The 57,222-nt window shown below is 72.1% G+C and carries 49 protein-coding genes and 2 tRNA genes (2 of these 51 cut by a window edge); 36 read left to right on the top strand and 15 right to left on the bottom strand.

What is annotated here, in order from left to right:
- Positions 1–16 carry the 5' portion of a GNAT family N-acetyltransferase gene (locus ACH4E7_RS20580; RefSeq protein WP_396250440.1) on the bottom strand. It extends 839 nt beyond the left edge of the window, so 16 of the gene's 855 nt are visible here — the first part of the coding sequence; it begins with the start codon at positions 14–16; its stop codon lies beyond the left edge, outside the window.
- 193 nt (positions 17–209) lie between these two features.
- Here ACH4E7_RS20580 and ACH4E7_RS20575 point away from each other — a divergent pair, with 193 nt between their 5' ends.
- From ACH4E7_RS20575 to ACH4E7_RS20540, 8 genes are all read left to right on the top strand, one after another.
- Entirely contained in the window at positions 210–1,103 is an 894-nt protein-coding gene (locus ACH4E7_RS20575) for a RimK family alpha-L-glutamate ligase (protein ID WP_396250439.1), read from the top strand.
- Positions 1,100–1,954: a RimK family alpha-L-glutamate ligase gene (locus ACH4E7_RS20570; RefSeq protein WP_396250438.1), complete on the top strand. Its 855-nt coding sequence runs from the start codon at positions 1,100–1,102 to the stop codon at positions 1,952–1,954. The genes ACH4E7_RS20575 and ACH4E7_RS20570 overlap by 4 nt, the downstream gene beginning before the upstream one ends.
- A 50-nt stretch (positions 1,955–2,004) precedes the next feature.
- Entirely contained in the window at positions 2,005–2,838 is an 834-nt protein-coding gene (locus ACH4E7_RS20565) for a putative RNA methyltransferase (RefSeq protein WP_396250437.1), read from the top strand.
- A 248-nt stretch (positions 2,839–3,086) separates the two neighbouring features.
- On the top strand, positions 3,087–4,382 hold the full coding sequence (locus ACH4E7_RS20560; protein ID WP_396250436.1) for an AAA family ATPase: 1,296 nt from the start codon (positions 3,087–3,089) through the stop codon (positions 4,380–4,382).
- Positions 4,383–4,486: 104 nt separating this feature from the next.
- Positions 4,487–4,834 carry a nucleotide pyrophosphohydrolase gene (locus ACH4E7_RS20555; RefSeq protein WP_396250455.1) on the top strand — a complete coding sequence of 116 codons (348 nt, stop codon included), beginning with the start codon at positions 4,487–4,489 and terminating at the stop codon, positions 4,832–4,834.
- A 167-nt stretch (positions 4,835–5,001) separates the two neighbouring features.
- Entirely contained in the window at positions 5,002–5,889 is an 888-nt protein-coding gene (locus tag ACH4E7_RS20550; RefSeq protein ID WP_396250435.1) for a DUF6099 family protein, read from the top strand.
- A 271-nt stretch (positions 5,890–6,160) separates the two neighbouring features.
- Entirely contained in the window at positions 6,161–8,320 is a 2,160-nt protein-coding gene (helR, locus tag ACH4E7_RS20545; protein ID WP_396250434.1) for an RNA polymerase recycling motor ATPase HelR, read from the top strand.
- Positions 8,321–8,432: 112 nt separating this feature from the next.
- Complete coding sequence (locus ACH4E7_RS20540; protein WP_396250433.1) at positions 8,433–8,732, top strand: DUF6087 family protein; 300 nt, start codon at positions 8,433–8,435, stop codon at positions 8,730–8,732.
- 132 nt (positions 8,733–8,864) lie between these two features.
- Here ACH4E7_RS20540 and dapD read toward each other — a convergent pair whose 3' ends face one another.
- Positions 8,865–9,854 (bottom strand): 2,3,4,5-tetrahydropyridine-2,6-dicarboxylate N-succinyltransferase, encoded by a 990-nt coding sequence (dapD, locus tag ACH4E7_RS20535; RefSeq protein WP_396250432.1) that lies wholly within the window; start codon positions 9,852–9,854, stop codon positions 8,865–8,867.
- A gap of 141 nt (positions 9,855–9,995) precedes the next feature.
- Here dapD and ACH4E7_RS20530 point away from each other — a divergent pair, with 141 nt between their 5' ends.
- The 3 genes from ACH4E7_RS20530 to argF all read left to right on the top strand — a co-directional run bounded on the left by ACH4E7_RS20530 (position 9,996) and on the right by argF (position 15,473).
- A complete protein-coding gene (locus tag ACH4E7_RS20530; protein WP_396250431.1) occupies positions 9,996–11,672 on the top strand; it encodes a 3' terminal RNA ribose 2'-O-methyltransferase Hen1 in 1,677 nt (558 codons plus the stop codon).
- Positions 11,669–14,332 (top strand): polynucleotide kinase-phosphatase, encoded by a 2,664-nt coding sequence (locus tag ACH4E7_RS20525; RefSeq protein WP_396250430.1) that lies wholly within the window; start codon positions 11,669–11,671, stop codon positions 14,330–14,332. Before ACH4E7_RS20530 ends, ACH4E7_RS20525 begins: the two co-directional genes overlap by 4 nt.
- 139 nt (positions 14,333–14,471) lie before the next feature.
- Positions 14,472–15,473 (top strand): ornithine carbamoyltransferase, encoded by a 1,002-nt coding sequence (gene argF, locus ACH4E7_RS20520; RefSeq protein WP_396250429.1) that lies wholly within the window; start codon positions 14,472–14,474, stop codon positions 15,471–15,473.
- A gap of 69 nt (positions 15,474–15,542) precedes the next feature.
- Here the strand turns inward: argF and ACH4E7_RS20515 are convergent, their stop codons facing one another.
- From ACH4E7_RS20515 to ACH4E7_RS20495, 5 genes are all read right to left on the bottom strand, one after another.
- Positions 15,543–16,076 carry a superoxide dismutase family protein gene (locus tag ACH4E7_RS20515; RefSeq protein WP_396250428.1) on the bottom strand — a complete coding sequence of 178 codons (534 nt, stop codon included), beginning with the start codon at positions 16,074–16,076 and terminating at the stop codon, positions 15,543–15,545.
- A gap of 82 nt (positions 16,077–16,158) precedes the next feature.
- Positions 16,159–16,566, bottom strand: coding sequence for a type II toxin-antitoxin system VapC family toxin (locus ACH4E7_RS20510; RefSeq protein ID WP_396250427.1), 408 nt, complete (start codon positions 16,564–16,566; stop codon positions 16,159–16,161).
- Positions 16,567–16,625: 59 nt separating this feature from the next.
- Positions 16,626–17,645 carry a hypothetical protein gene (locus tag ACH4E7_RS20505; RefSeq protein ID WP_396250426.1) on the bottom strand — a complete coding sequence of 340 codons (1,020 nt, stop codon included), beginning with the start codon at positions 17,643–17,645 and terminating at the stop codon, positions 16,626–16,628.
- 36 nt (positions 17,646–17,681) lie between these two features.
- On the bottom strand, positions 17,682–18,206 hold the full coding sequence (locus ACH4E7_RS20500; protein ID WP_396250425.1) for a SigE family RNA polymerase sigma factor: 525 nt from the start codon (positions 18,204–18,206) through the stop codon (positions 17,682–17,684).
- Positions 18,207–18,312: 106 nt separating this feature from the next.
- Positions 18,313–18,660 (bottom strand): hypothetical protein, encoded by a 348-nt coding sequence (locus ACH4E7_RS20495; RefSeq protein WP_396250424.1) that lies wholly within the window; start codon positions 18,658–18,660, stop codon positions 18,313–18,315.
- Between the two features lie 30 nt (positions 18,661–18,690).
- Here ACH4E7_RS20495 and ACH4E7_RS20490 point away from each other — a divergent pair, with 30 nt between their 5' ends.
- From ACH4E7_RS20490 to acnA, 3 genes are all read left to right on the top strand, one after another.
- Positions 18,691–19,779: a hypothetical protein gene (locus ACH4E7_RS20490; RefSeq protein WP_396250423.1), complete on the top strand. Its 1,089-nt coding sequence runs from the start codon at positions 18,691–18,693 to the stop codon at positions 19,777–19,779.
- Complete coding sequence (locus tag ACH4E7_RS20485) at positions 19,776–19,934, top strand: hypothetical protein (RefSeq protein WP_355669558.1); 159 nt, start codon at positions 19,776–19,778, stop codon at positions 19,932–19,934. Before ACH4E7_RS20490 ends, ACH4E7_RS20485 begins: the two co-directional genes overlap by 4 nt.
- Before the next feature lie 221 nt (positions 19,935–20,155).
- Positions 20,156–22,801 (top strand): aconitate hydratase AcnA, encoded by a 2,646-nt coding sequence (gene acnA / locus ACH4E7_RS20480; RefSeq protein WP_396250422.1) that lies wholly within the window; start codon positions 20,156–20,158, stop codon positions 22,799–22,801.
- Positions 22,802–22,974: 173 nt separating this feature from the next.
- Here acnA and pepN read toward each other — a convergent pair whose 3' ends face one another.
- Complete coding sequence (gene pepN, locus ACH4E7_RS20475) at positions 22,975–25,539, bottom strand: aminopeptidase N (RefSeq protein ID WP_396250421.1); 2,565 nt, start codon at positions 25,537–25,539, stop codon at positions 22,975–22,977.
- Between the two features lie 208 nt (positions 25,540–25,747).
- Here pepN and ACH4E7_RS20470 point away from each other — a divergent pair, with 208 nt between their 5' ends.
- Positions 25,748–26,398 (top strand): DsbA family protein, encoded by a 651-nt coding sequence (locus ACH4E7_RS20470; protein WP_355669555.1) that lies wholly within the window; start codon positions 25,748–25,750, stop codon positions 26,396–26,398.
- Positions 26,399–26,412: 14 nt separating this feature from the next.
- On the opposite strand, the gene ACH4E7_RS20465 is transcribed toward ACH4E7_RS20470, so the two are convergent.
- Positions 26,413–27,837: an amino acid permease gene (locus ACH4E7_RS20465; RefSeq protein ID WP_396250420.1), complete on the bottom strand. Its 1,425-nt coding sequence runs from the start codon at positions 27,835–27,837 to the stop codon at positions 26,413–26,415.
- A gap of 267 nt (positions 27,838–28,104) precedes the next feature.
- Between ACH4E7_RS20465 and ACH4E7_RS20460 the strand changes: the two genes are divergently transcribed.
- The 4 genes from ACH4E7_RS20460 to ACH4E7_RS20445 all read left to right on the top strand — a co-directional run bounded on the left by ACH4E7_RS20460 (position 28,105) and on the right by ACH4E7_RS20445 (position 31,501).
- Entirely contained in the window at positions 28,105–28,704 is a 600-nt protein-coding gene (locus ACH4E7_RS20460) for a biotin transporter BioY (RefSeq protein ID WP_396250419.1), read from the top strand.
- Positions 28,705–28,751: 47 nt separating this feature from the next.
- A complete protein-coding gene (locus ACH4E7_RS20455; protein ID WP_396250418.1) occupies positions 28,752–29,237 on the top strand; it encodes a ribose-5-phosphate isomerase in 486 nt (161 codons plus the stop codon).
- 332 nt (positions 29,238–29,569) lie between these two features.
- Positions 29,570–30,796 (top strand): PP2C family protein-serine/threonine phosphatase, encoded by a 1,227-nt coding sequence (locus ACH4E7_RS20450; RefSeq protein WP_396250417.1) that lies wholly within the window; start codon positions 29,570–29,572, stop codon positions 30,794–30,796.
- A 507-nt stretch (positions 30,797–31,303) separates the two neighbouring features.
- Positions 31,304–31,501 (top strand): hypothetical protein, encoded by a 198-nt coding sequence (locus ACH4E7_RS20445; protein ID WP_355669551.1) that lies wholly within the window; start codon positions 31,304–31,306, stop codon positions 31,499–31,501.
- 18 nt (positions 31,502–31,519) lie between these two features.
- Here ACH4E7_RS20445 and ACH4E7_RS20440 read toward each other — a convergent pair whose 3' ends face one another.
- A complete protein-coding gene (locus ACH4E7_RS20440; protein WP_396250416.1) occupies positions 31,520–32,314 on the bottom strand; it encodes a DUF6348 family protein in 795 nt (264 codons plus the stop codon).
- Between the two features lie 190 nt (positions 32,315–32,504).
- Here ACH4E7_RS20440 and ACH4E7_RS20435 point away from each other — a divergent pair, with 190 nt between their 5' ends.
- On the top strand, positions 32,505–33,065 hold the full coding sequence (locus tag ACH4E7_RS20435; protein WP_396250415.1) for a hypothetical protein: 561 nt from the start codon (positions 32,505–32,507) through the stop codon (positions 33,063–33,065).
- A gap of 74 nt (positions 33,066–33,139) precedes the next feature.
- Here ACH4E7_RS20435 and ACH4E7_RS20430 read toward each other — a convergent pair.
- Positions 33,140–33,210 (bottom strand) — tRNA-Gly (locus ACH4E7_RS20430).
- A 169-nt stretch (positions 33,211–33,379) separates the two neighbouring features.
- On the opposite strand from ACH4E7_RS20430, the gene ACH4E7_RS20425 reads away from it, so the two are divergent.
- The 5 genes from ACH4E7_RS20425 (at position 33,380) to clpX (ending at position 38,274) form a co-directional block, all read left to right on the top strand.
- Positions 33,380–33,453, top strand: a tRNA-Pro gene (locus ACH4E7_RS20425).
- A gap of 299 nt (positions 33,454–33,752) precedes the next feature.
- Positions 33,753–35,129, top strand: coding sequence for a trigger factor (gene tig, locus ACH4E7_RS20420; RefSeq protein WP_396250414.1), 1,377 nt, complete (start codon positions 33,753–33,755; stop codon positions 35,127–35,129).
- A 262-nt stretch (positions 35,130–35,391) separates the two neighbouring features.
- The gene (locus tag ACH4E7_RS20415; RefSeq protein ID WP_396250454.1) at positions 35,392–36,018 is read left to right on the top strand and encodes an ATP-dependent Clp protease proteolytic subunit; all 627 of its coding nucleotides are present in this window, start codon (positions 35,392–35,394) and stop codon (positions 36,016–36,018) included.
- A 56-nt stretch (positions 36,019–36,074) separates the two neighbouring features.
- Positions 36,075–36,737: an ATP-dependent Clp protease proteolytic subunit gene (locus tag ACH4E7_RS20410; protein ID WP_396250413.1), complete on the top strand. Its 663-nt coding sequence runs from the start codon at positions 36,075–36,077 to the stop codon at positions 36,735–36,737.
- Positions 36,738–36,984: 247 nt separating this feature from the next.
- Positions 36,985–38,274 carry an ATP-dependent Clp protease ATP-binding subunit ClpX gene (gene clpX, locus ACH4E7_RS20405; RefSeq protein ID WP_063347569.1) on the top strand — a complete coding sequence of 430 codons (1,290 nt, stop codon included), beginning with the start codon at positions 36,985–36,987 and terminating at the stop codon, positions 38,272–38,274.
- A 72-nt stretch (positions 38,275–38,346) separates the two neighbouring features.
- Here the strand turns inward: clpX and ACH4E7_RS20400 are convergent, their stop codons facing one another.
- Positions 38,347–39,174, bottom strand: coding sequence for a hypothetical protein (locus ACH4E7_RS20400; RefSeq protein ID WP_396250412.1), 828 nt, complete (start codon positions 39,172–39,174; stop codon positions 38,347–38,349).
- A 190-nt stretch (positions 39,175–39,364) separates the two neighbouring features.
- On the opposite strand from ACH4E7_RS20400, the gene ACH4E7_RS20395 reads away from it, so the two are divergent.
- Together ACH4E7_RS20395 and ACH4E7_RS20390 are read left to right on the top strand one after the other, a co-directional pair.
- On the top strand, positions 39,365–42,001 hold the full coding sequence (locus tag ACH4E7_RS20395; protein WP_396250411.1) for a valine--tRNA ligase: 2,637 nt from the start codon (positions 39,365–39,367) through the stop codon (positions 41,999–42,001).
- Positions 42,002–42,296: 295 nt separating this feature from the next.
- Complete coding sequence (locus tag ACH4E7_RS20390) at positions 42,297–42,821, top strand: hypothetical protein (RefSeq protein ID WP_396250410.1); 525 nt, start codon at positions 42,297–42,299, stop codon at positions 42,819–42,821.
- A 206-nt stretch (positions 42,822–43,027) separates the two neighbouring features.
- Here ACH4E7_RS20390 and ACH4E7_RS20385 read toward each other — a convergent pair whose 3' ends face one another.
- Positions 43,028–43,249, bottom strand: a complete 222-nt coding sequence (locus ACH4E7_RS20385; RefSeq protein WP_396250409.1) for a hypothetical protein — start codon at positions 43,247–43,249, stop codon at positions 43,028–43,030.
- Between the two features lie 221 nt (positions 43,250–43,470).
- On the opposite strand from ACH4E7_RS20385, the gene ACH4E7_RS20380 reads away from it, so the two are divergent.
- The 8 genes from ACH4E7_RS20380 to rodA all read left to right on the top strand — a co-directional run bounded on the left by ACH4E7_RS20380 (position 43,471) and on the right by rodA (position 52,472).
- A complete protein-coding gene (locus ACH4E7_RS20380) occupies positions 43,471–44,862 on the top strand; it encodes a bifunctional folylpolyglutamate synthase/dihydrofolate synthase (protein WP_396250408.1) in 1,392 nt (463 codons plus the stop codon).
- 1 nt (position 44,863) lies between these two features.
- Positions 44,864–45,208 carry a DUF4233 domain-containing protein gene (locus ACH4E7_RS20375; protein WP_396250407.1) on the top strand — a complete coding sequence of 115 codons (345 nt, stop codon included), beginning with the start codon at positions 44,864–44,866 and terminating at the stop codon, positions 45,206–45,208.
- Positions 45,209–45,379: 171 nt separating this feature from the next.
- Positions 45,380–45,793, top strand: a complete 414-nt coding sequence (ndk, locus tag ACH4E7_RS20370) for a nucleoside-diphosphate kinase (protein ID WP_396250406.1) — start codon at positions 45,380–45,382, stop codon at positions 45,791–45,793.
- 344 nt (positions 45,794–46,137) lie between these two features.
- Positions 46,138–47,163: a rod shape-determining protein gene (locus ACH4E7_RS20365; RefSeq protein ID WP_355669593.1), complete on the top strand. Its 1,026-nt coding sequence runs from the start codon at positions 46,138–46,140 to the stop codon at positions 47,161–47,163.
- 97 nt (positions 47,164–47,260) lie between these two features.
- Complete coding sequence (gene mreC, locus ACH4E7_RS20360) at positions 47,261–48,214, top strand: rod shape-determining protein MreC (protein ID WP_396250405.1); 954 nt, start codon at positions 47,261–47,263, stop codon at positions 48,212–48,214.
- 3 nt (positions 48,215–48,217) lie between these two features.
- On the top strand, positions 48,218–48,859 hold the full coding sequence (gene mreD, locus ACH4E7_RS20355; RefSeq protein WP_396250404.1) for a rod shape-determining protein MreD: 642 nt from the start codon (positions 48,218–48,220) through the stop codon (positions 48,857–48,859).
- A 57-nt stretch (positions 48,860–48,916) separates the two neighbouring features.
- Positions 48,917–51,208: a penicillin-binding protein 2 gene (gene mrdA, locus ACH4E7_RS20350; RefSeq protein ID WP_396250403.1), complete on the top strand. Its 2,292-nt coding sequence runs from the start codon at positions 48,917–48,919 to the stop codon at positions 51,206–51,208.
- Positions 51,209–51,272: 64 nt separating this feature from the next.
- Complete coding sequence (gene rodA / locus ACH4E7_RS20345; protein WP_396250402.1) at positions 51,273–52,472, top strand: rod shape-determining protein RodA; 1,200 nt, start codon at positions 51,273–51,275, stop codon at positions 52,470–52,472.
- Positions 52,473–52,572: 100 nt separating this feature from the next.
- Here the strand turns inward: rodA and ACH4E7_RS20340 are convergent, their stop codons facing one another.
- Positions 52,573–53,889 (bottom strand): M14 family zinc carboxypeptidase, encoded by a 1,317-nt coding sequence (locus ACH4E7_RS20340; RefSeq protein WP_396250401.1) that lies wholly within the window; start codon positions 53,887–53,889, stop codon positions 52,573–52,575.
- 522 nt (positions 53,890–54,411) lie between these two features.
- Between ACH4E7_RS20340 and ACH4E7_RS20335 the strand changes: the two genes are divergently transcribed.
- A complete protein-coding gene (locus ACH4E7_RS20335; protein ID WP_396250400.1) occupies positions 54,412–56,358 on the top strand; it encodes a TIGR03960 family B12-binding radical SAM protein in 1,947 nt (648 codons plus the stop codon).
- 319 nt (positions 56,359–56,677) lie between these two features.
- Here ACH4E7_RS20335 and ACH4E7_RS20330 read toward each other — a convergent pair whose 3' ends face one another.
- Positions 56,678–57,222, bottom strand: partial view of a hypothetical protein gene (locus tag ACH4E7_RS20330; RefSeq protein ID WP_396250399.1) — the 3' portion only. Its footprint extends 28 nt past the window's final position; only the last 545 of its 573 coding nucleotides appear in the window; the start codon falls outside the window, past its right edge; the stop codon is at positions 56,678–56,680.

Here is a 57,222-nt window from a genome sequence, read left to right as displayed (position 1 = left end):
AAGTCACGGCGTGCATCCAAGCAGGGGCGTTGCAGGGCCGCCACCGATTTGCCGGGACTCCCGGGGCCGCGGGTTGTGGATTGTTGCCGAACGCTTACCGGCTCGCGGTGATCTTGTGCGTATACGCCGGGCATGCTGAACCCTTCACAGCTCTGCCGAGGGGGACGGCGGACGTCCGCACTCGGCGAGGCAAGGGGGAAGACAGGCCCATGAGGCTCTGCTTTCTGGTGGAGGAGCACTACCGGCGGGACGGGATGCCGCTGGACGTGGCACGTCAACTCGGCGCGTGGGGGCACCGGGTGGACGTGCTGCGCCCCGGGGACTCGCTGATGGCGATCTCCGAGGCGGTGCGGGCCGGCAGCCACGACGCCTGGGTGCTCAAGACCGTCTCCGGCGGGCCCGGGCTCACCCTGCTGGAGGCGGCCGCAGCGGTCGGCCTGACCACCGTCAACGACGTGCGCTCGATCCGTGGCGTCCGGGACAAGGCGCTCGCCTCGGTCATCGCCCGCACCCGCGGCCTGCCCGTCCCGGTCACCTACGCCGCCGCCCGTTGGGAGCGGCTGGCCGAGATACCGGCGGCGGAGTACCCGCTGGTCGTCAAGCCGGCCGACGGCAGCTCGGGGCGGGGCGTCCGGCTGGTGGCCGGGCCCGACGACCTGCCCGGCCTCGGGCCCGAACTCGCGGGCGAGGGGCTGCTGATCGCGCAGCCGTACGTGCCCAACTCCGGGACGGACCTCAAGGTGTACTGCGTCGACGGCGAGTTCTTCGCGACGGAACGTTCCTCCCCGCTGCACCCCGGGCAGGGCGTGCGCGAGCGGCAGGTGCCGCTGCCGACGAGCGTGGCGCGGATCGCGGCGCAGGTCGGCGAGGTGTTCGGGCTTGACCTGTACGGGCTCGACGTGCTGCTCGGGCCGGACGGGCCGGTGGTGGTGGACGTCAACGACTTCCCGAGCTTCCGTCAGGTGCCGGACGCGGTGGCCCGGGTCGCCCGAGCGGTACTGCGGCTCGCGCGCAGCGGGACCGCCGTGTCGGCGCCCGTGCTGGTGCCGGCGGGTGGCGCCTCGTACGGCCGACTCGGCCTGGTGGAGGGGGACTTGCTGTGAGGATCGGGCTGATCGCGCGCGATCCGGGGCACCCGGTGCTCGCGGCCGCCGCAGAACTGCTGGTGCGGCGCGGGTGCGAGGTGGAGGTCGTCCCGCCCGGCGGGGCGGTGGGGGAGCCCGCCGAGGTCTACCTGCTCAAGGCCCGCACGCCGCAAGCGCTCTCGCTGGCCCGTGAGTTGGAGCGGCGGGGCGCGGTCGTGGTGAACTCGGCGGCGGCGACCGAACTCTGCCAGGACCGGGTGCGGATGGCGGAACTCGCCCGGGGCGCCGGGCTGCCGTTCGCGGCGACTGTCGCGGCCGGGCGGCTGGCCGAACTCGCGCCGCCGAGTCACCCCTTCGTGGTCAAGAGCCGGCACAGCCGGCGGCACGACCTGGTCGCGCGGGTCGACGGCGCGGCCCGGCTGCGGGAGCTCGTCGAACACTGGGGGGAGGAGGAGGTCGTCACCCAGCCGTACCTGCCCGGGAGCGGGTGGGACCAGAAGCTCTGGGTGGTCGACGGGCGGGTGTTCGCGGCTCGGCGGCGCTCCGAACTGTCCCCGGACGACGGGGAACCGGGGATGGCGGGGGGGTGGGAGCCGCCAGCCGGGACGGCCGCGCTCGCGCTGCGGGTGGGGGAGGTGTTCGGGCTCGACGTCTACGGGGTCGACCTGCTGGACGGGGCCGCCGAGCCGGTCATCGTGGACGTCAACGCCTTCCCGGGGGTGCGCGGGCGGCCCGGCGCGCCGGAGGCGCTCGCCGGGCTCGCGCTGCGGATGGCCGCGGAGCGGGGGCGGGTCTGGGCGGGCCGGGGTCGTTGGGCGGGCCGGGGTCGTTGGGCGGGCCGGGGTCGTTGGGCGGGTTGGGGTCGTTAGGCTGGCCGGGCCCCGAACGGCCGGGGCGAACGGCGAGAGAAGACGAAACGTTGCTGCAGGACATCGAGCCCTACCTGGCCTGCCCCCACTGCGCGCAGGCCCTCACCCGGCACGACCGCAGCCTGCGCTGCCCCGCCGGGCACAGCTTCGACCTCGCCAAGCAGGGCTACGTCAGCCTCCTCGCCGGCGACGCCCACACCGGCACCGGCGACACCGCCGAGATGGTCGCCGCCCGCGCCGACTTCCTCGCCGCCGGCCACTACCGGCCGATCGCCGACGCCCTCGCCGAGGCCGCCACGGCCGTCGCCCCCGAGGGCCTGGTCGCCGACCTCGGCGCCGGCACCGGCCACTACCTGGCCCACGTCCTCGACGCCCTGCCCGGCCGGGTCGGCGCCGCCCTGGACATCTCCAAGTTCGCGCTGCGCCGCGCCGCCAAGGCCCACCCCAGGATCGGCGCGGTGGTCTGCGACGCCTGGCGCCCGCTGCCGCTACGTGACGCCTCCGCCGACCTGATGCTCAACGTGTTCGCGCCGCGCAACGGACCGGAGATCCGACGGGTGCTGCGCCCCGGCGGCACCCTGCTGCTGGTCTCGCCCACCGCCCGCCACCTGCGCGAACTCGTGGCCGCGCTCGGGCTGCTGTCGGTGGACGAGGAGAAGCAGCGCCGGATCGACGAGAAGCTCGGGCCCTACCTGACGCCGGTGGAGCAGCGGGAGGTCGAGTTCACCCTGCGGTTGGCGCCGCAGGACGTCCGTACCGTCGTCGGCATGGGGCCGAGCGCCTGGCACACCGACCGGGAGCGGCTCGACGCGGCGCTGGCGGGGCTGCCGGACCCGGTCGGGGTGACCGCCTCGGTGACGGTGGCGAGCTACCGGCGGCCGTAGGCAGGCCCTGGGCGGACGTTGGGCACGGCCTGTGGGCGGGCCTGCTGTGGGCAGGTTCTCGACAGGCCGTGGGCGGGTCCCGGGTCACCGATGTGTGGCCCGGTCGCCACGTTGGGATGAATTTGCCGAGCAGGCACGTTTCTCCCGATCGGGCTGCGGCTAACGTCCGACGGGTGAACCGCGACGCCGCCGCGCCCGCAGGGCCGGCCCATCTGCGACCGGGCACTCCGGGGCCCGACCGGCCGCCCGTGCCACGTCCCACCGTCGAGGAGCTCCGGCTCACCGCCTTCAAGTCGTACCGGCGCGCCGTCCTGCCGCTCGCGCCGCTCACCGTGCTGCACGGGCCGGCCGGGGTGGGCAAGTCCAACGCCCTCGACGCGCTGGCCGTGCTGTCCCGGCTCGCCCTCGGCGAGGAGATCGCCGACTCCCTGGACGGGCTTCCGGACCGCGCCGGCCCGCTCGCCACGCCCGTGCGCGGGGGCCTGGACGGGTGCGTGCCGCACGGGCGGGACGCCGTCATCCTGGGTTGCACCGTCCGCTCACCGCGCGGCCGGATCCGGCTCGACCTGGTGATCCGTACCGACGGTCCGGTCCGGATCGCCCGGGAGTCGCTCAGCCTCGACGGCCGGACGCTGGTGGACACCGGCGAGCAGGACGTGCGCAACCGGCGCGTCAACGTCTGCTGGCACAACGACACCCGGCAGGGCGACATCCGGGCGCCGCTCCCCAGCGGCACCATGATCACCGCGCAGCTGCCGCTGCGGGTGGCCGGCTCCTCCACCGGCGAACGGCTGGTCCTGGCCGCCGTCGAGGACCTGCTCACCGCGCTGCGCGAGGTCTTCCCGCTGCACCCCGTCCCGGCCCTGATGCGCGGCTGGGCCAAGGCCGATCCGCAGGCCCGACTGCGCAGCAACGCGGCCAACATCTCGGCCGTGATCAACCGGCTGAACAACGAGTGCCCGCGCCGGTACGGGCGGCTGCTGCGGGCCGTCCAGGCCGCCGCGCCGCACCCGCTGCTCGGGCTCACCCTCGCGGAGCGCGAGAGCGGGGGCGTGCGGCGGGTGCTCGCCGTCTTCGACGAGGGCGTGCTCGGTCGCACCGGGGCCGACCAGGCCTCCGACGGCATGCTGCGTCTCCTCGCCTTCGCGGCGGTGCTGCTCACCGGGGCCGGGGTGCTCGACCTCGACGTGGCCGCCGAGGTTCCCTGGGCGCACCGGCAGCTCACCGTGCTCGCGGAGGACCTCGGGGCCGGGCTCGCCACCGAGCAGACCGCCTCGCTGCTGCGGCTGGCGCGGGACATGGCGGGGCGCAACCAGCTGCGGGTGGTGGCCGCGCTGCAGGATCCGGCGGCGGCGCGGGAGGCGCTCGGGGCGGGCGGGGAGCGGTCGGGGGAGGCGGCGCTGGTGGAGTGCCGGCGCGATCCGGGGTCGGGGTTCACGGTGCTGCGGCCGGAGGCGGCGCGGGTGCCGGTGCAGTGTGCGCGTGGGGACGGGGGTGCTCCGGCGGTGCTGGGGGACGCGGATGCGGTAGACCTGGAGGCGTGAACGAGCGAGTGACGAGGTCGGGGCAGCCGGGCGGGCCCGGGGGGTCGGCCGGGCGTGCGGGGTCGGCGGGGCGTGCGGCGTCGGCGGGGGCGGGGGCCGGGGAGCTGACGCTGGAGGTTCTGCGTCGGCGGCTGGTGGACTTCGCGGCCGCGCGGAGCTGGGAGCCGTACCACACGCCGAAGAACCTGGCGGCGGCGCTGAGCGTGGAGGCGGGGGAGCTGCTGGAGATCTTCCAGTGGCTCACCCCCGAGCAGGCGGCCGTGGTGATGTCCGACCCGGAGCGGGCCCACCGGGTGCGTGACGAGGTCGCGGACGTGCTCGCGTACCTGGTGCAGTTCTGCACGGCGGTCGGGGTGGATCCGCTGGAGGCGCTCGCGGCCAAGATCGAGCGCAACGAGCACCGCTTCCCGATGCCGGGAGGGGCGGCCGACGTCAATCCTGACGTGGGCTGATCACCCTTGTGAGGGATGGAAGTTATCCACACCCCCCGGGTTTTCCACAGCTTCGGAATCGGTGGATGCGGATCGGCCCGCTTCCCCGCACGCTTTCGCCGTGACCACTCGACCGCCCCGGCGGCGGTCGGGGGCGACGGCGACAGCGAGCGGAAGGAGCGGGGTCCATGGAGGCGCTGCGACTGATCAAGACGGCCCGGTACGCGCTGACCGAGGCCAGGCACGTACCGGACGTGCTGGCCGAGGCGCGGCAGGCCGCGCTGCTCACCGAGGCGGTGGGCGCCCGGTTGGCGGAGTCGGAGGACGAGGAGCTGAGCGGGCTCGGCCAGCAGCTCTCCGCGGCGGGGGCGCACGCGGCGGTCTGCCTGGACCGGTCCGTCGCCAAGGCCTCCCCGGTGAGCGGCGGCCGGGCCGGGCGGCTCACCGAACTCGGCGAGCCGGAACCGGCGTTGGAGGCGCTGGACGAGCTGCTGCGGGAGGTCGGGGAGACGCTGGTGGTGCTCGCCTGCGGGGCCGAGACCGAAAGCCTCTACTGGACGTGCATCGACGGCGTGGACGCGGTGTCGGAGTGCAAGGACGTGGCCGTGCGGCTGCGCGGGGCGGTGGGTGGGGGCGGGGGAGCGGAGCCCACGGCACTCGGCGGGGCGGAGCCCGAACGGGCCGGTCGGGGCGCGCCGTTACTGGTGGTCCGGCTCGGCCCGCCGGGCGCTGACGGGCCGACGGCGCAGGAGCGGGCGCCGGACTACCGGGTGCCCGGCGCGGCCGAGGCTTCGGAGGCCTCGGTGGCGGCCGGGTCGGTGGCGGCCGGGGCGGCGCCCCGGGTGCCGGACTGCAGCTCCGCGAGGTCCGCGGTCACCGAGGCGAGCAGTTCCTGCATCTGCTCCAGCAGGCTCTTGGGGGTCGCGGGCCCGGCCGCGGCGCCGGTGGCCGAGCCCCTCGGGCTGCTCGGGAGCTGCGGCGTGGCAGAGGGTTCGGACATGGCGGGACCTCTTCGGATCGGTGGTGCGGTGTGCCGCAGCGACCAACGAACCGTTCCGGCGGCCGGTCACCGCTGACCACCCGATGCGGTCCAACTCCGCTACGCGGTAAGCCTCCCGGGTGACCCGGGGTTGCCGCCGCGGTGCGGCCTCGGCTAGGGGCCGGGTCGGCGAGAGGAGTGCGGGGGACGGCGGAGGCACCTGCGAAAGGAGCGGAAGGAAGAAAGGAGAGGAAGGGAAAGGGGGAGAACCCACCCTTCGCCACTCTCAACGTATAGCGCACCGGGGGTCTTGCGGCAAGGCCCCGGTGATGGCGCAGAATCGCTGGCCTCAGATCGGAGCTGATGCCATGAACCCCCTGACCACCAGTGCTTTCGACCTTCCCGAGCGCCTTTCCGCCAAGGCCGACCCGGCGCTGATCGCGGGCGACGAGCGGCACTTCGCGGACATCGCGGAGAGCCTGGAGCAGGCGATCGCCGAACTGTCCGACCAGCTCGACGTGGTACGCCGGGCACCGGGCGGCGCCGGGCAGGCGGCGATGGACCGGGACATCGAGGTCCACCGGCTGAGCGGCCGGCTGCGCGCGCTGCGCCGCTACGGCCTGGACCTGTGCCTCGGGCGGATCGTCGCCGCCGGCGACGAGGAGCCGGTGTACATCGGCCGGCTCGGGCTCACCGACAGCGAGGGCCGTCGGCTGCTGGTCGACTGGCGCTCTCCCGCGGCCGAGCCGTTCTTCGCGGCCACCCACGGCGACCCGATGGGCCTGGTCAGCCGCCGCAGGTACCGCTGGACCCGCGGCCGGATCGCCGACTACTGGGACGAGGTGTTCACCGCCGAGGGCCTGGAGGGGCACGCCGCGCTGGACGACCAGTCCGCCTTCGTCGCCAGCCTGGGTGGCAACCGCTCGGCCCGGATGCGGGACGTGCTCGGTACCATCCAGGCCGACCAGGACGCCATCATCCGGGCCGGCTCGCGCGGCGCCCTCGTGGTCGACGGCGGTCCCGGTACCGGCAAGACCGTGGTCGCCCTGCACCGCTCCGCCTACCTGCTGTACTCCGACCCCCGCCTCGGCCACCGGCGCGGCGGCGTGCTGTTCGTCGGCCCGCACCAGCCCTACCTGGCCTACGTCGCCGACGTCCTGCCCAGCCTTGGCGAGGAGGGCGTGCGCACCTGCACCGTGCGGGACCTCCTCCCCGAGGGCGCGGGCGCAGTGGAGGAGGCCGACCCGGAGGTGGCCCGGCTGAAGTCCTCCGTCGACATGGTGAAGGCGATCGAGAAGGCCGTCCGGTTCTACGAGGAGCCGCCCACCGAGGGGATGGCGGTCACCACCCACTGGTCCGACCTCTGGCTGAGCGCCGAGGACTGGGTCGAGGCCTTCGACGCCCCGGACCCGGGCACCCCGCACAACGAGGCGCGCGAGCAGATCTGGGACGAGCTGGTCACGATCCTGATGGACAAGCTGGGTCAGGACGACGAGGAGGTCTCACCCGAGCTGTTCCGGCGCTCGCTGCGGCAGGACCGGGAGCTGGTCGAGACCCTCAACCGCGCCTGGCCGCTGCTCGACGCGACCGACCTGGTCGGCGACCTCTGGTCGGTGCCCGCCTACCTGCGGATGTGCGCGCCCCACCTCGCCCCCGAGGAGGTCCGCAAACTCCAGCGCAAGCACGCCCCGCAGGCCTGGACGGTCGCCGACCTGCCGCTCCTGGACGCGGCCCGGCAGCGGCTCGGGGACCGCGAGGCCACCCTGCGCCGACGCCGTCACCAGGCCTCGGTGGCCGCCGAGCGCGAGCGGATGGCCGACGTGATCGGCGACCTGCTCCAGGCGGACGACGACGGCGAGGGCGTGGTGACGATGCTGCGCGGCCGGGACCTCCAGGACACCCTGATCGACGAGGCCGCGCTGCCCGTCGCCGACGCGGAGCCGCTGGCCGGTCCGTTCGCGCACATCGTCGTGGACGAGGCCCAGGAACTCACCGACGCGGAGTGGCAGATGCTGCTGCTGCGCTGCCCGTCCCGGAGCTTCACCATCGTCGGGGACCGCGCCCAGGCCAGGCACGGCTTCACCGAGTCCTGGCAGGAGCGCCTAGAGCGGGTCGGGCTCGACCGCACCGTCATGGCCTCGCTGAGCATCAACTACCGCACCCCGGAGGAGGTCATGGCGGAGGCCGAGCCGGCCATCCGGGCGGCCCTGCCGGACGCCAACGTGCCGACCTCGGTGCGCAGCAGCGGCATCCCGGTCCGGCACGGTGCGGTGGCGGAGCTGGAGGCGGTGCTCGACACCTGGCTCGCCGAGCACGCCGAAGGGGTTGCCTGCGTCATCGGCGCCCCGGGCTTCGAGGAGCGGCCGCGGGTCCGCTCGCTCACCCCGGAGCTGGCCAAGGGGCTCGAATTCGACCTGGTTGTCCTGGTCGATCCGGAGGCGTTCGGCGAGGGCGTCGAGGGAGCGGTCGACCGCTATGTCGCGATGACCAGGGCGACCCGGCAGCTCGCCGTCCTGAGGAGCCGCTGATGGCGCGGTAGGGAGCGAGCGGGGCCGGGAGGCTCGGGCGGCGGGGCCGGTGCGTCCCCCGGTCGGGTGACGAGGGTGCCGATCAACGGGGTGAGGAGGCCAGACTGGGGCGATGGACGAGGACGAACCGCTGGCGTCGTGGGCCGCGAGGCGGGAGCAACGACTGAGGCCGGCCGGGCAGTTGAGGGCCGTACGGCTCACGCAGGAGCAGCAGCGGGGCGCTCATGTGGCGCCGGGTGAGCCGCGGCTGATCGTGCGGTGGGACGGCTACCAGTGGCTGGCGGAGACGGTGGCCGAGGACTACGCCGCCGCCCAGCGGATCCTGCACGGGATCGAGGGCGACGGGCTGCGGCGGCCGCCCTACTCGGCGCCGCAGCAGCGCCGGGCGCCGGGGCGCCACCGCCGGCCGTAGGGGCGTCGTGGGCGGCTGCCGCGTCGCAGAACGCCCGAGGAACGCCCGCAGAACCGCTCGGAGAACCGCTCGGAGAATGCCGAAGGGGCCCGGCGCATCCAGCGCCGGACCCCGGGGACCGCTGCCCGAAGGTCAGTTGTGGGCGTGCAGGTCCGCGTTCAGACCGCCCCAGGAGCCGGAGCGGGCGATGACCTCGACCGCGCCGGTCTGCGAGTTGCGGCGGAACAGCAGGTTGTCCTGGCCGGACAGCTCGACGGCCTTGGCCACCGTGCCGTCCGGGGTGGTGACCCGGGTGCCGGCGGTGACGTACAGGCCGGCCTCGACCACGCAGTCGCTGCCGAGCGAGATGCCGATGCCCGCGTTGGCGCCGAGCAGGCAGCGCTCGCCGACCGAGACGACCTGCTTGCCGCCGCCGGACAGGGTGCCCATGATCGAGGCGCCGCCGCCGATGTCGCTGTGGTCGCCGACCACGACGCCCGCGCTGATCCGGCCCTCGACCATCGAGGTGCCGAGGGTGCCGGCGTTGAAGTTGACGAAGCCCTCGTGCATCACGGTGGTGCCGGGCGCCAGGTGGGCGCCGAGCCGGACGCGGTCGGCGTGGGCGATGCGCACACCGGTCGGGGCGACGTAGTCGGTCATCCGCGGGAACTTGTCGATCCCGTAGACGGCCAGTTGGCCGCCCTGGGCGCGGACGGCGAGGCGGGCCTGCTCGACCTTGTCCACCGGGACGGGGCCGATGCTGGTCCACGCGACGTTGGCGAGCAGGCCGAAGATGCCGTCCAGGTTCTGGCCGTGCGGCTTGACCAGGCGGTGGCTGAGCAGGTGCAGGCGCAGGTACACGTCGTGGGTGTCGAGCGGCTTCTCGTCCAGCGAGGCGATGGTGGTGCGCACGGCGACCACCTCGACGCCCCGGCGGGCGTCGGCGCGCAGGGCGTCGGCGGCACCGGCGCCGAGCTCGGCCTCGGCCTGCTCGGCGGTCAGGGGGACGGTGCCGGCCGGGCCGGGCTCGGCGGCCAGCACGGGGGCGGGGAACCAGGTGTCGAGGACGGTGCCGTCGGCGGCGATGGTGGCCAGACCGGTGGCCACGGCGCCGTTCGGGAGGGAGGTGGATTCAGCAGTCACACCGTGCACGTTAACCAATGCGGGGCCGAGGTGCCGAACACGCCCACCGTCCGGACGCGCCCTGCGGACCCGCAGGTCGGTGGGGCGAGCGGCGGGAAAACCCGGTGCTCGGAGGCTCCGCGCTGGGCAATACTCAGCCGGGTGTTCATGTCGATTTCCACCATCGGCAGCGCCGAGAACCCGGCCACGGATCTCGGGTTCCTGCTGCACAAGCATCCCGGCAAGGTCCAGCGGTTCACGACGTCGCACGGCGAGGCCCACGTCTTCTACCCCGAGGCAGCGGACGAGGTCTGCACGGCGGCGCTGCTGCTGGACATCGACCCCATCGCGCTGGTCCGCAAGGGCCGGGGCAACGGCAGGGGGCGCGGCGGCTCGCCCGACTTCGCGCTCGCCCAGTACGTCAACGACCGCCCGTACGCCGCGTCCTCGCTGCTCGCGGTGGCGCTGCGGACGGTGTTCCGGTCCGCGATGAAGGGCGACTGCCCGGCCCGCCCCGAACTGCCGGGGCAGGCCCGCCCGCTGCGGATCGAGCTGCCCGCCGTGCCCGCGAGCGGCGCGGGCGAGGGCGGCGGCCCGGCGATGGTGGCCCGGCTGTTCGAACCGCTGGGCTGGCGGGTCGAGGCGACGGCGATCCCGCTGGACGAGGCCTTCCCGGAGTGGGGCGAGTCCCGCTACGTACGGATCGCGCTCGCCGCGGAGTCCGTACGACTCGCCGACGCGCTCCAGCAGCTGTACGTACTGCTGCCGGTGCTGGACGGGGCCAAGCACTACTGGGTCGCCCCGGACGAGGTGGACAAGCTGCTCGCCGCCGGCGAAGGCTGGCTGGCCGCCCACCCGGAGCGCGCCCTGATCGCCCGCCGCTACCTGTCCCGGCGCTGGTCGCTGACCCGGGCCGCGATGGAGCGCCTGGAACTGGCCCGGTTGGCCGAAGCGGACGACCGCGAGGTCGAGGAGATCGACAACGCGGTCGACGACCGGCCGGAGGAGGAGAGCGCCGACTTCACCGGGACCGACGGGACCGCCGGGACCGCCGAGATAGCCGAGACCACTGAGAACACCGGACACATCGGGCACACCGGGAAGAGCGAGCAGCAGCAGTCCGAGCAGTCCCGCAGGCCCTCGCTCGCCGAGCAGCGCCGCACAGCGATCCTCACCGCCCTCCACGAGACCGGCGCGGCCCGGGTCGCCGACCTCGGCTGCGGCCAGGGCGAGCTGATCGGCGAGCTGCTGAAGGACGCCCGGTTCACCGACATCCTCGGTGTGGACGTGTCCGCGCGGGCGCTGCAGGCGGCGAGCCGCAAGCTGCGCCTGGAGCGTCTGCCCGAGCGGCAGGCGGCCCGGGTGACGCTGGCGCAGGGCGCGCTGACGTACACCGACGCCCGGCTGAAGGGCTACGACGCGGCGGTGCTGTGCGAGGTGATCGAGCACCTGGACCTGCCGCGGCTGCCCGCCCTGGAGTACTCGGTGTTCGGTGCCGCCCGTCCGAAGGCCGTCGTGGTCACCACGCCCAACGTGGAGTACAACGTCCGCTGGGAGAGCCTCCCGGCGGGCAGTGTTCGGCACGCAGACCACCGCTTCGAGTGGTCCCGCGCCGAGTTCCGCGCCTGGGCCGAGAAGGTCGCGGCCGCGTACGGCTACACGGTCGAGCTGCGCCCGGTCGGCCCCGAGGACGAGGAGGTCGGCGCCCCGACCCAGCTCGCCCTGTTCCGCGCCGGATCCGGCCCCGACCGGAGCGCCGTGACCACCACCGCCAGCGCCGCGACCACCACTGCCAGCGTGATCACCACCGCCACGCCCGAGGGAGGCGAACTCCGATGACCGACGACGAAACCGCGAGCACTACCCCCCGCCGCCTCCCCGTCACCGACGTCTCCCTGGTCGTCCTGATCGGCACCAGCGGCGCGGGCAAGTCCAGCTTCGCCCGCCGCCACTTCCTGCCCACCCAGGTGGTCTCCTCCGACTTCTGCCGCGGCCTGGTCGCCGACGACGAGAACGACCAGTCGGCCTCCGCCGAGGCCTTCGACGTCCTGCACTACATCGTCGGCAAGCGCCTCGCGGCCGGCCGCCTCACCGTCGTGGACGCCACCAACGTCCAGCCCGAGACCCGTAGGCAGCTGATCAGGATCGCCCGCGAGCACGACGTGCTGCCGATCGCGATCGTGCTGGACGTCCCGCCCGGCGTGTGCGCCGAGCGCAACCGCTCCCGCCCGGACCGCCAGCTGCCCGCCCACGTCGTCCCGCGCCAGCACCGCGAGCTGCGCCGCTCACTGCGCGGCCTGGAGCGCGAGGGCTTCCGCAAGGTGCACATCCTGCGCGGCGAGGCCGAGGTGGCGGCCGCGGAGATCGAGTTGGAGAAGCGCTACAACGACCTGCGCCACCTCACCGGCCCGTTCGACATCGTCGGCGACGTCCACGGCTGCCGCTCCGAACTGGAGACCCTGCTCACCCGTCTCGGCTACACCCTCGCCCGGGACGCCGAGGGCCGCCCGGTGGACGCCGTCCACCCCGCGGGTCGCACCGCGGTCTTCGTCGGCGACCTGGTCGACCGCGGCCCCGACACCCCGGGCGTGCTGCGCCTGGTGATGGGCATGGTGGCGGCCGGGCACGCGATCTGCGTGCCCGGGAACCACGAGAACAAGCTCGGCCGGGCGATGGACGGCAAGAAGGTGACCCTCGCGTACGGCCTCCAGGAGTCGCTGGATCAGCTGGCCGGTGAGAGCGAGGAGTTCAAGGCCGAGGTGCGCGCCTTCATGCGCGGCCTGGTCAGCCACTACATGCTGGACGGCGGCGCCCTGGTGGTCTGCCACGCCGGTCTGCCGGAGAAGTACCACGGCCGCAACTCCGGCCGGGTCCGCTCGCACGCCCTGTACGGGGAGACCACCGGTGAGACCGACGAGTACGGTCTGCCGGTGCGCTACCCCTGGGCGGAGGAGTACCGGGGCCGGGCGCTGGTGGTCTACGGCCACACCCCGGTGCCGAGCGCGAGCTTCGTCAACAACACCATCTGCCTGGACACCGGTTGCGTCTTCGGCGGCAGCCTGACCGCGCTGCGCTACCCCGAGCGCGAGCTGGTGAGCGTAGAGGCCGAGCGGGAGTGGTACGCGCCGGTGCGTCCGCTGCTCACCGACGCGCCGGGCGCCCGTGAGGGCCGCCCGCTGGACCTCGCCGACGTGTCCGGCCGCCGGATCGTGGAGACCGGTCTGCACGGGCGGGTCGCCGTCCGGGAGGAGAACGCGGCGGCGGCGCTGGAGGTGATGAGCCGCTTCGCGCTGGACCCCAGGCTGCTCACCTATCTGCCGCCGACCATGGCGCCGAGCCCGACCTCCCGTCGGGAGGGCTATCTGGAGCACCCGGAGGAGGCCTTCTTCGCCTACCGCGCGGACGGCGTCCGGCACCTGGTGTGCGAGGAGAAGCACATGGGCTCGCGCGCGGTGCTGCTGGTCGCCCGGGACGACGAGGCGCTGGAGCAGCGCTTCGGTGTGGCCGGTCCGGGCGCGATCTGGACCAGGACCGGTCGGGCCTTCCTCAACGACGGGGAGCTGACCGCCGCCGTGCTCGGGCGGGTCCGTGATGCCGCCGAACGCGCCGGTCTGTTCGAGGAGTTGGACTCCGGCTGGCTGCTGCTGGACGCCGAGCTGATGCCCTGGTCGCTGAAGGCTGTGGAGCTGTTGCGTCGTCAGTACGCGGCGGTCGGTGCGGCGGCGGGCGCTGCGCTGCCCGAGGTGCTGTCCGCGCTGGAGCGGGCGGCCGGGCGCGGGCTGGACCTCACGGAGCTGACCGAGCGCCAGCGCCGGCGGGCCGCCGACGCGTCGGCGTTCACCGAGGCGTACCGGCGCTACTGCTGGCCGACCGAGGGCCTGTCGGGCATCCGGCTCGCGCCGTTCCAGCTGCTGGCCGCCGAGGGGGCGAACCTCGCGGTGCGCCCGCACGACGAGCACCTGGCCTGGATCGACCGCCTGGTGGACGCCGATGCCGACGACACCGATGCCGACAACACAGGCGCCGGCAACACAGGCGCCGACAACACCGACGCCGGCGACACCGCCCGGAAGGAGCCGATGCTGCACCGCACCGGCCGCGTCCTGGTGGACACCGAGGACGAGGCCTCGATGGCCGCCGCCACCGCCTGGTGGGAGGAGCTGACCGGCGCCGGCGGCGAAGGCATGGTGGTCAAGCCGCTGGCCTCGGTGGTGCGGACGGTGCGTGGTGAGGGCCGTCCGGGCGGTCTGGTGCAGCCGGGCGTGAAGGTCCGCGGTCGCGAGTACCTGCGGATCATCTACGGCCCGGACTACACCGAGCACCTGGACCGGCTGAGCCGGCGCTCGCTGGGACACAAGCGCTCGCTGGCGCTGCGTGAGTACGCGCTGGGCCTGGAGGCGCTGGACCGGCTGGCGGCCGGCGAGCCGCTGTGGCGGGTGCACGAGCCGGTGTTCGCGGTGCTCGCGCTGGAGTCCGAGCCGGTCGACCCGCGCCTGTAGGAGAGGCCGCCGGCCGGAACGATGACGGGGGAGTCCCGCCCGGGACTTCCCCGTCACTCATCGGCGTTCTGTATAGAAATTCCATCTGTCGTATACACTTGCCGCCTTCCTCGTAGTCCCGTCACCCCAGGAGCCCGGTATGGCCTTCAACCTCCGGAACAGGCACTTCCTCAAGGAGCTCGACTTCACGCCCCAGGAGTTCCGCTTCCTGGTGGACCTCGCCGCCGGGCTCAAGACGGCCAAGTATGCGGGTACCGAGCAGCCCCGGCTGCGCGGCAAGAACATCGCGCTGATCTTCGAGAAGACCTCCACCCGCACCCGCTGCGCCTTCGAGGTCGCCGCCCACGACCAGGGCGCCACCACCACCTACCTGGACCCGGCCGGCTCGCAGATCGGCCACAAGGAGTCGGTGAAGGACACCGCCCGGGTGCTGGGCCGGATGTTCGACGGCATCGAGTACCGCGGCCACGGCCAGGAGATCGTCGAGGAGCTGGCCGAGTACGCCGGCGTCCCGGTCTGGAACGGCCTGACCGACGAGTGGCACCCCACCCAGATGCTGGCCGACGTGCTCACCGTCACCGAGCACACCGCCAAGCCGCTCACCGAGGTCGCTCTCGCCTACCTGGGCGACGCCCGCTCCAACATGGGCAACTCACTGCTGGTCACCGGCGCCCTGCTCGGCATGGACATCCGGATCGTCGCCCCGCGCGCCCTCTGGCCGACCGAGGACGTGCAGAAGGCCGCGCAGCAGTTGGCCGAGGAGACCGGCGCCCGGATCACCCTGACCGAGGACGTGGCCGAGGGCGTGGCCGGCGCCGACTTCCTCTACACCGACGTCTGGGTCTCGATGGGTGAGCCCAAGGAGGTCTGGGCCGAGCGGATCGAGATGCTCAAGCCGTACCAGGTGTCCATGGACACCGTCCGGGCCACCGGCAACCCGAACGTGAAGTTCCTGCACTGCCTGCCCGCGTTCCACGACCTCGGCACCGTGGTCGGACGGCAGATGTACGAGGCGACCGGCATGACCGAGCTGGAGTGCACCGACGAGCTGTTCGAGTCGGCGCACTCCATCGTGTTCGACCAGGCCGAGAACCGCCTGCACACCATCAAGGCGGTCCTGGTCGCGACCCTGGGCTCCTGAGCGGGCCGGTCCCTTCGCCGGACACCTCTCCCGCTTCCACGCCGACCGCCTCGCCGTCCCCGTCTCCGGTTACTTCTCCAGCTTGACGCAGGCCACCCGGTCGCCCGCCGCGTGCGACCCGGCCGGGGTGCCCGCGTGGAGCACCAGTGAGCGAGCCTCGCCCGGCCGCGGCTGCCAGTCCACCGCGGCCGTGGCGGTGCCCCCGCCCCGGTCGTCGGTGCGCAGCGCCAGCCGCAGCTCGTTGCGGTCGTTGGCGTAGGCCGGGTCGGCCGACGGCTGCACCGGGTCGACCACGGCCTGGTAGTGCGGCCCGGAGGCGGCCGGGTCGGCCCCGCAGCTGCCGGTGTGCAGGTGCACCGGGAACTCGTGGTCGGGGGCGAGCCCGGCCACCGTCAGGGTGACCACCGTCCGTCCGGGCACCGAGCGGTCGGTGACCACCCGGGCGTGCGAGCCGTACGGCACCAGGTCGTCCGCGTAGCTGATCGCGGCCGGCGGGACGAAGGCGGTCGCCGGGTCGAAGTGCGCGTCCAGGACGGAGACCGGCGAGGCGGCGGGGGCGAGCAGGGCCAGCGGCAGCAGGGCGGCGGCGAGCGGAGCGGGCATCGGGACGGGCCTTCCACGGGCGGGGCGACGGTCGCCCTGCTAACGCCGCCGCACCGGGAAGGACACTGCGCCGAGGACGCCCTCAGTCCGCCTCGCGCCGGATCCCCCGGATCTCGCAGCGCGGCCCGCTGGCCCGCATCAGCCGCAGGTCGGCGGTGACCAGCGGCGCCCCGTACTGCTCGGCGACCGCGACGTACGCGGCGTCGTCGGGGGTGAGGTTGTCCTTGAGCTCCCAGATCCGGCCGAGCAGCGGCGCCACCTCGATCTTGCGGATCGTCACCGTCGCGAGCTCTCCGGTGAGTTCGGCGACCCGCTCGGCGGTCAGCTCCTTGGCCAGGTAGAGCCCGCGCAGCGACTGCATCACCTCGATGACGATGTGCTCGGGCGCCAGCCACTCGCCGCCGGAGGCGAGTTCCTCCCGGGCCCGGACCCCGCGCGGGCCCTGGTCGGCGAGCGCCAGCACCAGCGCGGATGCGTCCACCACGATCATCAGTCGGTCCCTGCCCGTTCCAGCACGTCAACTCCCGGGCCACCGTACCGGGACGGCTCTCACCCGGTGGAACCGGGCTCCGGGGTAGCGGAGGAGTGCAGCGGGGTTCGCCCCGGAGTGTCGTCGCGGAACGGACGGATCGTCTGTTCGGCCTCCTTCGCCTGTTCGGGGGTGATCCACTCCTGCAGGCCGGCGGACATCGCGGCGGCCTTCAACTGGTCGAGGCTGAGCGGCAGCCCGTCGCGGACCACCTGGACCTTGGCGTGCTCGGCGACCTCCGCGGTGTTGATCACGTTGACCGTCACCCTGGCCTGGTCGGGGCGCAGCAGGCTGGCCTCGCGCGAGAGGACGTCGCCCACTGTCCGTTCGGTGAGCAGCAGGCGGCTGCCGTCCGGGAGCACGCTGTCGGAGCAGTAGCGGAACTGGTCGCCCCTGTTGATGACCGCGCAGCTCATCAGGTCCTCGACGGAGGGGTGGGAGTGGTTCTTGAGGAGGTTCCCGAGACCCCCCTCGATCATGATCCGGACGTCGGCCGGGCCGGCGCCGTCGTCGTAGAGCATGCCGGCCATGGTCAGCACGCTCCCGGGGTCCTCGGCGTTCGCCTTCACCAGCGCGGAGTGGCCGGAGTAGCCGGAGGTCCGCCCGGCCGGGGGCAGTGCCTTGGTGAGGACGGACAGCGCGGTACGGCCGGTCAGGACGACCTTGCCGGCGTTGTGGCCGCTGCCCGGCAGCGGCGGCTCGACGGTGTCCTCCGACCGCTGGAGCGGCTGCGGGAAGCGCCGGCTCGGGGTCGGCGAGGGCGTGGGCGTGGGCGAGGTGGTGACGGTCGGGGAGGCGGTGGCCGCGCCGGTCACGGCCGGGCCGGTGCCCCGGTCCGGCCGCAGTGCGACGGTGCCGCCGATGGCCAGCGCGACCACGGCCGTCACGGCGCCGGTGACGGTCAGCCGGCGCCGGCGGCGGATCGAGCGGCCCTGCCGGGCACTGGCGGCGACGAGCGGGCCGAGCTCGGGGCCGATGCCGTCCATCGTCCGTTCGAAGGCGGCGGACAGCTTCCGGCCGTCCGTGTCCGGTTCGTTCATGGGTCGGGTTTCCCTTCCGGCGAGAGGTTTCGGGGCCTAGGAGCGGGCGAGGTGCTCGGCGGCGTCCGGGCCGAGGACGGTCCGCAGCCGGCCGAGGGCGCGTAGCGACTGGGCGCGCACCGCGCCCGGGTTGAGGCCGAGTTCGGCGGCGGTCTCGGCGACGCTGCGGTCCTCCCAGTAGCGCAGGACGAGCACCGCCCGGTCGCGGGGCGTCAGTTCGGCGAGCGCGGTGAGCAGGGTGACCCGCAGGGCCGGGTCGTCGCCGGGGGCGACGCCCTCGGGCAGTGCGCCGAGGGCGGGCCGTTCGCCGGTGCGGCGCAGCCGGCGGTGGGAGAGGTAGCTGCGCACCAGCGTGCTGCGGGTGTACGCGTCCTGGTTCTCGGCACGGCGGACCTTCGACCAGGAGGCGTAGAGCTTGGCGAGCGTCACCTGGGTGAGGTCCTCGGCCAGGTGCCAGTCGCCGCACAGCAGCAGCGCGGTGCGGAAGAGCCGCTGCCCGCGGCTGTGTGCGAACGCCTCGAACTCCGCGCTCTCCTCGGCCCGTCGTTTCTTCCCGATCACCGCTGACCCCTCGTACCCCGCGTGTCGGGCGTCTCCGCCCCCTGTGTCCGACTGGACGCCCGAGCCCGGCGAGCGCGTTACGGCTCGCGCGGTGGAATTCGGCGGGTCAGCCGCCGAGCAGCAATCCGGCCAGCAATGAGACGGCGTTGGCGGTGCCCGAGGCGATCCAGGGCAGCGGGTCGCGCGGGCGCAGTCCGGTGATCGGGCAGAGCAGCAGGGCCTCGACCACGACGACGGACGTCTCGCTGAGCGCGAAGCCGGTCCAGTACGCTGCGGCGGGCCCGTCGGTCCAGTGCCGGAGGGTCCACCAGAGCAGTGGATGCGTCATCAGGTTGACCAGCACGCCGGCCGCGGCCGCCCGCCGCGGGCGTACGCGCCCGACCCAGGTGAGGGCGGCGGTGTAGACGGGCGTCTCGGTCAGCAGGGTGAGGGCGAGGGCCACCGGGTAGCGCACGGCGGGGATCGTGCCATGGGAGGGGTGGGCATGGCGATCAGGGGGATCCAGGCCGCGGGGGTCCGGGCGGCAGGCGTCCAGGCCGCGGGGATTCAGACCGCGGGCGTCCAGGCCGCGGGGGCCCGGGCGGCAGCGGCGGTCGGCCCATGGCCCGCGCCCGGTCCGGCGGCGCGGCTGGGTGCGGCGCCGTTCGCGGGCTTCGCGCTGGCGGCCGTCCTGGCGCTGGCGCTGGCCCTGCGCGCGCCGACCGGCCTGGCGGTGCTGGGCCTGGCGGCCTTCGGTCTGCTGCACAACGTGCTGGAGCTGCGTTACGTGGCCGGCCGCTTCGCCGCGGTGCTGGCCGGCCCGCTGCTGCGGCTGCTGTTGGCGTTGGTGACCGGGATCGTGCTGTGCCGTCTGCTGCCGCCGTCCCGGCTGTCCCAGTCGGCGGAGATCCTGCTCGCCTACGGCCTGCTGACGGCGGCCTGTCGGTACGGGCTGCGCGGCCGTCCGCGGCTGCTGGCGGCGAGCGCCGTCGGCCTGGCGGGCGCGGGGGCCGCCTCGTTGGCCTTCCCGGCGTACCACTTCGTGGTGCTGGCGCATCTGCACAACGTGGTGCCGCTGCTGTTCCTGGCGGAGTGGTCGCGTCGGCTGGCGCGGGGGCGCGCGGCGTTCCTGGCGCTGCAGTTCGGCTGGGTGCTGCTGGTCCCGGCGCTGCTGCTGAGCGGGCTGGCGGACGGCCTGCTGTCCCAGCGCCCCGGCGGCTGGACGGACAGGCTGGCCGCCGCGTACACCCCGCCGGCCTGGCTGACCCCGGAGAGCGGCTTGCGGTTCCTGGCGGTGTTCGCCTTCCTGCAGACGATGCACTACGTGGTCTGGGTCTGGTTCCTGCCGAGGTACGCGCCGGAGGCGGCGGAGCGCTTCGACGCCCGGGTGCCGGCCCTGCGCGGGGCGCGGGCCTGGGCGCTGGGGGCGGGTGCGGGCGCGCTGCTGGCCCTGTTGTTCACCGCGGATTACGCCCGGGGCCGCTCAGTGTACGCGGCGCTGGCCAGTTACCACGCCTATCTGGAGTTCCCGGTGCTGTTGATGTTGGTCCTGGGCCTGGGCGTGAACCGGGCACGAACGGAGGAGAACGAATGAGCGCGACGACTCTGCTGGCGGACATCGCCCCCTCGCCGACCGGCGGCTCCGGTGGTGAGCTGGTGGTGGTGCTGTTGCTGGCCGCCGCCATCGTGGCGGGAGCGGTCTGGCTGATCCGGCTGGAGCGCAAGCGCCGCGGCCCGGACGGCCGGTGACCTGCGCCGTCGCGCGCCGGTCATGCCTGCGGTGGTGGTGGCGGCGGCATGCACTATGGTTTATCTCGACATCGAGATAACTGCCCCTTACGATATATCTCGACATCAAGATACTTGCCGAGAGACGCTCGCCGCGATGCGGCAAGGTCGACCTAAGTAAGGCTGACCTTACCACCGCGTGACGGCCGGATATAGCACGAAGCACCCAGAAGGAGTCAGTCGTGTCCGCGAACAGCTTCGACGCCCGCAGCTCGCTGCAGGTGGGCGACGAGTCGTACGAGATCTTCAAGCTCTCCGCCGTCGAGGGTTCCGAGCGGCTGCCCTACAGCCTCAAGGTGCTGCTGGAGAACCTGCTCCGCACGGAGGACGGCGCGAACATCACCGCCGACCACATCCGCGCCCTCGGCAACTGGGACGCCACGGCCCAGCCGAGCCAGGAGATCCAGTTCACCCCGGCCCGCGTGATCATGCAGGACTTCACCGGCGTGCCGTGCGTGGTCGACCTCGCCACCATGCGTGAGGCCGTCAAGGAGCTGGGCGGCGACCCGGCCAAGATCAACCCGCTGGCCCCGGCCGAGCTGGTCATCGACCACTCCGTCATCGCCGACAAGTTCGGCACCAAGGACGCCTTCACCCAGAACGTCGAGATCGAGTACGGTCGCAACAAGGAGCGCTACCAGTTCCTGCGCTGGGGCCAGACCGCCTTCGACGAGTTCAAGGTCGTCCCGCCGGGCACCGGCATCGTCCACCAGGTGAACATCGAGCACCTGGCCCGCACCGTCATGGTCCGCGGCGGCCAGGCCTACCCGGACACCTGCGTCGGCACCGACTCGCACACCACCATGGTCAACGGCCTGGGCGTGCTGGGCTGGGGCGTCGGCGGCATCGAGGCCGAGGCCGCCATGCTCGGCCAGCCGGTCTCCATGCTGATCCCGCGCGTGGTCGGCTTCAAGCTGACCGGCCAGCTGCCGGCCGGCACCACCGCCACCGACCTGGTGCTCACCATCACCGAGATGCTGCGCAAGCACGGTGTGGTCGGCAAGTTCGTCGAGTTCTACGGCGACGGCATCGGCGCCATCCCGCTGGCCAACCGCGCCACCATCGGCAACATGTCGCCGGAGTTCGGCTCGACCTGCGCGATCTTCCCGATCGACGCCGAGACCATCAGCTACCTGAAGCTCACCGGCCGTGACGAGCAGCAGCTCGCCCTGGTCGAGGCGTACGCCAAGGAGCAGGGCCTCTGGCACGACCCGTCGGTCGAGCCGGTCTACTCCGAGTACCTGGAGCTGGACGTCTCCACCGTCGTCCCGTCGATCTCCGGCCCGAAGCGCCCGCAGGACCGCGTGATCCTGGCCGAGGCCGCGCAGAAGTTCGCCGAGGCGCTGCCGACCTACTCCTCCGCGGCCTCGAAGCCGACCACCGTCACCGCCCCCGACGGCTCGACCTACGAGATCGACAACGGCGCGGTCGTGATCGCCTCGATCACCTCCTGCACCAACACCTCCAACCCCTCCGTCATGCTGGGCGCCGCCCTGCTGGCGAAGAAGGCCGTGGAGAAGGGCCTGCAGGTCAAGCCCTGGGTCAAGACCACCCTGGCGCCGGGCTCCAAGGTCGTCATGGACTACTACGAGAAGGCCGGCCTGCTCCCGTACATGGAGAAGCTGGGCTTCAACCTGGTCGGCTACGGCTGCGTCACCTGCATCGGCAACTCGGGCCCGCTGCCCGAGGAGGTCTCGGCCGCCGTCAACGCGTCCGACCTCGCGGTCGTCTCGGTGCTCTCCGGCAACCGCAACTTCGAGGGCCGGATCAACCCCGACGTCAAGATGAACTACCTGGCCTCCCCGCCGCTGGTGGTCGCCTACGCCCTCGCCGGCAACATGAACGTCGACATCACCAAGGACGCCCTGGGCAAGGACGCCGACGGCAACGACGTCTTCCTCTCCGACATCTGGCCGTCGGAGCAGGAGGTCGCCGAGGTCGTCGCGGGCTCCATCGACCAGGACATGTTCGACAAGGGCTACCAGGACGTCTTCGCCGGCGACTACCGCTGGCAGTCGCTCCCGGTCCCGACCGGCAACACCTTCGAGTGGGACACCGAGTCCACCTACGTCCGCAAGCCCCCGTACTTCGAGGGCATGGCCAAGACCCCGAGCCCGGTGACCGACATCGCCGACGCCCGCGTCCTGGCCAAGCTGGGCGACTCGGTCACCACCGACCACATCTCCCCGGCCGGCAACATCAAGCCGGGCACCCCGGCGGCGCAGTACCTGACCGCCAACGGTGTCGAGAAGCGTGACTTCAACTCCTACGGCTCGCGCCGTGGCAACCACGAGGTCATGATCCGCGGCACCTTCGCCAACATCCGCCTGCGCAACCAGATCGCGCCGGGCACCGAGGGCGGCTACACCCGCGACTTCACCCAGGCCGACGCGCCGGTGTCGTTCATCTACGACGCCTCGCAGAACTACCAGGCCGCCGGCATCCCGCTGGTCGTCCTGGCCGGCAAGGAGTACGGCTCCGGCTCGTCCCGCGACTGGGCCGCCAAGGGCACCGCGCTGCTGGGCGTCAAGGCCGTCATCGCCGAGTCGTACGAGCGCATCCACCGCTCGAACCTGATCGGCATGGGCGTCCTGCCGCTGCAGTTCCCGGAGGGCGAGAACGCCGACTCCCTCGGCCTGACCGGCGAGGAGACCTTCTCCATCACCGGTGTGACCGAGCTCAACGAGGGCCGCACCCCCGCGACCGTCAAGGTCAAGGCCGGTGACAAGGAGTTCGACGCGGTCGTCCGCATCGACACCCCCGGTGAGGCGGACTACTACCGCAACGGCGGCATCCTGCAGTACGTGCTGCGCTCGCTCATCGGCTGAGCCCCGCACTAGCGACTGAAGAGGCCGGACCGCACTTCGCGGTCCGGCCTCTGTGGTGCACGCCGAGGACCTCCGCCGCCCGCTCGGCATCGCCCGCGAGTACCCGACGGCCGCCGCGATCGACGCGAAGGGGCCCGCCGACACGGAGTCGGCGGGCCCCTTCGCTCAGCCGGTCAGGCCCGGTCGCAGGCCTGCGCCCGCAGCGCGCGGGCCAGGTCGTCCCGGCGCTCCAGCACCAGGCGGCGCAGCGCCGGCGCGGCCTGCGGACGGCCGGACAGCCAGGCGTCGACCTCGGTCAGGGTCTGTTCGTCACACTGGGCGATCGGGAAGAAGCCGCCGACGATCCGCATCGCGATCTCGATGGTCCGCTCGGCCCAGACCTTCTCCAGCAGCTTGAAGTACGGTGCCGCGTAGAGGACGGTCAGGTCGCGCTGGGCGGGGATCGAGAAGCCCGCGGTGTTGGCCTCGACCAGGGCGCTCGGCAGTTCGTCCGAGTCGATCACGGCCGACCAGGCGGCGGCCTTGGCCTCCGGCGTGGGCCGGGCGGCCAGGCACTGGGTGTACTGGCGCTTGCCGCCCGCGGTGTTGTCGGCGGCCAGTTCCCCGGCCAGTTCCTCGTCGGCGGCCTGCCCGGCGGCGGCCAGGGCCAGCCACAGCGACCAGCGGAGCTCCTGGTCGACCTCCAGGCCGTCGATCCGGGCGCTGCCGGCCAGCAGGCCGCGGACCAGGCCGAGGTGCTCGGCGCCGCCCGCGGTCTGGGCCAGGAAGCGGGCCCAGGCCAGCTGGTGGTCGCTGCCGGGGACGGCCTCGCGCAGCTCGCGCAGGGAGCCGTCGGCGAGCTGCCGGGCGCCCTCGGCGCGCCACTCGGGGGCGGCGTACAGGTCGACGGCGGTCCTGGCCTGGGCGTGCAGCGACTGCAGCACGCCGATGTTGCCCTCCTGGCCGGCGAAGCGCAGCACCAGGGCGACGTAGTCGCGGGCCGGCATCAGGCCGTCCCGGGTGAGGTTCCAGACGGCGGACCAGGCGAGCGCGCGGGCCAGCTCGTCGCGGATGTCGCCGAGGCCGGTGCGCAGGGTCTCCAGCGAGTCGGCGTCGAAGCGGATCTTGCAGTAGGTCAGGTCCTCGTCGTTGAGCAGGACCAGGGCCGGGCGCGGGCGGCCGACCGCCTCGGCGACGACCGTACGGGCGCCGGTGACGTCCAGCTCGATCCGCTCGGTGCGCACCAGGGCGCCGTCGGCGTCCCGGTCGTACAGGCCGACCGCGATCCGGTGCGGGCGAAGCACATCGCCGTCCTGGAGGACGGCGAGTTCGGTGATCCGGCCCTCGGCGTCGGTGGTGACCTGGGGGGTGAGCGCGTTGACCCCGGCGGTCTGCAGCCAGGCGGCGGCCCAGCTCTTGAGGTCGCGCCCGCTGGTCTCCTCCAGCACGTCCAGCAGGTCGGCCAGTTCGGTGTTGCCGAAGGCGTGCCGCTTGAAGTAGCGGCGGGCGCCCTCGAAGAAGGCCTCCGAACCGACGTACGCGACCAGCTGCTTGAGGACGGCGGCGCCCTTGGCGTAGGTGATGCCGTCGAAGTTGAGCTTGGCGTCCTCGAGGTCGCGGATGTCGGCGGTGATCGGGTGGGTGGTGGGGAACTGGTCCTGCCGGTAGGCCCAGGCCTTGCGCTGGTTGGCGAAGGTGACCCAGGCGGAGGAGTACCGGGTGCGGGCGCCGATCAGGCCGTAGGAGCCCATGAAGTCGGCGAAGGACTCCTTCAGCCACAGGTCGTCCCACCAGCGCGGGGTGACCAGGTCGCCGAACCACATGTGCGCCATCTCGTGCAGGATGACGTTGGCGCGGGACTCGTAGGCGGCGTCGGTGACCTTCGAGCGGAAGACGAACTCCTCCTTGAAGGTGACGCAGCCCGGGTTCTCCATCGCGCCGATGTTGTACTCGGGGACGAAGGCCTGGTCGTACTTGCCGAAGGGGTACGGGAAGTCGAACTCCTCGTGGAAGAAGTCGAGTCCGAGCTTGGTGACGCCGAGGATCTCCTCCGCGTCGAAGTGCGGGGCGAGCGACTTGCGGCACATCGCGGAGAGCGGGATCTCCAGGGTGGTGCCGTCGGCGAGTTCGCGGCTGTAGTGGTCGCGGGCGACGTGGTACGGGCCGGCCACCACGGCGGTGAGGTAGGTGGAGATCCGCTTGGTCGGCGCGAACTCCCAGGTGCGGGCGGCGCCTTCCTCGGTCACGGTCTCGTGCACGGCGTTGGACCGCACGTCCCAGGCGGCCGGGGCGGTCACCGTGAAGCTGAACGGGGCCTTCAGATCGGGCTGCTCGAAGTTGGCGAACACCCGCCGGGCGTCGGCCGGCTCGTAGTGGGTGTACAGGTAGGTCTCGCCGTCCACCGGGTCGACGAAGCGGTGCAGGCCCTCGCCGGTGCGGCTGTAGGCGCAGTCCGCCTCGACGGTGAGGACGTTCTCGGCGGCCAGGCCGTCGACGTGCACCCGGGCGCCGTCGTAGGCGGTGGCCGGGTCCAGGGCGCGGCCGTTGAGGGTGATTGAGCGGACGGCCGGGGCGAGCAGGTCGAGGAAGGTGGCGGCGCCGGGCTGGGAGCAGCGGAAGGTGACGGTGGTGGTGGAGCGGAAGGTGGCGGCGGCCGGGTCGAGGGCCGAGGTCAGGTCCAGCCGGACCCGGTAGCCGTCCACGGCCAGGATGCCGGCTCGCTGCTGTGCTTCCTCGCGGCTCAGGTTCTTGCCCGGCACGGCGGTACTCCTTTGTCCGGCTCGCACGGTGGTGCGTCTGTGGGTGGTGCGGTCCCGTGCGCGGTGTGCGTCGCGCACGCAGGGGCATCCTTTCACGCTCGCCCTGACCGGTACCATTGCACAGGCCGCCGCGTCCGGGCCGGAATCACCGGCGCCGGACGGGTGTTGGGGGCTGGAGGGGGGACACCCCGCCGCCTCGGATCACCTCATGAAGGACGAGACCCCAGTGACGACTGCCGCTGAGCGCAAGACCGCCGACTTCTGGTTCGACCCGGCCTGCCCGTGGGCGTGGATGACGTCCCGCTGGCTGATCGAGGTCCAGCAGCTGCGGCCGGTCGACGTGAACTGGCACGTGATGAGCCTGTCGGTGCTCAACGAGCACCGCGACCTGCCGCAGCAGTACCGCGAGCTGCTGGACAACGCCTGGGGCGCGGTGCGGGTCTGCATCGCGGCCGCCCAGCAGCACGGCGAGGAGGTGCTGGGCCGGCTCTACACCGAGCTGGGCCTGCGCTTCCACAACCAGGGCCTGCCGCAGAACCGGGAGACCGTCGAGGCCGCCCTGGTGGCCGCCGGCCTGCCCGCCGAACTGGCGGACGCGGCCGACACCGACGCCTACGACGAGGCCCTGCGCGCCTCGCACAAGGAGGGCATCACCCTGGTCGGCGAGGACGTCGGCACCCCGGTGATCGCGGTCGAGGGCGCGGACGGCGAGCGGGTCGCCTTCTTCGGCCCGGTCGTCACCCCGGCCCCGAAGGGCGAGGCCGCGGCCCGGCTCTGGGACGGCACCCTGCTGGTGGCCTCCACCCCGGGCTTCTACGAGATCAAGCGCACCCGTACGGCGGGGCCGTCCTTCGAGTAGGCCCGCCGTACGTCCTAGCCGGCGGCCGCGTCCCGGCGCTGCTTGACCAGGCCGGCCGCGATCAGCAGCACGACCAGCACCCCGGCCGCGTACAGCTGCTGGCGGTTGCCCTCGGTGGTGGTCATCAGCGCGAGGATGCCGGCCACGGCGGCCATCGCGACCCAGGTCAGGTACGGGTAGCCCCACATCTTCACGGTGAGCAGCTCGGGCTCCTCCCGCTCCAGTCGGCGGCGCATCCGCAGCTGGACGATGCAGATGAACAGCCAGACCACCAGGATCGCCACGCCCGTGGTGTTCATCAGCCAGGTGAACACGGTGGCGGGCCAGAACTTGGCGGCCAGCACGGCACCGAAGCCGAACAGGCAGGAGGCCAGCACGGCCCGGCGCGGCACCCCGCCGCTGACCTTGGCCAGTGCCTTGGGGCCCTGGCCGCGGCCGACCAGCGAGTACGCCATCCGGGAGGCGCCGTAGATGTTGGCGTTCATGGCGGACAGCAGCGCGATCAGCACCACCGCCTCCATGATCGTCCCGGCCGCGGGCACCCCGAGGTGGCGCAGCACTGTGACGTACGGGCCGTCGGCGACGACCGCCGGGTCCTTCCAGGAGACCAGGGTGACCACCAGGGCCATCGAGCCGATGTAGAAGATCGCGATCCGCCACACCGCCGTGCGCACCGCGTTGGCGACGTTCTTCTTGGGGTCGTCGGACTCGGCCGCGGCGATGGTCACCGTCTCCAGGCCGCCGTAGGCGAAGACCGAGGCGAGCAGGCCGACGATCAGCCCGCTGACGCCGTTGGGCAGGAAGCCGCCCTGGCCGGTGAGGTTGCTCGTGCCGGGGGAGCCCGGGCCGATCACACCGGCGATGCCGAGCCCGCCGAGGACCAGGAAGGCGACGATCGCGGCGACCTTGATGGTGGCGAACCAGAACTCGAACTCACCGAAGTTCTTCACCGCGGTCAGGTTGCTGACGCAGAAGAAGACCATGAACAGGCCGACCCAGACCCAGGCCGAGACACCGGGTATCCAGCCGTTGACGATCTTCCCGGCGGCGGTGGCCTCGGCGGCCACGCCGCAGCAGAGCATCACCCAGTACATCCAGCCGGCCGTGATCCCGGCCCAGGGGCCGATCTCCTTCTCGGCGTGCACCGAGAACGAGCCGGAGGCCGGACGGGCGGCGGACATCTCGCCGAGCATCCGCATGATCAGCATGACCAGTAGGCCGGAGAGGGCGAAGGCGAGGATGATCGCCGGCCCGGCGGCCGCGATGCCCGCGCCGGAGCCCACGAAGAGGCCGGCACCGATGACGCCGCCGAGGGCGATCATCGACAGGTGGCGCTGCTTGAGCCCGTGGCTGAGCTGCTGGCCGGGTGCCGGGCCCGAGCCCGCTCGGGTGGCGGCGTCGGTGGTCCCGGGCGCTGTGGGCGCGGGGGTGGGGGCCATAGGCGTGGATCCAGACTGTGCGGAATGCGGCATGGACTGTCCAATATCCGGGGAGCCCGTTGCTCATGCCAAGAACGTCCGCTCCGGGCCCACCATGCGGACCCGGTCGCACCTCAACGTCACCTTCCGGTGACGGAGCGTCGTTTCGGGCCGGTTCCGACAACGCCCGAGGGCGGGGCTTTGTCCGAAACCGTGGCGGTGGCGCAGTGGATCACCGCGTAGGTTCACAGGTGTTCACTCACCTGGACCCTTACGGAGGATCCCCCGATGGCCACTGCCACCACCCCGATAGCGCGCCGCGCCGTCCTCGCCGACCTGCTGCCCGCCGCCTCCACCCGCCTCGGTGCCCAGGTCCGCGACCTGGCCCTGATGGTCGGCGGCGCCGCGCTGACCGGTGTGGCCGCCCAGCTGTCGGTGAACGTCCCCGGCTCGCCGGTGCCGGTCACCGGCCAGACCTTCGCCGCCCTGCTGGTCGGCACCGCGCTCGGGGCCCGCCGCGGCGTCGCCTCGCTCGCCCTCTACCTGCTGGCCGGCATGGCGGGCATGCCCTGGTTCGCCGAGGGCACCTCCGGCTGGGCCATGCCGTCCTTCGGGTACGTGCTCGGCTTCGTCCTCGCCGCCGCCGTGACCGGCGCGCTCGCCCGCCGCGGCGCCGACCGCACCCCGGTGAACACCGCCGTCACCATGGTCCTCGGCAGCCTGGCCATCTACGCCGTCGGCGTCCCGTACCTGGCCTTCACCCTGCACGTGTCGCTCGCCCGCGCCGCCGAGCTCGGTCTCTACCCGTACCTGGTCGGCGACGCGCTCAAGGCCGCCTTCGCCGCCGGCGCCCTGCCGCTGGCCTGGAAGCTGCTCGGCAAGCGCTGACGCCCCCGTTGTCGGGTCCGGGCGCACGCGCATGCCACACTCATGGCATGCGCGTGTACCTGGGCTCCGACCATGCCGGATACGAACTGAAGAACCACCTGGTGGAGTGGCTGAAGGGGGCCGGCCACGAGCCGGTCGACTGCGGGCCGCACATCTACGACGCCGAGGACGACTACCCGCCGTTCTGCCTGCGCGCCGCCGAGCGCACCGCCGCCGACCCGGAGGCCCTGGGCATCGTGATCGGCGGCTCGGGCAACGGCGAGGCGATCGCCGCCAACAAGGTCAAGGGCGTCCGCGCGGCGCTGGCCTGGAGCGTGCAGACCGCCGAGCTCGGCCGTCAGCACAACAACGCCAACGTGATCTCCATCGGCGGGCGCATGCACACCGCCGAGGAGGCCACCGAGTTCGTCGAGGTCTTCCTCAACACCCCCTACAGCGGCGAGCCGCGGCACACCCGCCGGATCGAGATGCTGAGCGAGTACGAGACCACCGGCGAGCTCCCGCCGATCCCGGCCCACCACCCGCAGGGCTGATCCCACCCCCCACCCGCCCCCGACGGCCGGCCGCACCCTCCCGTGCGGCCGGCCGCCGCCGTTTCCGCCCGGGGCCCGGCGGGGATCCGCGAGACCCGTCGCAAGCCCCGGACCTGTGGGATCGGCCACAGGCCCCGGCGCGCGCACACCCCCGCACGCGGGGCGCGCACGCCGCTCGCCTGCTCCGTACGCCCAACCGGCGTATGCCTCCTGACGGCGCGCCCGGCACCGCTCCGATCGGCCGAAACCCGCTGAGCGCCCCGCGCGCCGACGCCGCCGACCGCCCCCGAGCCGTCGACGCCGGGCCGCACCCGTGGATAGGGTCGGGGCCCATGGCTGGCAGACCGCCGGGCGCACCGCCCCAGACGACTGCGACGAGGCCCGGCGCCGCCCCGGCGTCCGAGCCCGTGACGGCCCGGCTGCGCAAGAGGCTCCGCCGGGTCCGCCGGAGGCTGCGCACGGCCGGTGTCGACTACTTCCGCGGCGGCTCCGCCGACTGGCCGGTGCTCTGCGCGCTCGCCCTGCTCGTCCCGCTGCTGATCGTGCTCAACGTCTGGATCCCCGACTGGGCCCCGCCCACCGCCCTGGTCCTGCCGATCCTGGCCGGCGCGCTGCTGCTGCGCCCCGGCAGCCTGGTGGTGCTCTACGCGCTGGCCGCCCTCGGCCTGTCCGCCGAGTCCGTGATCCACACCGGCCAGCGGGTCGCCAGCGAGAACCCGGAGGCCTACGTCTACGGCGTCACCCCCGGCGCGGCCCTGGTGGTCGGCGCCGCCGGGGTGGGCGGCCTGCTGCTGGCCCAGTTCCGGGCCCGGGTCGGCGTGCCCTGGTGGGGCGGCTCCACCATGCTGTTCGACCTGCGCGAGCGGCTGCGGGTGCAGAGCCGGGTCCCCCGGCTGCCGGACGGCTGGCACGCCGACATGGCGCTGCGCCCGGCCGGCGGGCAGTCCTTCTCCGGCGACTTCGTGGTGGCCGCCCGCACCGGCCCCGGCCAGCGGCTGCTGGAGGTGGTCCTCGCGGACGTCTCCGGCAAGGGCATGGACGCCGGCTCCCGGGCGCTGCTGCTGTCCGGCGCCTTCGGCGGTCTGGTCGGCTCGCTGCCCGCGCACGACTTCCTGCCCGCCGCCAACGGCTACCTGCTGCGCCAGTCCTGGGAGGAGGGCTTCGCCACCGCCGTCCACCTGGTGCTGGACCTGGACACCGGCGAGTACGAGCTGCTCTCGGCCGGGCACCTGCCGGGCATGCAGCGGCTGGCGGGCGCCGGCCGCTGGGAGGTCAAGGAGGCCGAGGGCCCGCTGCTCGGGATCTACGACGGCGCCAAGTTCGAGGGCGTGCGCGGCCGGCTGAACCGCGGCGACGTGCTGATGCTCTGCACCGACGGCATGGTCGAGGCGCCGGGCCGGGACCTCACCGAGGGCATGGACCGGCTGATGGGGGAGGCGGACCGGCTGGTCCCCGGCGGTGCCCCGGGCACCGGTGCGGGGGCCGCGTCCGCGCTGATCGAGACGGTGGCCCGGGACATCAACGACGACCGCGCGGTCCTGCTGCTCTGGCGCGACTGACGGAAGGTCCCCGCACGACCGGGGCCGGATCCGCCGGGCCCGACGTCACATGCCACCGGCAGCCCCGCTGTCAAGCCTGGCAGCTGATCTTCGGCCATATCGGACGCCCCGTCGGCTGACCGGATCAGCGGCTTCCGCTCCCGGCCTCCGGACGTTTCCCGGCCGCTCAGCACCGCCCCGCCGACCATTCGTCAGAACGGCTCCGCTATCGTCCCGGTCGGCGGAAACTCGTCTCGCATCGCAGGATATCGGCGTTGGGCTGACTGTCAGACCTTTACGCAATCGGCACGGTCGACCACACTGAGTCCGGGCGGGACTGTTCAGGATTCGGGGGATGGGGGGCGACACGTGCAACACGTCAGACAGCGGTCGAGCGCGGGCTCCCTCACCGGCACTGTGTCGGACGGTCCGCGATTCCGCCTCGGGACCGTCGGACAGGCCGGGGTCCGGCTTCGCAGGTGCCGCCGGGCGGCGGCACCACGCTATGAAACGAGGAAGTGAGTCCGGGTGGCACTCTCCGTCTCCGCGCTGGTCCTGTTCGCGATCCTGTGCATCATCTTCATCCGGAACAAGCAGCTGAAGATCCCGCACGCGATCGTCGCCGCCCTGTTCGGCTTCATGCTGCACGAGACCACCATGGCGACCTCGATCAACTCCCTGCTGTCCAACCTGGCGCACAGCATCTCCAGCATCACCGGCGGCTGACCGGGCCGGGCCGCCGGGTCACCGGCCGGCCCGTCTGGCCTCCCGCCAGCGGGCGAACAGACCCCGGGGGCGTGCCGCCGCCGGGGCCGGGACGCGCAGGGGCGCAGGTGCTGCGGCACCCGTCGGCACGACGGCTGTGACCGGTGCTGCCCGCTCCGCGGTCAGTAGCACGAACAGCCGTGCCCAGCACAACCGTTCACCGCGCGGCCAGTCCAGCGCGCGGAGCGCCGCGGAGGCCGCCTCCGAGACCTCGCCGCCCACCCGGACCTCGGCGACGTCGTCGCCCGCCTTCCCGCCCAGGAAGAGCTTCACCCCCACCGGGCCCGCCCCGGTCAGCTCCGCGCGCAGCGCGGGCGCCAGCGCCGGCAGCACCCGGTGCTCGGCGAGCCAGGCCGCCAGGTGCTCGTTGCCGAAGCCGAACACCGCCGCCGGGCCCTGCACCGCGTGCCAGCCCGGGAGTTCGGGCAGATCGGGGTGGTCGGCGTGCACCCCGCGCCCGTCCGCCAGCTCGACCAGCACCGAGGCCGTGGTGGTCGCCCACATCTTCACGGCGTTCGCGAGCTTCTCCTCCTCGGTCTTGCCGAGGCCCGCCGCGCAGTCCCAGACCACCGGCGCGTCCGCCCGGCCCAGCTGCAGCACGAAGCCGAGGTCCACGTGCCCGGCGCCGTCGTCCCCGGGGTGCTCGCGCACCGCCACCGCCGTGGTGCCCGGGCCGCGCACCACCTCGCCGTCCGGAAGGAACACCTGGCCCAGTCGCGCCATCTCCCGGACCACACAGCGCTGTATGACGGCCAGTCGCTCCTGCGGATGCACCGGGACTCCTCCACCTCGGGAGCGCGCCGGCTGAGGTCGCGCTCGAACTGCGCTCGAACGCCGCCGAGGCTATCGGCCCGACCGCCAACCGGGAAACCGCCCGGACCCCTGGATCCTCCGGTCGCGGAAATACCCTGAATGCCCCACTTTGGGGAGCGGAACCTGAAGGCCACCCGCCTGGAGAGCCCGCATGCCCCGCACCGACCTGACGCCCCTTCCGTCGCTCCCGACCCCCCTTCGAGAGCTGTTGGCGGGCCCGGACGGCTCCGGCCTGGTCGCCGAGATCGAGGCCTACCTCGCCTCGCTGCCCGCCCCCGCGCGCACCCCGGCACCGTACGTCTGCCGGTACGGCAGCATCCTGCGCCCCTGGCACGCTGGCCACCCGGTGCCCCGGGCCACCCTGCTCGACCGGGCGCTGCGCCGCCCCGCCCGGCCCGTCCCGGTCAGCGCCGCCGACCACCTGCGGCTCGCCTCCCGCTACATCGGCGCCCACGGATGGCTGCAGGGCGCGATGTGGGACCGGGCCGGCCGGGTCTGCCTGCTCGGAGCCCAGGCCGCCGTCCTGGCGTACGGCTACGGCACCCCGGTGACCGTGCGCACCGCCCGGGTCCAACTGATGGAGGTGCTGCACGCCACTGGGCGCCCGGCGCGCTCCCCGGACGAGTACAACGACCGCCCCGCCACCCGGGAGGGTGATGTGCACCAGCTGCTCGACCGGGCCGCCGCCCGGGCCGCCCGGCTCGGACTCTGAGACCGCCGGGACCGCCCGGCCCCGGAAACGTCGACGGCCCCGGTGCGCTGAGCGCACCGGGGCCGGACCGGAAGAGCGGGCGACGAGAATCGAACTCGCGTGACTAGTTTGGAAGACTAGGGCTCTACCATTGAGCTACGCCCGCGCGACCCCCCGAGCCGTTTCCGGCCGGAAGTTCGGGAGACAGCGTACCTGGTCCGGTCGCTCCCGTGCACACCCCATTCGCCGCGCAGCCCCTTCCGCCCCGTTCCGCCCCGCCCCGGAATAGTCGACGAGCCGTGCAGGCCCGGCGTGTACGCTTCCTCTCGGCACCACGGGGTGTGGCGCAGTTTGGTAGCGCGTCCGCTTTGGGAGCGGAAGGCCGTCGGTTCGAATCCGGCCACCCCGACAGTGAGTGCGCAGGGTCTCGCCCATCGGGGCGGGGCCCTGTTCTGTTGGGGCGGTACGGTGGCGTCTGGCGTCCGCCTTTCGTGGTACCGGTAGGATGGGGCGCTGGCGGTAGTCCCTGTGGCGTCCACCCAGGTCAACCGCACGAGGGCGAGGAGTCAAGCTCACCGTCCACCCCCAACGGGAGATGCAGCTCCAATCGCCCATCGCCCGTCTCGCCCGAACCACCCGACCGGCTCCGGCCAGGCGGAACGGATCGGGCGGAGGCAACCTGACCGCAAGCCCATAGGAGACCTAACCGTGAAGAGCGCCGTCGAGACTCTGAACCCGACCCGGGTTCGACTCACCGTCGAGGTGCCCTTCGAGGAGCTCAAGCCCAGCCTCGACGCGGCGTACAAGAAGATCAACCAGCAGGTCACGGTTCCGGGCTTCCGCAAGGGCAAGATCCCGGCTCGCGTCATCGACCAGCGTTTCGGCCGTGGCGCCGTGCTGGAGGAGGCCGTCAACGACGCCCTGCCGCGCTTCTACACGCAGGCCGTCGACGAGGGCAAGATCGAGGTCCTCGGCCAGCCCGACATCACCAACATCGAGGGTGTCGAGAAGATCGCCGACGGCGGTGACCTGAAGTTCACCGCCGAGGTGGACATCCGCCCGGAGATCACCCTGCCGGAGTTCTCCTCCATCGAGGTGACCGTCGACCCGATCGTCGTCTCCGACGAGGACATCGAGAAGTCGCTGGAGCAGCTGCGCGAGCGCTTCTCCTCGGTCAAGGACGTCGAGCGCGCCGCCGCCGCCGGTGACATCGTGGTCGTGGACCTCGTCGCCAAGGTCGACGGTGAGGTGCCGGAGGACGGCACCGCCAACGGCGTCAGCTACGAGATCGGCTCGGGCCGTCTGATCGACGGCATCGACGAGGCCGTGACCGGCCTGTCCGCCGGCGAGGAGAAGACCTTCAGCACCGAGCTCAAGGGTGGCACCCAGGCGGGCAAGACCTCCGAGGTCACTGTCACCGTCACCGCCGTCCAGGAGAAGGAGCTGCCGGAGCTGGACGACGAGTTCGCCCAGCTGGCCAGCGAGTTCGACACCCTGGAGGACCTGCGCGCCGACTCCCGCAAGCGCCTGGAGCGCATGAAGGAGTACGACCAGGCCACCCAGGCCCAGGAGAAGGTGCTGGACGCGCTGCTCGCGCTGGTTGAGATCGAGTACCCCGAGAAGCTCCTCAAGGACGAGATCGAGACCCGCAAGCACAACGTCGAGCACCACCAGCTCGAGCCGATGGGTCTGAACCTCGACACCTACCTGGAGACCCAGGGCAAGACCCGCGAGGAGTGGGACGCGGAGATCGAGGAGCAGGCGAAGAAGGGCATCAAGACCCAGTTCGTCCTGGACCAGATCGTCGCCAACGAGGAGCTGGGTGTTAACCAGGAGGAGCTCACCGAGCACCTCATCCGCCGCGCTGCCGGCTCGGGCCTCACCCCGGACCAGTTCGCCCAGCAGGTCGTCCAGGGCGGCCAGGTTCCGCTGCTGGTCGGCGAGGTCGCCCGCGGCAAGGCGCTGGCCACCGTGGTCGAGGCCGCCAAGGTCGTCGACACCGAGGGCAACGAGATCAACTTCGACGACGAGGACGAGACGGGCGAGACCGTCGAGGCCGCCGCCGAGGAGAACACCGAGGCCTGAGCCCCGGTAGCCCCCTGAGGCAGCACAGCGGGCCCGGACGCCGTACGGTGTCCGGGCCCGCTGTCGTCCCGCCGGAGCGCCGGCGCGACCCTGCGCTCACAGCGAACAGTTCTGCGTGAGGGATTCTGCGGCCCGGCCTGCGCGTTAGGGTCCTTGGACAGCAACAATCACGACGTGATACCCGGAAGCCGTGCGACACCGTGACGGCCGTGGAGCGACCGTCCAAATCGACTGAGCAGGTGGCTAAGTGACGTTCCCGCAGATGCAGATGCCTGGCCCGATGGTGCCGCACGCCGCCGCTGGTGACGTGCTCGGCGGCCTTGGCGACCAGGTCTACAACCGGCTGCTGGGCGAGCGGATCATCTTCCTCGGCCAGCAGGTCGACGACGACATCGCCAACAAGATCACCGCCCAGCTGCTGCTGCTGGCCGCGGACCCCGAGAAGGACATCTTCCTCTACATCAACTCCCCGGGTGGCTCGATCTCGGCGGGCATGGCGATCTACGACACCATGCAGTACATCAAGAACGACGTCGTCACCATTGCGATGGGCATGGCCGCCTCGATGGGCCAGTTCCTGCTGACCGCCGGCACCCCCGGCAAGCGCTTCTCGCTGCCGAACGCCAACATCCTGATGCACCAGCCCTCCGCGGGCCTCGGCGGCTCCGCCACCGACATCCGCATCCAGGCCGAGCAGCTGCTCCGCACCAAGAAGCGGATGTCCGAGCTGATCGCGCACCACAGCGGCCAGACCTTCGAGCAGATCACTGCGGACTCCGACCGCGACCGCTGGTTCACGCCGGAGGAGGCCAAGGCCTACGGCCTGATCGACGACATCATGCACAGCGCCGCGGACGTCCCCGGCGGCGGCGGCACGGGCGCTGCCTGAGCCTCGGCCCGGCCCGCGAGACCACAGCCACAACGCCCCGGAGGACAAGAACCCCCATGAACATCCCCAGCCTGTCGGCCGCCCAGGCCCGCGTCGAGGACATGCGCGCCGAGGGCCGCTACATCGTCCCGCGCTTCGTCGAGCGCACCACGCAGGGCATCCGCGAGTACGACCCGTACGCCAAGTTGTTCGAGGAGCGCATCATCTTCCTCGGCTCGCAGGTGGACGACGTCTCGGCCAACGACATCATGGCGCAGCTGCTGTGCCTGGAGTCGATGGACCCGGACCGCGAGATCCAGATGTACATCAACTCGCCCGGCGGCTCGTTCACGGCCCTGACGGCCATCTACGACACGATGCAGTACGTGAAGCCGGACATCACCACGGTGTGCATGGGCCAGGCGGCCTCCGCCGCGGCCGTGCTGCTCGCCGCCGGCACCCCCGGCAAGCGGATGGCGCTGCCGAACGCCCGGATCCTGATCCACCAGCCGTACACCGAGACCGGCCGCGGTCAGGTGTCCGACCTGGAGATCCAGGCCAAGGAGATCTTCCGGATGCGCGAGCAGCTGGAGGAGATGCTCTCCAAGCACTCCAACAAGTCGGTCGAGCAGGTGCGCGAGGACATCGAGCGCGACAAGATCCTGACCGCCGAGGAGGCCGTCGAGTACGGCCTGGTCGACCAGATCATCTCCACCCGCAAGACCTCGCTGACCTCCTGAGGCCGGCACCGTCGGGGCGGGGCGCGCACCCGGTGGCGCGCCCCGCCCCGGCCCGTCGGCGGGCTCTGTCACGGCATCTGTTCGGTATCAATTCGCCCAGGGCGTAGGGCAGACCCGGCGAAGAGGACGGAATCACGGGTCCGGCAGAGTACCGTCGGATAGCGAGACCGAGCGCCGTCGGCGCGGACGGTCCACAGCACCAGGCCCCGGAACCCCTGCGGGGCCCCTGGCGAAGGGGAAGCACCTCGTGGCACGCATCGGAGACGGTGGCGACCTGCTCAAGTGCTCGTTCTGCGGCAAGTCGCAGAAGCAGGTGAAGAAGCTGATCGCCGGCCCAGGCGTGTACATCTGCGACGAGTGCATCGACCTGTGCAACGAGATCATCGAGGAGGAACTCGCCGAGACCTCCGAGGTCCGCTTCGAGGAACTGCCGAAGCCGCGCGAGATCTACGAGTTCCTGGACCAGTACGTGGTCGGCCAGGACCTCGCCAAGAAGGCGCTCTCGGTCGCCGTCTACAACCACTACAAGCGCGTCCAGGCCGGTGAGGCCGGCCGCAGCGGTGGCAACGGCCGCGAGGACGCCATCGAGCTGGCCAAGTCCAACATCCTGCTGCTGGGCCCCACCGGCTCCGGCAAGACGCTGCTGGCGCAGACCCTGGCCCGGATGCTGAACGTGCCGTTCGCGATCGCGGACGCCACCGCGCTGACCGAGGCCGGCTACGTGGGCGAGGACGTCGAGAACATCCTGCTCAAGCTGATCCAGGCGGCCGACTACGACGTCAAGAAGGCCGAGACCGGGATCATCTACATCGACGAGATCGACAAGGTCGCCCGCAAGAGCGAGAACCCGTCGATCACCCGCGACGTCTCCGGCGAGGGCGTGCAGCAGGCGCTGCTGAAGATCCTGGAGGGCACCACCGCCTCGGTGCCGCCGCAGGGCGGGCGCAAGCACCCGCACCAGGAGTTCATCCAGATCGACACCACCAACGTGCTGTTCATCGTCGGTGGCGCGTTCGCCGGCCTGGAGCGGATCATCGAGGGCCGCGCGGGTGCCAAGGGCATCGGCTTCGGCGCCAACATCCGCTCCAAGCGCGAGTCGGACGCCAGCGACCACTTCCGCCAGGTGATGCCCGAGGACCTGGTGAAGTTCGGCATGATCCCCGAGTTCATCGGCCGTCTGCCGGTGATCACCAGCGTGCACAACCTCGACCGCGAGGCGCTGCTGCAGATCCTCACCGAGCCGAAGAACGCGCTGGTCAAGCAGTACCGCAAGCTCTTCGAACTGGACGGCGTGGAGCTGGAGTTCTCCCGGGACGCGCTGGAGGCGATCGCCGACCAGGCGATCCTGCGCGGCACCGGCGCGCGCGGTCTGCGGGCCATCATGGAGGAGGTGCTGATGTCCGTGATGTACGAGGTCCCCTCGCGCCAGGACGTCGCCCGCGTGGTGGTCACCGGGGACGTGGTCTCCAAGCACGCCATCCCCACCCTCGTCCCGCGCGACATGATCAAGCGCGAGCGCCGCGAGAAGAGCGCCTGACCCGACGGCCGCCATGTGAAGGGGCCCCGCACCGGATCCGGTGCGGGGCCCCTTCACATGGGTCGCGCGACGTTACTTGGCGACCTTCATGGCGTCGCGGATCGCCCGGGTCTTCTCCGCGGCCTGGTCCGGGGTGATGCCCTGGTTGGTGTCACCGCCGGCGGTGCTCAGGCTGAGGTGGGTGAAGGTGACCCGGCCCATGGTGGACTTGTCCGCCCACACGCACATCGTCGGTCCGGGCTTGCCCGCGATGACGCTGGCCACACCGCAGCTGAGCTTGCCCGAGGAGGCGTGGCTGTCCTTGGCGGGGTAGTCGGTCATCGGCGTGGTCCAGGTCAGCCCGCCGGTGTTCGTCTTGCTGTCCGAGATGATCTGGTCCGGGTCGTTGATGTTCCCGTAGACGCCGATGATCGACAGCGAGTCCATGTTCTTGACGTCGGCGCCCTTGCTGTAGCTGGCCACCACCGCGTGCAGGTCCGTGCCGATCTTCGCGACGTCGGGCTGGCTCATGTCGGCGGCCTTCTCCTGCGCCGACTTCTGGACGTAGCCGTCCAGCAGCGTCTGCGGGGCGCTGAGCTTGTACTGGCCGCCCGCGTCGCTGCCGCCGAGGAACTTCCAGGCCGCGAACCCGCCACCGCCCAGCACCAGGGCGCCGATCACCAGGCCGATCACCAGACCGCCCTTGCCCTTCTGCGGCTGCGTCGGGTAGCCCGGCTGCCCGTACGGTGCCTGCGGCGGCACACCGTACGGCTGCTGCGGCGCGCCGTAGGGCTGCTGCTGCTGCGGCGGGTACCCGTACTGGGGCTGCGGGGCGCCGTAGGGCTGCTGCGGCGGCGGGGCGCCGTATGGCTGACCGCCGTAGGGCTGACCCTGCGGATACTGCTGTCCCTGGCCGTACATCTGTCCTCGTGCTCCCCCGCCGCACCCGCGGCCGATCGTGGTGTTGGGTAGTTCCGTGCACGTCCGGATGCCCGGACGAGCGTCCGGGCACGCTACCGCACGGTGCCTGTGACGGGAGCGTCGGGCGGGGCGAGTCCATGGACCGAAAGCGGTTCGTAACCAGCGCCCGGGGTTACGTAAACTGTGCGTCGTGACCGACACGACGAACCAGCGCCCCGTGAGCACCACCGGGGACGATGCGGCAACCCTCCCGACGACCTACACCCCCGCGGACGTAGAGGGCGAGCTGTACGAGCGCTGGGTAGAGCGTGGGTACTTCACCGCGGACGCCAAGAGCGACAAGCCCCCGTTCACCATCGTCATCCCGCCGCCGAACGTCACCGGCAGCCTGCACCTCGGCCACGCCTTCGAGCACACGCTGATCGACGCGCTGGTCCGCCGCAAGCGGATGCAGGGCTACGAGGCGCTGTGGCAGCCCGGTATGGACCACGCCGGCATCGCCACCCAGAACGTGGTCGAGCGCGAGCTCGCCAAGGAGGGCAAGTCCCGCCACGACCTGGGCCGCGAGGCCTTCGTCGAGCGCGTCTGGAAGTGGAAGGCGGAGTCCGGCGGCCAGATCTCCGGCCAGATGCGCCGCCTCGGCGACGGCGTGGACTGGTCCCGCGAGCGCTTCACCATGGACGAGGGCCTCTCCCAGGCCGTCCAGACCATCTTCAAGAAGCTCTTCGACGACGAGCTGATCTACCGCGCCGAGCGCATCATCAACTGGTGCCCGCGCTGCCTGACCGCCATCTCGGACATCGAGGTGGAATACCAGGACGACGACGGCGAGCTGGTCTCGATCCGCTACGGCGAGGGCGAGAACTCCATCGTCGTGGCCACCACCCGCGCCGAGACGATGCTCGGTGACACCGCGGTCGCCGTCCACCCGGAGGACGAGCGCTACAAGCACCTGATCGGTACCGAGATCGAGCTGCCGCTGACCGGCCGCCGCATCCCGATCGTCGCCGACGCCCACGTCGACCCGGAGTTCGGCACCGGCGCCGTCAAGGTGACGCCCGCGCACGACCCCAACGACTTCGAGATCGGCCAGCGGCACAACCTGCCGAACATCGCCGTGATGGACGAGCGCGCCGTCATCACCGCGCACGGCCCCTTCCTCGGCCTGGACCGCCTGGAGGCCCGCTCGGCGATCGTCGCCGCGCTGCGCGCCGAGGGCCGGATCGTCGCGGAGAAGCGCCCGTACGTCCACTCGGTGGGCCACTGCTCGCGCTGCAAGACCACCATCGAGCCGCGGCTGTCCATGCAGTGGTGGGTCAAGGTCGGCCCGCTCGCCAAGGCCGCGGGCGACGCGGTCCGCGACGGCAAGGTCAAGATCCACCCGCAGGAGATGGAGAAGCGGTACTTCGACTGGGTCGACAACCTGCACGACTGGTGCATCTCGCGCCAGCTGTGGTGGGGCCACCGCATCCCGGTCTGGTACGGCCCGAACGGCGAGGTCGTCTGCGTCGGCCCCGACGAGCAGCCGCCCACCGGCGAGGGCTGGCACCAGGACACCGACGTCCTGGACACCTGGTTCTCCTCCGGCCTGTGGCCGTTCTCCACGCTCGGCTGGCCGGAGCAGACCGACAGCCTCGCGAAGTTCTACCCGAACTCCGTCCTCGTCACCGGTTACGACATCCTGTTCTTCTGGGTCGCCCGGATGATGATGTTCGGCCTCTACGCGATGGACGGCACCCCGCCGTTCCACACCATCGCGCTGCACGGCATGGTCCGTGATCAGAACGGCAAGAAGATGTCGAAGTCCTTCGGCAACGTGGTCAACCCGCTGGACTGGATGGACAAGTACGGCTCCGACGCGCTGCGCTTCACGCTCGCACGCGGTGCCAACCCGGGCGTCGACGTGCCGATCGGCGAGGACTGGGTCCAGGCGGCCCGCAACTTCGCCAACAAGATCTGGAACGCCACCCGCTTCGCGCTGATGAACGGCGCCACCGTCGAGGGCCCGCTGCCCGCGCCGGAGGAGCTGACCGCGAGCGACCGCTGGATCCTGTCGCGCCTCAACAGCACCGTCGCCGAGGTGGACGGGCTGTACGAGGACTACCAGTTCTCCAAGCTCTCCGAGGCGCTGTACCACTTCGCCTGGGACGAGGTCTTCGACTGGTACGTCGAGCTCTCGAAGACGACCCTGGCCAAGGGCGGCCCGCAGGCCGACGCCGCGCGCCGGGTGCTCGGCGAGGTCCTGGACGTCACCCTGCGGCTGCTGCACCCGATCGTGCCCTTCGTCACCGAGACGCTGTGGACCACGCTCACCGGTGCCGAGTCGGTGGTCATCGCCGACTGGCCGAAGGACAGCGGCTTCCGCGACGCCGAGGCCGAGGCCGAGATCGCCACGCTGCAGCAGGTCGTCACCGAGGTCCGCCGGTTCGCCGTGAGCCAGGGCCTCAAGGACCGGCAGCGCGTTCCGGCGAAGCTGGAGCTGGACGGCACCGTGCTGGCCGTCCACGAGGACGCGATCCGCTCGCTGCTGCGGCTGACCGTCCCCGAGGAGGGCTTCACGGCCACCGCTTCGCTGCCGGTGGCCGGCGCCACCGTCTCGCTGGACCTCTCCGGCACCATCGACGTCGCGGCGGAGCGCAAGCGCCTCGCCAAGGACCTCGCGGCCGCCGAGAAGGAGAAGGCCCAGACCACCGCCAAGCTCGGCAACGAGGCCTTCCTGGCCAAGGCGCCGGACGAGGTGGTCGCCAAGATCCGCGGCCGTCAGGAGGCCGCCGAGGCCGACATCGCCCGGATCACCGCCCAGCTCGCGGCGCTGCCGCAGGGCTGAGCCGCCCGCGCCCGTTGAGGGGCCGCACTCCGCGACACGCGGGGTGCGGCCCTCGGCGTTTTCCGGACGCCGCTCCGGTCGCCGTTTTAGCTACGCCTAATAGAGCAGAACATTGCTCCCTTCCGGCGAATATTCATCCTGGACCGGGTGGCGTCCTATTCCGAGCGAATTGATTCCGGTCTTGCCCGCGCGCGTTCGCGGAAGTTTTCAGGTCGGATGTGTACGGTGTGCACGGAGTTTCCGAAGGGCGTTTCTGCTGAGCGTTCCTGCTGAACGACGGACGGGAGGGCATGGCGTGGTGGTGACCGAGGAGCTGGCCGAGGAACTGCCTGCCGCGGCGGTCGAGGAGGCCAAGGCCAGGGCGGCGACGCTGCTGCTCGCCTTCCGGCACGGCAACCAGCTCGCGTTCGACCACGAGCTGGACCTGCTACTCGAGGAGAACGTCGAGCGGGAGGTGACCACACTGCTCACCTGGATCGCCGCCGAGGCCGTCCGCAAGGCGTACGCCCCCGAAGTCGGCGACCGGGTGCTGCGGTCGATGGCCCGGCGGGCCCCGGAGGACACCGCCGCGGTCCAGGTGGACGAGGAGACCGCGAACGCCGCCCAGCTGATCGAGGCGGTCGCGGCCGGCGAGGTGGCCGAGGTCCGCGGGCTGGTCGCCGCGACGGCCGACACCACCTACCTGCTCGGCGGCCTGCTGCAGGGCGTCGCGATGATGCTTCCGCTGCTGCCCGAGGGCGAACTGGCCGAGATCACCGCCGAGTTGCGCCGTCGGCACGGCGCCGCCGCGCATGTCCCGGAGGCCCGGGCCGCGGTCTGATCCCGAACCGGTCCGGGCCTGCGGGGGTGGTCGCGGCATGGCGTGCGGGTGGCATGGTTCCAGCTCCAGTGGGGAGGCCCGGCGGCGCCTGGTGGGGTAGCGCCGTCCGGGGGTGTCGATGGTGTGCGTGAGGGGGCTGTCGATAACTCAAGTCCCGCTCGGGAAAGGGGACTTGCTTCACCAGGTGGAGCGGACCGATCCGGTTGTCAAGAGGCCCCGCGCGGCCAGCGGCAGTGCCGGGGCCTGGCCGAGCCCCCGGGGTCGCAGACCTGGCCGAGGGTGCCCGGGCCGAGCCGGCCGTCGGCGTCGACCACGCCGATCACCACCCGGGAGCGGTCGGTGGACTCGGGCGGCCGGGCGGAGATCTCGCGGTAGGCGGCGTCGAGGGCGGCGCCCTCGTCGATCCAGTCGTGGAGGACGTCGGGCATGGCGCGGTGCTCCTCATGATCGAAGACCGCCAGCTCCTGTGGGGTGCGAATCGATGCCCCATTGCCGTTCAAGCTCGCTAAAGCAATAGTAAAGAGGGTGAATCGGAGGCATGGGGCGAAACCAGGGCGAAGTGGTCGTTCTCGCCCTGACCCGCACCCCGACCCCCGGTCCCGCTCTCACCCTGTGAGGACGGGCCGCCGTCGCTCCGTAGACTGTGGTTGTGAGCGACAAGGCCGACCCGAACCCGTACACCCTCCGCCCCGCCGACGGCGGCACCGGCGACGCCCTGCGCGACGTCGAGCTGGAGCTCTCCAAGCGCTGGCCGGAGAACAAGCTGGAGCCCTCGCTCGACCGGATCGAGGCGCTGATGGACATCCTGGGCGAGCCCCAGCGGTCCTTCCCCTCCATCCACATCACCGGCACCAACGGCAAGACCTCCACCGCCCGGATGATCGAGCAGCTGCTCAACACCTTCGAGCTGCGCACCGGCCGCTACACCAGCCCGCACGTGGAGACCGTCACCGAGCGGATCAGCCTGGACGGCGCCCCGATCAGCCCCGAGCGCTTCGTCGAGGTCTACCGCGACATCGAGTCCTACGTGCAGATGGTCGACGCGGCCCAGCCGGTGCCGATGTCCTTCTTCGAGGTGCTGACCGGCATGGCCTACGCCGCCTTCGCCGACGCCCCGGTGGACGTCGCCGTGGTCGAGGTCGGCATGGGCGGCTCCTGGGACGCCACCAACGTCATCGACGCCGCCGTCGCGGTGATCACCCCGATCGGGCTGGACCACACCGACAAGCTCGGCGGGACCACCGGCGAGATCGCGACCGAGAAGTCCGGGATCATCAAGTCCGGCGCCGTCGCCGTGGTCGCCCAGCAGCAGCTGGACGCCGCCCAGACCATCCTGCGCCGGGCCGTCGAGGTGGACGCCACGGTCGCCCGCGAGGGCATGGAGTTCGGCGTGATCCGCCGTGAACTCGCCGTCGGCGGCCAGCTGGTGACGCTGCGCGGACTGGGCGGCGAAGAGTACGAGGACGTCTTCATCCCGCTGCACGGCGAGTACCAGGCGCACAACGCGGCGCTCGCCCTGGCCGCGGTCGAGGCCTTCTTCGGCGTCGGCGGCGCCCGCGGCGGGCAGCTCGACGTGGACAAGATCCGCCAGGCCTTCTCCGGCGTCTCCTCGCCGGGCCGCCTGGAGGTCGTTCGCCGCAGCCCCACGATCATCCTGGACGCCGCGCACAACCCGCACGGCGCCCAGGCCACCGTCGCCGCGATCTCCGAGTCCTTCGGCTTCACCCGTCTGGTCGGGGTGATCGGCACCTCCGGGGACAAGGACGTGACGGGCGTGCTGGAGGCCTTCGAGCCGATCCTGGCCGAGGTCGTCATCACCCAGAACTCCACCCACCGCGCGATGGACGTGGACGCCCTCGCGGCCCTGGCCGTGGAGATCTTCGGCGAGGACCGCGTCCAGGTCGAGCCCCGGCTCGACGACGCCATCGCCGCCGCCGTCACCCTGGCCGAGGAGGAGGGCGACCTCGGCGGCGCCGGGGTTCTGGTCACCGGTTCGGTCATCACGGTGGGCGAGGCCCGCCTGCTGCTCGGGAGGAAGTGACATGAGGACGCTCTGCTCCTCCACGCTGATCGGCGAGGCGCTGCTGATCATGTTCGCGGCGCTGGTCGCGATGCGGCTCTCCAGCGTCTCGACCGCCAGCGTGTGGATCGTCAGCGGCATCGCGATGGCGCTGTGCCTCGCGCTCTGCGGCATGATCAACCGCCCCGGCGCGGTGCAGATCGGTTGGGTGCTGCAGGCCGGCCTGATCGTCAGCGGCTTCGTCCTGCCGACCATGTTCGGCCTCGGCGTCGTCTTCGCCGGCCTGTGGTGGTGCTCGGTGCACTACGGCCGCAAGGTGGACCAGTTCAAGGCCGCCCGCGCGGCCGCGGAGGCACAGGCCGCCTGACGCGTCGGCCCGGCGATCGCCGGGACGGCTCGACCGCCGACAGCGCCTCGCCGATCGGCGAGGCGTCGGCCCCGCGATCGCGGGGGCGGACCAGCGGAACCGGCAGGTCGTTTACGCAAGGTAATCTCTGCCGCATACCGCATGCCGTACCAAATCCCCAGGAGACGCACCGTGTCCCAGCGCACTCTCGTCCTGCTCAAGCCCGACGCCGTCCGCCGCGGCCTGGCCGGCGAGATCATCAGCCGCATCGAGCGCAAGGCCGGCTGGCAGCTCGCCGCCATGGAACTGCGTACCTTCGACCGGGAGACGCTGGAGCAGCACTACGCGGAGCACGTCGGCCGCCCGTTCTACGAGCCGCTGCTGGAGTTCATGACCTCCGGCCCGTCGATCGCGATGATCGTCGAGGGCGAGGAGGTCGTGAAGGGCATCCGCATGCTGGCCGGCGCCACCAACCCGCTGGAGGCCGGGGCCGGCACCATCCGCGGCGACTACGCGACCATCACCCGCGAGAACCTGATCCACGCCTCCGACTCCCCGGAGTCCGCCGAGCGCGAGATCAAGATCTTCTTCCCGGCGCACGCCTGATCCGAACCGGGCGACACGCCCGGGCGGACGGGGCGTCACGCCCCGCGAGGACCTTGGGACTGCCCCGGTCTGGACCATTGGCCCGGCCGGGGCATTCTTATCGTGAAATAGGGAACTGACGGCGCCGACACGGCGTCCCAATGCTCGGAGAAGCGATCACGCTCCGGACAATGGACGGTATGCCCCCACGTCGACGTCCGTACTGTGCGGCGTGACTACGATGGACGCGACTCAAGGGCCCGGTAAGGCAGCTCAGCTGGTCTCCGCCCAAGCATGGGCGTGCATTCGTCCAACCCCCATGAACTCCGAGCCCGGGAAGGCACCCACACCCCATGGCGAGCAACCTGTCGTTCATCGGCCGCGACTTGGCGATCGACCTCGGAACTGCCAACACGCTGGTGTACGTCAGGGGCAAGGGGATCGTCCTCAACGAGCCGTCCGTCGTCGCGGTGAACACCAACACCGGCGGCATCCTCGCGGTCGGCGTCGAGGCCAAGAAGATGATCGGCCGAACGCCCGGCAACATCGTCGCCATCCGCCCGCTCAAGGACGGTGTGATCGCCGACTTCGAGATCACCGAGCGGATGCTGCGCTACTTCATCCTCAAGATCCACCGCCGCCGCTACCTCGCCCGCCCGCGCGTCGTGGTCTGCGTGCCCTCCGGCATCACCGGCGTCGAGCGCCGCGCCGTCATCGAGGCCTCGTCGCAGGCCGGCGCGCGCCAGGTGCACATCATCGAGGAGCCGATGGCCGCCGCGATCGGCGCCGGCCTGCCCGTCCACGAGGCCACCGGCAACATGGTCGTCGACATCGGCGGCGGCACCACCGAGGTCGCCGTGATCTCCCTCGGCGGCATCGTCACCGCCCAGTCCATCCGGGTGGCCGGCGACGAGCTGGACAACGCGATCGTCCAACACATCAAGAAGGAGTACTCCCTCCTCCTCGGCGAGCGCAGCGCCGAGCAGATCAAGATGAGCATCGGCAGCGCCTTCGGCCTGGAGGGCGAGAAGGACGAGCACGCCGAGATCCGCGGCCGCGACCTGGTCAGCGGCCTGCCCAAGACCGTGGTCATCTCCGCCGCCGAGGTCCGCGAGGCCATCGACGAGCCGGTCAACTCGATCATCGACGCGGTCAAGACCACCCTCGACCAGTGCCCGCCCGAGCTGGCCGGCGACGTCATGGACCGCGGCATCGTGCTCACCGGCGGCGGTGCCCTGCTGCGCGGCCTGGACGAGCGGCTGCGCCGCGAGACCGGCATGCCGATCCACATCGCCGAGAACCCGCTCGACTCCGTCGCACTCGGCTCCGGCAAGTGCGTCGAGGAGTTCGAGGCGCTCCAGCAGGTACTGGACGCCCAGCCGCGCCGTTAGCACCACGACGACACATCCGACACTCAACTGAACGGGCGGCCGCCCGGGCCCCACCGCCCCGGGCGGCCGCCAGGTACGAAGGGGCAGTACCAGCACCGTGAGGGACACACGAGAGAGCCGGCTGCTGCTCATCCTGCTGGTGGCCGTCGCCTTCGCGCTCATCACCGTGGACATCAAGGGCGGTGAGGACTCCCCGCTCGGCCCGGCCCGCCACGCGGCCGCCCGCGTCCTCGGCCCGGTCGAGCGCGGCGCCGCCACCGTGGTCGACCCGGTCGCCGACACCGTCCGCGCCTTCCGCGACGCCGCCACCAACAACGGCCGCACCGACCAGCTCGCCCGTGAGAACACCGAACTGCGGCAGAAGCTCGCCTCCTCCGACATGGCGAGCGGGCGCACCAAGCAGTTGGACGACCTGCTGCGCACCGCGGGCGCCGGCGGATACACCGTCAAGGCCGCCCAGGTCATCGCGATCGGCCCGGCCCAGGGCTTCTCCTGGACCATCACCATCGACGCCGGCAGCGACGACGGCCTCACCCGCGACATGACCGTGATCAACGGCCAGGGCCTGGTCGGCCGGATCACCACCATCGCCCGGACCACCGCCACCGTGCTGCTCGCCTCCGACCCCGGCTTCTCGGCCGGCACCCGGCTGGAGGGCAGCGGCGAGATCGGCTTCGCCTCCGGCGGCGGCGACAGCCCGATGAAGGTCTCCCTGCTCAACGGCAAGGCGCAGGTCAAGACCGGCGACCGGCTGGTCACCTTCGGCTCGCAGAGCGGCCGCCCGTTCGTGCCCGGCGTCCCCGTCGGCAAGGTCACCGAGGTCCAGGCCAACGCGGGCCAGCTGACCAAGACCATCCTGGTCGAGCCCTTCGTCCAGTTCACCCGGCTGGATCTGGTCGGCGTGGTGGTCGTGCCGCCGCGGGCCGACCCGCGCGACGCCGTCCTGCCGCCCGCCCCCACCCCGGGCCAGAGCCAGGCCCCCGCCGCGCCCGTCCAGCCGCAGGCCCCCGCGGCCAGCACCCCGCCCGCCAAGCCCAATGGGGGGAACTGAGCCATGCGCCTCGCCCGCATCCCCGTCTCCGCCGCACTGATCCTCTTCGGCCTGATCCTCCAGGTCAGCGTGTTCGGCCGGCTCCAGCTCCCGGGGGCCACCCCGGACATACTGCTGCTGGTCGTGGTCGGCCTGGCCATGGTCTACGGGCCGACCGGCGGCTGCCTGGTCGGCTTCTCGGCCGGCCTGCTCGCCGACCTCGCGCCGCCCTCCGACCACGCCATCGGCCGTTACGCCCTGGTGCTCTGCCTGATGGGGTACGCCGCCGGGCTGCTGCGCCCCGAGCACGGCCGACAGCGCTCGGTCTCCAGCGCGCTGCTGGTGGTCGGCGCCGCGGCGATCGCCTCCACCCTGCTGTACGCCCTGGTCGGCGCCCTGGTCGGCGACACCGCGGCCCGCCACGTCGGCCTCGGCGGCCTGGTGATCAGCGCCCTGCTGTACGACCTGCTGCTGGCCCCGTTCGTGGTGCCACTGGTGATGCTGCTCGGACGCCGCTTCGGCCGCGACCCGGTGACCGCCGCCAGCGACGACGACGAGGGCGGTCCGGGCCTCGGCACCCTGGCCCGCTACCGCACCACGCGTGAGGTCTCGTCCGGCCCGAAGTACAGGAAGCGGCGCGTCCCCGGCTTCGCCCGGCGCCCGTAACCGGCCAGTCCAGGCCCCCGACCTCCCGACTTTCCCGCACCCTGGAGCGCACGAGACGTGAGCAACATCCCCGAGACCGGCCGAACCCGGCGGGTGACGATCCGTCTGGTGGTACTGCAGATCCTGGTGCTGTCGCTGCTCGCCACCCTGGGCGGACGGCTGTGGTACCTGCAGATCCGCAACGCCAGCGTCTACACCGCCAAGGCGACCGGCAACCACATCCGCGAGGTGGTCGAGCCGTCCGTCCGCGGCGAGATCCTGGACGCCTCCGGGCGGATCCTGGCCGGCAACGAGGCCCGGCTGGTGGTGTCCGTCAGCCGTACCTCGCTGCTGCAGCAGAAGGACGGCGGCAAGGCGGTGCTGGGCCGCCTCGCCGAGGTGCTGGGCATGCCGGCCAAGGACGTGCAGGAGAAGGTCCGGCTCTGCGACGCCAAGACCCCGCAGCCCTGCTGGAACGGCTCGCCCTACCAGCCGATCCCGGTCACCAAGGAGGCGACCACCCAGCAGGCGATGCAGATAATGGAGCGCCGCGAGGACTTCCCCGGGATCACCGCGCAGCCCACTTCCGTGCGCCGCTACACCGGCGTCGAGGGCGCCAACATGGCCCAGGTGCTCGGCTACCTCTCGCCGGTCACCGACGAGGAGGTCAGCAAGACCGCCGACAAGAGCGGCCTGGACCGCTACCTGCCGGCCGACCAGATCGGCCGGGCCGGGCTGGAGTCGGTGTACGACCGCGACCTGCGCGGCACCGCCGGCATCACCAAGCTGGAGGTGGACAACCTCGGCCGGGTGATCGGCACCGCCGGCACCGTCGCGCCGCAGACCGGCAACAACCTGGTCACCAGCATCGACGCCCGGGTGCAGAAGGTGGTCGAGGACAACCTGGCGCAGGCCATGGCCGACGCCCGGAACACCTTCGACAAGGTCACCAACCGCAACTACGAGGCCGACTCCGGCGCCGCCGTCGTGATGGACGTGCACACCGGGCGGATCATCGCGATGGCGAGTGCCCCGACCTATGACCCCAACCTCTGGGTGGGCGGCATCAGCGGCAAGGACTACCAGTCGCTGACCAGCAAGGACTCCAACTTCCCGCTGCTGAACCGGGCCATACAGGGTCAGTCCGCCCCCGGCTCGACCTTCAAGGTCGTCTCGACCACCGCCGCCGTGCAGGCCGGCTACTCGCTGGACGGCACCTACCCGTGCCCCAAGAGCATGACCATCGGCGGCCGCGAGTTCAAGAACTTCGAGAGCGAGAACTTCGGCGCCATCTCCCTGGAGAAGGCGCTGGAGGTCTCCTGCGACACCGTCTTCTACGGTCTGGCGTACGACCAGTGGATGAAGGACGGCGGCATCAAGCCGAAGAAGGATCCGGGCGACTTTTTCTTCAAGACCGCCCACCAGTTCGGTCTCGGCGCCAAGACCGGCATCGACCTGCCGTCCGAGGTGACCGGCCGGGTACCGGACCGGCAGTGGAAGCAGTCCTTCTACGACAACAACAAGGACGCCTGGTGCGCACAGGCGCAGAAGGGCGGCAACAGCTTCTCCGACCAGATCGCCCGCGAGAACTGCGTCGACGGCTACCAGATGCGCGCCGGTGACGCCGTCAACTACGCGATCGGCCAGGGCGACACGCTCGTCACCCCGGTCCAGATGGCCCGGATCTACTCGGCGCTGGCCAACGGCGGCACCTTCTACCGGCCGACCATCGCCAAGGCCGTGATAAGCCCGAACGGGGATCTCGTCCGCGAGATCGCCCCGCACGAGGACGCCAAGTTCCCCGGCGACCAGAAGCTGCTCAGCTACATCGACCAGGCCACCGCGGGTGTCATCACCAGTGGTACCGCCGCCTGGAAGTTCAACGGCTGGCCGCAGGACAAGATCGCGCTGCACGCCAAGACCGGCACCGCCGAGGTCGAGGGCAAGCAGACCACCTCGTGGCTGGACACGTACAGCAAGGACTACGCGGTCATCATGACGATCAGCCAGGGCGGCACCGGCTCCGGCGGTTCCGGTGACGCCATCCGCCGGATCTACCAGGCGCTGTACGGCGTGGACGACAAGGGCGCCATCGACAACGGCAAGGCGCTGCTGCCGACGCCGCAGAGCGAGCTGCCGAAGTTCAACCCGGACGGCACCGCGATCATCAAGCCGGCCTCCTACGCGATCGACCCGGCGCCGGGCGGCCCCGCCCCGGCCCCGGTGCTGCCGGCCGTCACCCCGGCCCAGGCGGACGCGGCCCCGGCGACGGCTTTCCTCGACCCGGCGCCGCCGGCCGACAGCCCGGCGCCGTACACCGCGGCCGATGCCGCGCTCGAACCGAACCGCCCGGGAAGGGGACGGGCATGAGCGAGCGAATCGTCGGAAGGTGCGCGTTGTGCGAAGCGCCTGCCGAGCGCAGCGAGGTGGGCGCATGAGTTCCTACGGCTCCTACCGGCAGCTGCGGCTGGCCCCGCAGCGCAGCGGGGTCTCCAAGGCCCTGGCCAAGGACTCGCCGCTGTGGCGGCTGGACTGGATACTGCTACTGGCCGCGCTGGCCCTCTCGCTCGGCAGCTCGCTGCTGGTCTGGTCGGCGACCCGCGGGCGCGACAACCTCACTCACGGGGACCCGCAGTACTTCCTCTACCGGCACCTGACCAACTTCGTCGTCGGCCTGGTGCTGTGCGCCGTGGTGATAGCGATAGGAGCCCGGCGGGTCCGCACCCTGGTGCCGTTCGTCTACGTCGGCGTGATCCTGCTGCTGCTGGCGACGCTCAGCCCGATCGGCTCGACCGTCAACGGCGCGCACTCCTGGATCCAGCTCGGCGGCGGCTTCTCGATCCAGCCCGCCGAGTTCGCGAAGATCGGGATCGTGCTGTCGATGGCGGTCGTGCTGTCGGACCAGGTGGACGCGGGGGAGCGGGAGTTCCCCTCGCACCGGGCGGTGTTCCGCGGCCTGATCTGGGCCTGCCTGCCGATGGGCCTGGTGCTGCTGATGCCGGACGCCGGGTCGACCATGGTGATGTCCGCGATCGTGCTGGGCATCCTGCTCGGCTCCGGCGCGGCCAACCGCTGGGTGCTCGGCATCCTCGCGGCCGGGGTCGGCGGCAGCGTCGCGATCTGGAAGCTCGGACTGCTGAGCCAGTACCAGATCGACCGCTTCGCCGCCTTCGCCAACCCGCAGCTCGACCCGAACGGCGTCGGCTACAACACCGCGCAGGCCCGGATCGCGATCGGCTCGGGCGGACTGACCGGCAAGGGGCTGTTCCACGGGACGCAGACCGTCGGGCAGTTCGTGCCGGAGCAGCAGACCGACTTCGTGTTCACCGTCGCCGGTGAGGAACTGGGCTTCGTCGGGGCGCTCGCGATAATCGCCCTGGTCGGCGTGATCCTGTGGCGCGCCTGCCGGATCGCCCGCCAGGCCACCGACCTGTACGGGACGATCGTGGCGGCCGGCGTCATCGCCTGGCTCTCCTTCCAGGCCTTCGAGAACATAGGGATGTGCCTGGGCATCATGCCGGTCGCGGGCATCCCGCTGCCCTTCGTCTCCTACGGCGGCTCCTCGATGTTCGCGGTGTGGGTCGGTATCGGGCTGCTGCAGGCGGTGCGCAGCCAGCGGCCGATAGCGGCCTGAGCCCGCTTGCCGCGGGTTGCCGTCGGATTGCCGTCGGGGCCGGTCCGGGAATTTCCCGGACCGGCCCTTTCCCTTGCGGCAGAGCCGAGTCGGCGATTCGTCAGATCGTTTGGAGCAGGCAGTCGGCGGCGGTGAGCACCGCCCGGGTTTGGTGGGCCATCTGCTCCTGCACCGGGACCCAGCGGGCGCCGAAGCGGTGGCGCAGCCGGTCCAGGCTGTCGGCGACCACCGCGCGGGCGCGCTCCCGGGCGGCCTCGGCCCCCGGGCCGCGGGCGTCGGCCAGCAGGCGCAGCAGGATAGAGGCGACCCGCAGCGGCAGCCGGGCGGCGACCAGCCCGGCGGTGGTCGCCCGGGAGGCGCTCAGCGGGCGCGGGCACCAGAGCTCCAGCCACTCGTCGGCGACCCGCGGGGCGACCGCCAGGTTGAACTCGGCGGTGCGCACCAGAGCGCCGTGCGCCTCCCGGGCCTGCGCCGGAACGCGGGCGAGCAGCGCGCTGAGCTCCGCGGTACGCGCGGTGAGATCGCGCGCGGCCTCGCCGACGGCCTGCGGCCCGGCCGGGTGCGGACGGGCGTCGCCGACCGCGTCCACCGCCCACATCGGGACCTCCAGCACGGCGGTGACCGCGCCGGACCGGGCCGCGTAGGACCAGGTGGACAGCTCGGGCTCGTCCGGCAGCGCCCGGGGGGTGTCCTCGCTGCCGGGCCCCGGCATCAGGTAGGTGCCGGGGGCCGGGCTGGCCCAGCCGATGGCGTCGTAGGAGTCCACGTCCAGCGGCAGGCCGGCCCGGTCGGCGGAGCGGGCGAAGCGCTCGGACAGCCCCGGCACCGGGCCGGTCAACTGGACGAAGGCACCGCCGAAGTCCACCCCGTGCAGCGAGCACTGCAGGAACGGGCGCAGCTCGTCGATCAGACCGGTCAGTGCCAGGCTCTCCGGCATCGGCGGGCGGCCCGAGCCGGGGGCGGGCAGCAGTTCGGGCTGCTCCTCGAAGGCGGGGCGGAAGAAGTGCTCGTAGTGGCGGCTCATGGTGAGCGGGCCGTCCAGCCAGCCGGCGTTGAGCGCGGCACCGTCCGGGTCCAGGCAGAGCAGCAGGTGCCAGGACAGGCCCGGCCGGGCAGGGCGCTCCAGCAGCACCTCGGCCAGCCGGACCGCGGCGGCGGTGCCGATCGGCTCGTTGGGGTGCGGTCCGCCCACCACCAGGGCGGCGTGCGGGCCCCGGTCGACCGAGAGCAGCAGCAGTGGGCGCCCGGCCCGGGAGCGGCCGACCTCGCGCAGCCGGCAGCGGTCCGGGCGGCGCAGGGCGAGCCGTCGGGCCGCGGCTTCGGCCTGGGCCTGCGTGGGGTAGCGGGCCGGCGGCCGGGTGTCGAGGGTCCTGTCGAGGATCCGCAGGGGTCGGACCCGCCGACCGGTGTCGGTCATGGTTCTCCTTGCGACCGGTCGTGCGGCCGCCGGGGCGCGGGCGTGCTGCGCCACCGGACGCGGCCTGCGGGCCGGGGACGGGCTCTGCGGGGCCGGGGGAGGGGCCTCGCGGGGGACGGGGGAGGTCGTGCTGGGCGAGACGGGCCGCCGGGGGAGTCGGCGTTGGCCGAGCGTACGACCCAACTACCCTCTCCGGAAGGGGTACAGGGTCTTGGGCAGGGCCCTGTCAGTAGCGCACGGGCCGTCCGGGCGTGTCAACGGCGGGCGGCGCCGGGCGGCGGGCGCGCACCGTGCGTGCCGGGGCGGGTGCGGGCGGGGCGGATCGCGCCGGGGCGCACCAGGGGCCGGCCGGGGTCTGGCCGGGATCTGGCTGGGGTCCGGTTCGGACCGGGGGTCGGCCGGCGGCCGGCTCGGGCGGGGTTCCCGGGCAGACGGGGCGTTCCCCGGATTGGGCTACCCTTGAGGGTCACCCCTCCCGTGCCGGCTCGCGGCACCGAATCACGTCGTAAGGGTTCCTAGTACATGACTGTCGAATCGGTCTTCCCACGCCTGGAGGCCCTCCTCCCGCACGTCCAGAAGCCGATCCAGTACGTCGGCGGCGAGCTCAACTCGACCGTCAAGGACTGGGACGCCTGCGACGTCCGCTGGGCACTGATGTACCCCGACGCCTACGAGGTCGGCCTGCCCAACCAGGGCGTCATGATCCTCTACGAGGTGCTCAACGAGCGTGAGGGCGTGCTGGCCGAGCGCACCTACAGCGTCTGGCCGGACCTGGAGGCGCTGATGCGGGAGCACGGCGTCCCGCAGTTCACCGTGGACGCCCACCGCCCGGTGAAGGCCTTCGACGTCTTCGGCCTGTCGTTCTCCACCGAACTCGGCTACACCAACATGCTGACCGCGCTCGACCTGGCCGGCATCCCGCTGGAGGCCAAGGACCGCACCGACGAGGACCCGATCGTCCTGGCCGGCGGCCACGCGGCCTTCAACCCGGAGCCGATCGCGGACTTCCTGGACTGCGCGGTGATCGGCGACGGCGAGCAGGCCGTCCTCGACATCACCGAGATCATCCGCGCCTGGAAGGCCGAGGGCCGTCCGGGCGGCCGCGACGAGCTGCTGCTGCGCCTGGCCCGTACCGGCGGGGTGTACGTCCCGAAGTTCTACGACGTGGAGTACCTGGCCGACGGCCGGATCGGCCGCGTCGTGCCGAACGCCCCGGGCGTGCCGTGGCGGGTGTCCAAGCACACCGTGATGGACCTGGACGAGTGGCCGTACCCGAAGCAGCCGCTGGTCCCGCTCGCGGAGACGGTGCACGAGCGGATGTCCGTGGAGATCTTCCGCGGCTGCACCCGCGGCTGCCGCTTCTGCCAGGCCGGCATGATCACGCGCCCCGTGCGGGAGCGAAGCATCACCGGCATCGGCGAGATGGTCGAGCGCGGGCTGAAGGCGACCGGCTTCGAGGAGGTCGGCCTGCTGTCGCTGTCCAGCGCCGACCACACCGAGATCGGTGACATCGCCAAGGGCCTGGCGGACCGCTACACCGAGGACAAGATCGGCCTGTCGCTGCCGTCCACCCGCGTCGACGCCTTCAACATCGACCTCGCCAACGAGCTGTCCCGCAACGGGCGCCGCTCGGGCCTCACCTTCGCCCCCGAGGGCGGCAGCGAGCGCATGCGCAAGGTGATCAACAAGATGGTGTCGGAGGAGGACCTGATCCGCACCGTCGCCACCGCGTACGGCAACGGCTGGCGCCAGGTGAAGCTGTACTTCATGTGCGGCCTGCCCACCGAGACCGACGAGGACGTGCTCCAGATCGGCGAGATGGCGAAGAACGTCATCCAGAAGGGCCGCGAGGTCACCGGCCAGAACGACATCCGCTGCACCGTCTCCATCGGCGGGTTCGTGCCCAAGCCGCACACCCCGTTCCAGTGGGCCCCGCAGCTGTCCGCCGAGGCCACCGACGCCCGCCTGGCCAAGCTGCGCGACTCCATCCGCGGCGACCGCAAGTACGGCAAGAACATCGGCTACCGCTACCACGACGGCAAGCCGGGCATCGTCGAGGGCCTGCTCTCCCGCGGCGACCGCAGGGTCGGCGCGATCATCCGCGCCGTCTACGAGGACGGCGGCCGCTTCGACGGCTGGCGCGAGTACTTCTCGTACGACCGCTGGATGGCGTGCGCCGACAAGGGTCTGGCCGGCACCGGCGTCGACGTCGACTGGTACACCACCCGCGAGCGCTCCTACGAGGAGGTGCTGCCCTGGGACCACCTGGACAGCGGCCTCGACAAGGACTGGCTGTGGGAGGACTGGCAGGACGCCCTGGAGGAGGTCGAGGTCGACGACTGCCGCTGGACCCCGTGCTTCGACTGCGGCGTGTGCCCGCAGATGGACACCCACATCCAGATCGGTCCCACCGGTAAGAAGATGCTGCCGCTGACTGTCGTCAACAGCGGCGCTGACCAGCAGAAGTAGTCGGCGACGTGAGTGACACGGCGAGCGAGCCGTGTGACTTACCGCATAGCCTCTCGGAGGGGGAGCGGGAGCTCGTCCGGGGCGCGCTCGGCCTGAGCCGCGCCACGGGCGGGCCCGCCCCCGCCCTCGGGGAGGCCCGGCAGGGCGGCCGGAGGACCCCTCTGCGTCCGGAGCGCCCCGGGCGTCGAGTCCTCGATCGAGTGGGTCTGAGGCCTTGAGGCCGCGCGTAGAGCCCTCCCCGATTCCGTCGGGGAGGGCCCTTGTGTCTCCAGCTGACCGTGACGCCGACGGCCCGCTGTTTCGCCTCACCTTTCGGCGTTCAGTGCCTCGCGGCGGCCTGCTGGAAGATTCGACCGGGCTCCCGCTTGCCCGTCACCGCAGCCATGTAGCGATCACCGAAGTCGGTCAGGTCGCCATGGCCGGCTTCACGAGCCGCTTCGTGCCAGGCGACCGCCGCCTGGTCCAACTCGTACAGCGCGTGGCGCAGGACTTCGGCGGCCTCGGCCACCGGGCCGGGCCCGACGACTGTGACACTGGCCACTGCGGTGCTGAACGGTGCCCAAGCGGCGTGCGCTTCGCCGGCCGCCGCCTCCCACTGGTCCGGCGTGCTGCCGCCCGTCCGGAGCTGGGCCGCGACCCGCCACCAGCGCGCCGAGACCCGCTTCGAAGCGCTGATGCACGCGGTGTACGCCTCCCGTCGCACCTCCTCCAAGCGGCGCTGCTGGTCGATCCGCTGTTGGCGTTCCTGCTGCCGGGCCTGGCCGACGACTGTGAGCCACCCACCCCCGGCGCCACCGAGCATGCCGATGGCCGCACCGACCACGGCGGCTATCCCTGAATCCATGTCGGAGAAGTGCCCCGCGC

It is taken from the genome of Kitasatospora sp. NPDC018058 (assembly GCF_044327205.1).
Lineage (GTDB): Bacteria > Actinomycetota > Actinomycetes > Streptomycetales > Streptomycetaceae > Kitasatospora.
This window is presented reverse-complemented; position numbering and strand designations above follow the sequence as displayed.

What these genes read in the sequence shown, in the direction of transcription:
- ACH4E7_RS20575 (WP_396250439.1), top strand. Translation starts at nt 210, where the DNA reads ATGAGGCTCTGCTTTCTGGTGGAGGAGCACTACCGGCGGGACGGGATG.
- helR (WP_396250434.1), top strand. Translation starts at nt 6,161, where the DNA reads ATGAACCCCCTGACCACCAGTGCTTTCGACCTTCCCGAGCGCCTTTCC.
- ACH4E7_RS20410 (WP_396250413.1), top strand. Translation starts at nt 36,075, where the DNA reads ATGAACATCCCCAGCCTGTCGGCCGCCCAGGCCCGCGTCGAGGACATG.
- ACH4E7_RS20435 (WP_396250415.1), top strand. Translation starts at nt 32,505, where the DNA reads ATGCCCCGCACCGACCTGACGCCCCTTCCGTCGCTCCCGACCCCCCTT.
- ACH4E7_RS20515 (WP_396250428.1), bottom strand. Translation starts at nt 16,076, where the DNA reads ATGCCCGCTCCGCTCGCCGCCGCCCTGCTGCCGCTGGCCCTGCTCGCC.
- argF (WP_396250429.1), top strand. Translation starts at nt 14,472, where the DNA reads ATGGCCTTCAACCTCCGGAACAGGCACTTCCTCAAGGAGCTCGACTTC.
- ACH4E7_RS20460 (WP_396250419.1), top strand. Translation starts at nt 28,105, where the DNA reads ATGGCCACTGCCACCACCCCGATAGCGCGCCGCGCCGTCCTCGCCGAC.
- mreD (WP_396250404.1), top strand. Translation starts at nt 48,218, where the DNA reads ATGCGCCTCGCCCGCATCCCCGTCTCCGCCGCACTGATCCTCTTCGGC.
- ACH4E7_RS20470 (WP_355669555.1), top strand. Translation starts at nt 25,748, where the DNA reads ATGAAGGACGAGACCCCAGTGACGACTGCCGCTGAGCGCAAGACCGCC.
- ACH4E7_RS20540 (WP_396250433.1), top strand. Translation starts at nt 8,433, where the DNA reads ATGGACGAGGACGAACCGCTGGCGTCGTGGGCCGCGAGGCGGGAGCAA.
- ACH4E7_RS20490 (WP_396250423.1), top strand. Translation starts at nt 18,691, where the DNA reads ATGGCGATCAGGGGGATCCAGGCCGCGGGGGTCCGGGCGGCAGGCGTC.
- ACH4E7_RS20340 (WP_396250401.1), bottom strand. Translation starts at nt 53,889, where the DNA reads ATGACCGACACCGGTCGGCGGGTCCGACCCCTGCGGATCCTCGACAGG.
- ACH4E7_RS20485 (WP_355669558.1), top strand. Translation starts at nt 19,776, where the DNA reads ATGAGCGCGACGACTCTGCTGGCGGACATCGCCCCCTCGCCGACCGGC.
- ACH4E7_RS20375 (WP_396250407.1), top strand. Translation starts at nt 44,864, where the DNA reads ATGAGGACGCTCTGCTCCTCCACGCTGATCGGCGAGGCGCTGCTGATC.
- ACH4E7_RS20385 (WP_396250409.1), bottom strand. Translation starts at nt 43,249, where the DNA reads ATGCCCGACGTCCTCCACGACTGGATCGACGAGGGCGCCGCCCTCGAC.
- ACH4E7_RS20505 (WP_396250426.1), bottom strand. Translation starts at nt 17,645, where the DNA reads ATGAACGAACCGGACACGGACGGCCGGAAGCTGTCCGCCGCCTTCGAA.
- ACH4E7_RS20550 (WP_396250435.1), top strand. Translation starts at nt 5,002, where the DNA reads ATGGAGGCGCTGCGACTGATCAAGACGGCCCGGTACGCGCTGACCGAG.
- ACH4E7_RS20510 (WP_396250427.1), bottom strand. Translation starts at nt 16,566, where the DNA reads ATGATCGTGGTGGACGCATCCGCGCTGGTGCTGGCGCTCGCCGACCAG.
- ACH4E7_RS20415 (WP_396250454.1), top strand. Translation starts at nt 35,392, where the DNA reads ATGCAGATGCCTGGCCCGATGGTGCCGCACGCCGCCGCTGGTGACGTG.
- ACH4E7_RS20335 (WP_396250400.1), top strand. Translation starts at nt 54,412, where the DNA reads ATGACTGTCGAATCGGTCTTCCCACGCCTGGAGGCCCTCCTCCCGCAC.
- ACH4E7_RS20525 (WP_396250430.1), top strand. Translation starts at nt 11,669, where the DNA reads ATGACCGACGACGAAACCGCGAGCACTACCCCCCGCCGCCTCCCCGTC.
- rodA (WP_396250402.1), top strand. Translation starts at nt 51,273, where the DNA reads ATGAGTTCCTACGGCTCCTACCGGCAGCTGCGGCTGGCCCCGCAGCGC.
- ACH4E7_RS20455 (WP_396250418.1), top strand. Translation starts at nt 28,752, where the DNA reads ATGCGCGTGTACCTGGGCTCCGACCATGCCGGATACGAACTGAAGAAC.
- ACH4E7_RS20465 (WP_396250420.1), bottom strand. Translation starts at nt 27,837, where the DNA reads ATGGCCCCCACCCCCGCGCCCACAGCGCCCGGGACCACCGACGCCGCC.
- ACH4E7_RS20450 (WP_396250417.1), top strand. Translation starts at nt 29,570, where the DNA reads ATGGCTGGCAGACCGCCGGGCGCACCGCCCCAGACGACTGCGACGAGG.
- ACH4E7_RS20400 (WP_396250412.1), bottom strand. Translation starts at nt 39,174, where the DNA reads ATGTACGGCCAGGGACAGCAGTATCCGCAGGGTCAGCCCTACGGCGGT.